Raw genomic sequence first — 40,473 nt, forward strand, 5'->3', positions numbered from 1 at the left:
TGAAAAAAGACTCCTAAGTCGAAGTTGTTCCAGTCCATGTTTACATTCATCCCGAAACGATATCTAGGCATCATGTTTCCTATAACACTTACGTCTTTTGGATTGTCTGCGGTGGTACCGACTTCTATTTTTTGATTTCCGTCTAGGTCTTTGTACTTAGGCCATCCTTCTACAATTTCTAGAGCTCCCCATGGAATTAGTTCTGTTTGGTCTAAGGCATTGATTTCTTCTTGCGATTGGAAGAGTCCGTCTGAAGTTAAGCCCCAGATTTCTCCTAGTTCCATCCCTTCTCTGTACTGAAGCAAGCTATTGTTAGGGTTGTCGAACTTGGTAATGTACGAACGGCTATCACTTAAGATAAAACGTGTACTAAGCCCGAAAGGTTTGTGTGATCCAAAGCTGTCTTGGTAGCCGATAGACAATTCCCAACCGTTGGTTTTTAAATCTGCAGCGTTCTCTAGAGGTTCGTTAGCTCCGATAACACCCGGCAAATCTTTTCCTAAGGTAAGCATGTCTTTGGTGTCTCTTCGGTAAATATCGAACGTAGCGTTGATTCTGTTTTTAAGTAAACTTACATCTACCCCAAAGTTTAAGGTGGTTACTTTTTCCCAGGTGTAATTGTCTGAGACCAATTCTGGTGAACTTACTTGCAGTGGCAACTCTCCATCTACAATATAATTGCTGTTGGTGGCAGACATGAACGGAATGTAATCGAACGAATTAACGTCTTGATTTCCTAAGGTACCGTAAGAGGTTCTAATTTTTAACAAGCTTAGGACGGGTATGTTGTTCATAAAATTTTCTTTGGTGATGTTCCAGGCAGCAGAAACGGAGGGAAAGAAACCGTACTGTTTGTCTTTAGGAAATTTAGACGAGCCATCGTAACGACCGTTTAGTTCTAGAATGTAACGATCTTGTAAGGTATAATTGGCTCTGTAAAACAATCCTCTAACGGCCCAACTATAAATATTTTGGCTTGCTTGTATGTTTCCTGTGGCAAGCTGAAAAGTAGGAAGGGAAGCAGAAATAACACCGTCTCTGTTAATGTCTGAATACTCGTAACGCAATTCTTCTTGGTTGTACCCCCCTATAAATGTTAGGTTGTGATTTTTATTGAACTGCTTGTTAAATGTGGCAAACAGGTTTAAGACTTGGTACTTTTGCTCTCCAAAACCTTTCCATACTTGGTTCACACCTTCTTCGCGGATGTCGTTAGGAGCAAAACCAATTTTGTATTTGGCATAGTTGGCATCGTAATTTTCATTTTGCTTTTCGTAGGTATATTCTGCATTTACTTTAAGTATGTCTTTTAGTAGCCAAGCTTGCCCCGTAAAGTTGGTTCTAAAAGTACTTTCTACGTTTTTTTCATCTCCCCCATCGGTAATTTGAGCAGCCATTCGCCCCACGCCCGTGTTTGCCCAACTACCATCTGGATTTGTATTGTATTCGTACGGGTTAAAGTTGTAAATACTGGTTAGGTTAAAATAAGATGGATTTTTGCGAATTCCTTCTATGTAAGAAGTGTTGTTTCCTATTTGCAACCAATCGTTTACTTTGGCGTTTAGTTTGGTTCTAACCCCTGTTCTTGTAAAAGAATCTTCGGCTAGCTTTAAGGCTCCGTTGCTGGTATTTTTAGAGCCAGAGACAAAGTAGTTTAGTTTGTCATTTCCTCCGCTAATGCTTAGGTTGTGATTTTCTGAATAGGTGTTGTTTGCCAAAAAGTATTCTGACCAGTCTCTATTTCCCATATACTCCCACATTCCTGTGCTGCTGTTTTCTCTTACCCCTACAGTTCCGTTGGGGTTGTCGCTTCGGTTTTTGGCCCATTCCCACTGGTCATCAGAAAAAAACTGATTGTCCCAAGGAGTGTTTCCAGAAAACGTTTTTTGCAAACGCATGTAAATGTATGGATCGCTGATTTTTTTAGGCAATACGGTAGGTGTACTTACAGTAACAAAACTGTTGTAATTGACTTTAGTTTTTCCTTTGGCTCCGTTTCTTGTGGTGACCAATACTACCCCAAAGGCTGCTCTAGATCCGTAAATTGCCGATGAAGAAGCATCTTTTAATACGGAAATATTCTCTATGTCTTCTGGAGCTATTTGGTTTAGGTAAGAAACATCTGAAGGGATGTTGTCTATTAAAATTAAAGGCTCCCCTCCGTTAATGGATGTGAACCCACGAATGTTGATGTTGGGATTTCCGCCAGGAGCACCACTGTTAAAATCGATATTTAATCCTGGAGACACCCCTTGTAACCCCTGAGTTACGTTGCTTACAGGACGAGTAGACAATTGATCTACAGAAACTGAATTTACGGCTCCTGATAGGTTTACTTTTTTTTGAGTTCCGAATCCTACAATAACAACCTCGTCTAAACTCTGTAAATCTTCTTCTAAGGTGATGTTTATTTGAGATTGATTTTTTACACTTACAGTTTTGGTTAAGTAGCCTATGTAGGTAAACTCTAATTCTTTTCCTTGGGTAAGGGTAATTTCGTAGTTTCCATCATAATCTGTCATGGTAGAGTTGTTTTGCCCTACTACCATAACTGTAGCCCCAGGAATGGGAACGTTGGTAATGTCTGTTACTTTTCCTACGACACGTTTTTGTGCAAAACTGTAGGACGTAGTTATTAGAAATAATAACCCTAAGATTTTGTTTAGTTTCATAATATAGATTTAGTTTGGCATTTTTATTTAGTTATCCAGTAATTAAGTGTGGTATTGGGGGTTTCTAAAACCACTTTATAAAAATTGGAAGGTCTTCTTTTTACAGAGGTTTTAAAGTATTCTTTAGACAAATCTACCTCGCCAATTTTTATATAAGTATCTGTTTTAGATTGGTTAAAATGATTGGTGGTTGTTAGATATAGATTTGCTTTTCCGCTTTGTAAGGCTTTCCAACGAATTTCTAATTTGTTTGCTTTTTTGGTAGCACTAAGCTGTATGGCATCTACGGGACGTAGTAAAGAAACTCCATCTAACTCTCTTAAAACTGCTTTGGATGGGGTTAAGCTTAAGTGCTGTAACATGGTAGGATAAATGTCTACAATGGCAGGAATTTGCTTTTTAAAATACGTATTGGTTTCTTTTTTGTTAATGGCAATCCAAGTGCTACGCTCTCTTGCAGTTTGACCTCCGTGATGCTTTCCGTCTGAGGCTCTACGTCCGTGGTCTGTAGTAACTACAAACAACCAGTCTTCGTTATGCGTTTGTTGCCTTTTTTGTACTGCATTGTAAATTCTACCTATTAAACCATCTTCAAAAGTAACCGCTGCGTTGAACCTAGGACTATCTCCAAAGGCATGTCCCATATCGTCTGTAAACTCTAAGTAGACCCAAGAAACATCTGGTCCTTTGTTTTCAATCACTTCCGAAGCTTTTAGGGCAACATGCATGTCTATCATTTTCATAAAATTGCGTTGTTTGTCATGCGGAAAGTTGATGGAGTCGTGCTCCATACCATCGTAATGTTCGTTTACCTTTAAATACTTTGTTTCAGGCAATCCATCGCCTACTAATTTGGTTCTATTGTCTAACCAAGAAGAAAAAACAGCAATGCTACCGTTGGGGTGTTGGTCTTTGTAAAGCCTAAAAATGGTAGGATAACTATAATTGGGCTTTTTAATGCCATTACCGTATACATTGTGTTTATTTGCCCAAGTTCCTGTTAACAAACTATTGTAACCTACGGCCGATATGGTAGGCGTATTTCTGTAGTCTTCTGCAATTCCCCCTACATAAGCTTCGGTAAAGCTACCTTCTTTAGCAATGCGGTCTAAATGAGGAGTTTTAGCGGTTTGCAATTGGTCGTATGAGATTCCATCGACAATGATAAAGACAACCTTTTTTGAAGTTCTTGCTGGCATATTTTGAGAAAATACCAGGGTTGTCATTAAAATAAAAGCGAGATAAATATGTTTCATGAGTTCTATTCTTTGGTATAAAAGTAGTATTGCCATAAATAGATTGAACAGTTGTTCTATTAAAAAACATTTAAGTAAATTTAAACGAAATGTTACCTGATTTTTTTTCAGAAAACAGCCCCTTTAAATTGTATTAGATTGTCTATTTTAGAGTTTTAAAGAAATGAGATATGGGAAGAGTTAGTTTGCAAGATAAACGTCGAGAAGAAATAACCATGGCCTTTTATGAAGTAGCAAAAGAGGTAGGATTAGAGAACGCGACCATTGCCAAAGTTGCCGATAAAATGAAGATTAGTAAAGGCCTGGTAATGCATTATTTTGCCACTAAAGAAAGTTTGATTTTTGCTTTGAATGATGAAATTTTAAACCGTTATCTAAACTTTGTAGTTTCTGATAAATACCTGAATATTTCAACCCAAAAAGAATTAGAAAACTATATCCGTTCTTTATTTTCTAGAGAGTGGAATCACTATATAGACGATGGTGTATTTTATAGTTTTTACGCTATGATTTATCAGAATGAGAAAATACGAGCCAATTATCGGAACTTTTTATTAGAAATAAGAAATGGAATTTACACTATCTTAACAAATAGCCATCAACAAGGTATCATTAAAAACGCAGATATTACAAAAACTGCAAATATTTTGTACGCTTTGATAGACGGTGCATACTTTCAGTTGGGGTCGCATATAAATAATGAAGTATCGTATTTAGAAGAATCGCAATTGTTTATTGATCACGCTTTGAGCCTGCTTGAGTTTTCTGAACTTTCTTGAATTTGATTCTAAGATTTAAGCAAGTACACAACGCAATGATTCCCCAAAGCGTATTTACTGCTACCGAGGGTACGTCTTTTGTTACAGTACTATTAAAAACCAAACAAGCTGCCCCCAAAACATTGAGCCAATGATAGGTTGTTTTTTGTGCACTTAGCACATTTAAGCTTAGTAACAAATAAGCAATAATAAATACAAACACCCCAATCCAACCAACAATCGTAAACCACATTTTATTTTTCTTTGTTTTTATACTATAAGTAAAAGTAGGTTTTTATTGATTTCTTTTGACTACGTTAAAAAAACTTAACACAAAACTACCTAAAATACCTTAGGCTTTTTTACCATCAAAAAAAAATGAAAGCTCTTTGTATGGGCAATACCCCCTTAATAATTTGCTAGTAGCGTTGGTATGTTGGTTAAAAGGGGGAGATTGTAATTTTATAAAGAGGTGTAATTGTGCAATGTGTTGCTTTTGATTTTTTAAAACATAGAAACCCTGTATTTTTATCACACTTACTATATTATATAAACATGAAAAAAATATTCCTATTACTTGGTATTGCTTTGGGTTTGTTTTTATTCCTAAACTTTAAGAAGAAAGATTGCAAACCTTGGACAAAATCAAAACTATTATTTGCTGATGATGGTACTGGAAACTGGCGAGAAAAATGGATGCTAGACGGAGAAAAATCTACCGTAATAAATTCTAAAGACGGTATGGAATTGATTGCTGGACCAGAACACGGTAACGATAGTTGCCATACCGTTTTGTGGACCCAACAGCGTTTTAAAGGAAATATATGTATTGAATACGAATACACTAAAACCGATACCACCACTAGATGTGTGAACATTCTATATTTTCATAGTACAGGAAAAGGAAGCCCTGCATACCCTACAGATATTTCTTTGTGGAACCACAAAAGAACCGTTCCTTATATGAAAACCTATTTTAATTATATGCACACGTACCATATTAGCTACGCAGCATTTTCTGCCAACCAATACTCTGGCGACCAAGACTACATTCGTTTACGAAGATACAACCCTACAAACATGGGCTTACAAAACACAGATGTTCCTGGAGACCATTTTAATACAGGACTTTTTAAAGTTGGTGTTCCTTATCATATTCAAGTATTTAAATACAAACATCAAATTGAAATGCATATTCAGAACCAGCAAAACCTTGCAGACCAAAAAATATGCAAATGGGATGTATCTGCATTTGATGATTGTACTTCTGGACGAGTAGGATTAAGGCATATGTATACAAGGAATGCACGCTACAAAAACTTTAAAATTTGGCAATTAGAATAGATTTAATCCATAAAAAACCCTCGGAACAATAATTCTTCCGAGGGTTTCTACTTCTTTTCTAAAGTATTATTTAAGTTCTACCAACAAAGGATATTCTAATTTGTTTTTAAAATCTTTTAAATAGGCTTTCCACTCTGCTTCGGTTGTAAACTCTTTGGCTTTTTTCCAACCAAAACCAGCATAATACGTTACTTTATTGTTGTTAACTTTTAGATGCGCATAAGCATTGCATAAATCTTTTTCTTCTACAATGTAAGTTTCTTGACCTAAAAAATCATTATTGCTAGCAACAATTCCCGTTCCTATTTCAGAATCTTGTAAAGGTTCCCAGTAGCTCATCCAACCTTGCTTTTGGTTAACATCTACTTTTCCTTTTTGATCGTGTAGAGTCAAGCCTACAGCAACCTTGTCTGTACCTGTTATAAAAGTTTCTATTTTAGATAAATTATTTCCTTTGTCTAAAGTGATGATTTTATGCTCTGTTATGGTTTGATCTCCCACCTTCCAATCTGCAAACTTTAAATAAAAAGAAGTTCTTAAAGGCCCTGTAGTGATGGTTTTCCATGCGGTGTAATTTTTAGAAAAATGATAGGTGTTATTTTCCTTGATAGCCAAACCACCAATTCCCCTACTTACACCTACATGAAAGTTATCGAGACCTTCTCCTGTATCTTTATGATAAGCTCCAGGATGCTCGTCATTTTCTGCATACCATTTGTTGATGATTGAATAAGAAACTTTTTTTAACCAACCGTCTATACCGCTAGAAAGTGTTCCTCCTGGTACTCCGTCTTCTTTCATTTTTTGAGCAGTGGGACCATACATTCTAAAAGCCACTTTGTCATTTTCCCATGTATAATCATCGGTGCGTTCTGGAACAAATCTAGAATAACACCATGTTTCAGACTTAGGTTGTTCTTGCTCGGTAACCGTAACTACAGCAAAATTTGTTTCAGAATTACTTTCTACTTTGGGCTGAAATAACAATTCATCCATTTCTCCATCTCCGTCAAGATCAACCAATTGCACGACCTCTAGTTGGCCAGTACTTTTATTTTTAATTCCTATATTCTTAAGACTTTCTACTTTTAAAAACGCTTTGGTTAAGACCACATTTTCTGAAGAACGAGGCACATCTAAGGTGTTTTTAACAACAATGTTTGTTTGTTTCTTACAAGACAAGAAACAAACAAACCCTAATAAGATTCCTAATTTATTGATAGTACGTAACATAACATTAATTTTCGTTAGAAGGTTTACCAATGGTTGCTAAAATACCACCATCTACATAAACTACATGTCCATTAACAAAATCACTTGCTTTAGAACTTAAAAAAATAGCTGCTCCTTGCAAATCTTCTGGGTCTCCCCATCTAGCTGCTGGCGTTCTATTGATGATAAACTCGTTAAAAGGATGACCGTCTACTCGAATAGGTGCAGTTTGGCTAGTTGCAAAATATCCAGGACCAATTCCGTTGGTTTGTATGTTGTATTTTGCCCATTCTGTAGCCATGTTTTTGGTTAACATTTTTAAACCTCCTTTGGCAGCAGCATATGCACTTACAGAATCTCTTCCCAGCTCACTCATCATAGAACAAATGTTGATAATTTTTCCTCCTCCTCTTTGTATCATTCCTTTTGCAACTGCTTTAGAAACAATAAAAGGAGAAATTAAATCCACGTTAACAACCGCAGTAAAATCAGCTACTTCCATTTCAATCATAGATGTTCTTTTGATAATTCCCGCGTTGTTGATTAGGATATCAATAGGTGCGACCTCTGCTTCTATAGTTGCTATTCCCTTTACTACAGCTGCCTCATCGGTTACATTAAACACATAACCATAAGCTTCTATTCCACAAGTTTTGTATTCTAACAAAGCTTTGTCTATAGCTTGTTGAGACAAATCGTTTACCACTATTTTAGCTCCTGCCTTTGCTAATCCTTTGGCCATAGCCATTCCTAATCCATGTACTGCCCCTGTTACTAGTGCTGTTTTTCCTGTTAAATCAAATAAGTTAATTGACATTTATTTTTGGTTTTGGTTACTTTATTTTTTTGGTTTTATCTTAATTCGTTGATTTTACACATGTCCATATCGCTATAGTCTAAATTTTCTCCTGCCATTCCCCAAACAAAAGTGTAAGCAGAAGTACCAGACCCTGAATGAATAGACCATGGTGGTGAAATAACTGCTTGTTCATTTGCCATCCACAAGTGTCTTGTTTGGGTTGGTTGTCCCATAAAATGACATACAGCTTGGTCTTGAGGAACATCTATGTAGAAATATACTTCCATTCTTCTATCGTGAACATGTGCTGGCATGGTATTCCACACGGAACCTTTTTTTAAGGTAGTCATTCCCATTTGTAGTTGACAAACATTCAATACACTGTTTACAATGTACTTACGAAGTGTTCTTGCATTGGCTGTTTCTTCGGAACCTAACTCAACAGTTTCTACATCACCTAACCCAATTTTTTTAACAGGGAAAGATTGATGTGCAGGTGTAGAGTTTATATAAAACTTAGCAGGTTCTTTTGCATTGTTACTTTTAAATGTTAGCTCTTTGTTGCCACTACCCACATACAAAGCCTCTTTGTGATCTAGTTCATATGTAGTTCCATCAACTTCTACCAAACCTTTGCCTCCTACATTTATAACTCCCAATTCACGTCTTTCTAAAAAGTAATTTGCCTTTAAAGCATCTACCGTTTCCAACTTAACAGCTTTGTCTATTGGCAGGATTCCTCCAATAACATAACGATCATAATGAGAGTATACCAATCTTACCTCATCTTTGATAAATAAAGTCTCGATTAGAAATTCATCTCTCAATTCTTGCGTATCCATTTGCTTCACTTCTCTGGGTGATGCCGCATATCTAGTTTCTACATTTTTCTTCATAATGTTATACTTTTTATGATTTTTTGGTAAATGTAGTAAATATTTTAAAAATACAATCGATTGTATTTTTAAAATATGAATTTATATATTTGTTATCAATTCATTTCAGTACTATTTTTACATGGTTGTTTTTTTAGAAACGTATCAACTTTACTGCGTTTCTAAAACATGATTATTGACTGTTAGACTTACTTAATTTATGACTCTAAAAAACTCTTTTTTATCTAGAATTCTTATCTTATTTTTCGGACTGATTGTTGGTCAAAACAACAGCTTTGGACAAACAGCTTTTGACAAATTAGAAAACCTACGCTTTAAGCATTTGTCTATTAAAGAAGGGCTTTCTCAGCGATCTGTTACTTCCATTATACAAGACTCTAAAGGATATTTATGGTTGGGTACAAGAGATGGTTTGAACCTGTTTGATGGAACTAAATTCGTTGTATTTAGACACAACTCCGAAGATACTACAAGTCTTAGTCACAGTTGGGTCACTTCCGTTTTTGAAGACAGTAACCAAAATATTTGGATAGGAACTACAGATGGGTTGAACTTGTACAATCCTAAAGAGCGAAATTTCATCCGTTATCAACAAAATAATCCTCATAACTTTTTAACCGATAATAATGTTTGGAATATTGCTCAAGTTGATGATAAAACCCTATGGATTACCACCAATAAAACTATAACAGTAGTTGATATTGACAGTAAAAATTCTATGTCTTTGCCCAAAAAAATTAGTGACATTATTCAATTTAATCAAGTACGATCTATTTACAAACCACACGAGAATTATGTTTGGCTGTGTACCTCTAAAAAGATTATTCAGTACAATTTACTGTCTAACAAAGCTTTGTTCTATTCCTATCCGAATACTTCTAGCAATGAAGCACATCACAACAATTCTCCTAAAATTTACGAAGATGCACATAAAAACATTTGGCTGGGTTACGAAAACGGATTGGCTATTTGGGATGCCAAACAAAACAAATTTGTAGATGCCCCTTACAACATTACAAGTCCTGTTAGAGCTTTTAATGAAGACCTTGATGGAAATTTATGGATTGGTAGTTATACTGGCTTGTACATTTTAAATTCACAAAGAACTAAGGTCAAACAGTTTACCAACAATCCTAACCAGCTGGGGAGTTTGAGTCAAAACTCAATTTATGCCATTACTAAAGACAACCGTGGAGATTTATGGATTGGTACTTGGGCTGGTGGTGTTAATTACTTTGATTACAATTTTCAAGCTTTTCAACAAATTGCTTATGGAACTAGCAATAAAATGTTAAACTATAGTGTAGTTAGTTCTATTATAGAACTACAAAACGGTAACTTATTTGTGGGGACTGAAGGTGGTGGTTTGAATTTTTATCACAAAAACAACGATATTTTTACTTACTACAAACACAATCCTAAAGATGCAAGCTCTATAGGCTCTAACAACATCAAAGCACTTTTGTTAGACCAGCAACAAACGTTGTGGATTGGGACTCATGACAAAGGTTTGTTTTACACTGATATTCAAAAAAAGCCGTTTTCATTCCACAAAGTAAACCCCGTTTTGAATGATGGAGGTTCTTTAGAAGAGTGTAGAATTTTAAGTTTGTATCAAGACGAACAACAAAATATATGGATTGGAACCTTGTCTAAAGGACTTTTTGTATACAACACCACCAACAAAACCATCAAAAAAATAGCCAATCATTTGAAATCGATCAAATGTATATCTAAATCAAACAAAGTAAATGAAGTTTTGATTGGGGGAATCGAGGGAATCGAAAAAATCAACACCCTTACCCACAAAGTAACCTTTTTGACTAACAAAAACACACAAACGTTTATTCCAAAATCTGTAAACTGTATTTTGGTTCATCAACAAAAAATATGGGTGGGTACAGAAGGAAAAGGACTTTATCAAATTGATTTGACTGCAAACCAAACCACCAAATACAGCATTGCTGAAGGGTTGCTAAGTGAAGTTATTTATGGTATTCTTAGTGATCACGAAGGCAAAATTTGGGTAAGTACCAACAACGGAATTAGCAGTTTAAACACTAAAAATAAAGAAATTGAGAACTACTTGGAACCCGATGGCTTGCAAGGTAAAGAGTTTAATTATGGAGCTTATTTAAAGGGGCAGAATGGAGTTTTGATGTTTGGAGGAACCAATGGTTTTAATTTATTTAACCCCAAAGACATCAAAAAGAACAGTTTTGTTCCTCCTGTTGATATTTACGGAATTACGGTTAACAACAAAGAATACACCCATATTACCCAGCCTGGTTTTAAGATCGAACTGGTACACAATCAAAATGATCTTCAAATAGATTATACGGCTTTAAGTTTTTCTCAAGCAGAAAAAAATCAGTTTGCCTACAAATTAGAAGGGTTTGATAGCGACTGGAAATACGTGGGGCAACACAAAAAAGCAACATATACCAACTTGGATAGTGGTAGCTATACTTTTAAGGTAAAAGCAGCCAACAGCAACAACCTATGGAATGTAACTGGTAAAAGTATTGCCATTCGTATTTTACCTGCCCCATGGAAAACTTGGTGGGCCTATACTATCTATCTTTTGTTGTTGCTTGCCTTGCTTTTTTTTATACAACGTATCATTATTATTAGAATTAAGGAAAAAAACGAGTTGAAACAAGAGAAACTAGATAAAGAACGTTTGGAAGAAATCAATCAGCTAAAACTGACTATGTTTACCAATATTTCTCACGATTTTAGAACTCCGCTCACACTTATTATAGGCCCTTTACAACGTATGATTAAGAAACGAATGGGAAATGCAGAAGTTCAAAAACAACATCAAATTATGCATACCAATGCCAACATGTTGTTAGAACTCGTAAACCAATTGTTAGATTTTAGAAAAAGTGAATCTGGCAAATTACAATTGTACGCATCAAAAGCCAACATTGTTGATTTTGTGAAAACCATCAAAAAAGCGTTTGATGAGTTGGCTAACTTTAAACAATATACTTTTGATTTTTACAGCGAGCAGGAAAATATTCCGCTTTGGTTTGATCCCATCAAAATGAAAAAGATATTATACAATTTACTTTCCAACGCGTTTAAGTATAATGATGAAGAAGGAAAAATTGCTATTAAAATAGGATTTGAAGATGAAAAATTAAAAAAATATGTTACTATTCAAATCATCAATTACGGAGAAGTTATTCCACTTCAAAAGTTAGATTCTATATTTGATCGTTTTTATAGGTTTGACAAAGAAGGAAAACAAAAAGGAACAGGAATTGGACTTGCGTTAACCAAAAATTTGGTGGAATTGCATTACGGAAAAATAACTGCAACTAGTTCTAAACAAGATGGAACTTGTTTTAAAGTAATGCTTCCGCTTGGTAAAAAACATTTAAGAGAAGAAGAACGCATTGCACACAAAGTAGCCAATATTGATGTTGAAAAATCCTTTTTGCTAGAAAAGACTTTAAAAACACAAGAGCAAGAATTGCAGCAACAAAAAGAGGCAACAACCCCCAACCAACAAACCATTTTACTGGTAGAAGACAATATTGAAGTACGAACTTTTATTAAAGAAATTTTTGAACGCCACTACAATATAGTTGAAGCCGAAAATGGCAAAGTAGGCTTAGAAATTCTGAAAGAAACCCACCCAGAATTGGTAATTAGTGATGTAATGATGCCAGAAATGGATGGGTTTGAATTGTGTGAACACATTAAGAAAAACATACTTACCAGTCATATCCCCGTTATTTTATTGACTGCAAAAACAGCTAGTGAACATCAAAAAACGGGATTTACTACGGGAGCAGATGCCTATATTGCCAAACCTTTTGATGCTGATATGTTAGAAATACGTGTTCAGAATATATTGAACACACGTAAAAATTTGATTTCTAAATTTAAAAAGGAAATTATTTTAGAACCTAAAGAAATGGTTAGCACTTCTGCCGATGAAGAATTCTTAAAAAAAGCCATTGCCATTATTGAAGAAAACCTGCACGACAACAACTTTAATGTAAATCAATTTACCCAAAAAATGAACATGAGTAGATCGGTCGTTTACAGAAAAATTAAAGCTTTAACAGATCAATCTATTACAGAATTCATTAGAACCATCAAACTAAAAAAAGCAGCTCAAATGCTAGTAAAAACTGCCATGAGTGTTTCAGAAATTGCCTACGAAATTGGTTTTAGTGATTTAAAATATTTTAGGTCTTGCTTTAAAAAACAGTTTAATGAAGTTCCTTCTGTTTACAGATCTAAAAACGCAGAAAACCTATAAATCAAAACCACAACAAAACAGCAATTACATTAACAATATGATTATTTTAACCCCTAAAAACAATCATAAAACCATTTAAAACCCAGTAACAATGCAGTAAAAACAATACCCGAACAATATATCCCCCCCTAAAAACCAATTATCCCCTGTTGTAACATTTCCTCTTTTTTGAAATTGCGTTCATCGAACTAACAAATTTTAAAAATCATGAAAAACCAAGTTTTCACCTTATTTGGTATTACAACAATACTACTGTTTTTGGGTAGTTGTACAAAAGATACTTTTACAGAAAACTCAAACGATTCTCTATACAAAGCCCCCTCTGAATTGTCCTATTCAGAAATTTTAAACGCACGTGAGTTTTCATTTATCAAATCAGGAACTCCTATTGTAAACACCAACAACTTAATTCCTACTTACGAAATTGTAGGAGGAAGAAATGGAACTGGAGAAGTTTTAGATGCAAGTTACTTACAAGACGTAAGTATTGAGAACCCAATAGAAATTACTGCAAATTTAGACCCTGAAAATTATTATGTAAATGCTGCAGGAGACAGTGTAAAAACTTATACGGCTACCAACTATCAAACTGCAGGTGTTATTACTATTGCCAATGAAAACAAATTTGGAATTGGAGATTATTATTTTGATGTAAAAGTAAGCACGCAACATAAAGAAGACACTTACAGCTCTACTTTTAACAATGTTTTTCATTTAAACGTAGGTCCACAATTGGTAACCAACTTATTATTTTCACCTATCGCTCAAAATTTAGTAGTAGGAACAGGAAACACAAGTTCTACACCTTATTTAATTACTGGAAATACAGCCGTTACTTTTGATCTATTGTCTGATACTGATAAATTATCTATAGACAAGCAAACAGGGGTGATTTCTCTATTAGACGGTTATAGTACTGCAGAAAACGATACGCTATACCCTACTGTACAAGTAACAAGTACCATTAGCCAAGAGACCACCACTTTTCAAGGAGATAGTTTTTTAATGCTTGTTGCTTCAAATAGTCCCATAGACTTGCCTAAAAAGACCAATTATTTCTTTTATCCAACCTTAGAAGCAGAAAACAAAACTTTTGGATATGCTATTGATATGGTTGAGCAAGGATCTACAACGGCATGGGTACAAGCCAATCCGTCTCCTTTAGCAGCACAAGAAAGACCTGAGGGAATTGAAAGCAAATCTATCTGGATTAATGTGACTGTAGGAGATCGTTTAGCACACGAGTCTGATGTAATTATCAACACACAAGATTTAACACAATTTAGTTTAGGATTTGATCTTTCGGCAGTATTCCATATTAAAAACCAATATGTAGAATACATGCCTGATGGAAGAACTCCTACGGAACTAGAAGTTTATTATTCTGCAGATTACACAGGAAATAACACAACAGCTACGTGGACAAAAATTAACAATCAGGTTACCAGTCAAATTAATAGTTTAACAACAACTCCTTTTGTCGGATTGCCTTATCCTGGAGATCAAAAAATAGGTGGCGGTGATCCCGATGGACAAAAAGATGCTACTAAAAACGCAGATAACAAATGGACACGATGTGAGCTAGACTTAAACCCTTACAAAGACATTCAAAACTTTACTTTAAAATTCAAAGTAAAATCTAACTACACAGGTTCTTTAAATGACATTAGCACTGCTGCTAGACCTGGTAGGTATTACATTTCTGATGTTCACTTTAAAGCTTCAGAAGAATGATTGTAATCCCTAACCTACAAAAAATGAACCCACTAAAATTTATTCAAATGAAAAAAACTATAGGATTTCTGCTTTTCTTTTTATGTGTATCCGTTACATCATATGCACAAGTAATTAGCGGAAAAGTAACAGATACGGAAGGAACGCCCTTGGTAGGAGCTTCTGTAGTGATTAAAGGACAAAACAAAGGAACCATTACAGATTTTGATGGACTTTACAAACTAAAAGCCAAAAAAGGAGACAAACTAATATTCAGCTATTTGGGCTACGAGACCAAAGAAATAAAAATATTCAATAAAAAAACAATACAAGTAACCCTAGAAACCAAAGGAATGGGACTAGATGAAGTGGTTATTGTAGGATACGGTTCAGTAAAAAAGAGAGACCTAACTGGTGCTGTTGCCAAAGTAAGCCCCGAAGAAATAAGCAAAACCGCAACCACTAACTTTGATCAAGCATTGGCAGGTCGTATTTCTGGAGTTAATATTACCTCTTTAGACGGTACTCCTGGTGAAGCAGTTAATATTGTTATTAGAGGAGGAAATTCAATCACAGGAGACAACTCCCCTTTGTATGTTATTGACGGGGTTCCATTAGAAGATTTTGATCCAGGTTCTATTAGCACCAATGATATCGAAACTTTTGACATACTAAAAGATGCATCAGCAACAGCCATTTATGGATCTAGAGCAGCCAATGGAGTAATTCTTATCAACACCAAAAGCGGTAGGTCTGATGGAAAAACAGATGTAAGAATCAACGTTTCAAATAGCTATCAATGGATTCCTAACAGATTAGAAGTCTTAAGCCCTTATGAATACGTAAAATACCAGCAACAAATTGCCTATGCATTGGATGGATATTCACCTGGAGATCGCACCAAGTTCTTTGCACAAGATTGGGTAGATCCCGAATTGTATAGAAACGTAGCAGGAACAAGCTGGCAAGATGAAATATTTAGACTAGCAAAAACCAACAAGTACAATGCAAGCATAAGCGGTGGAGACAAAACTAGCTCCCTTTATTTTTCTACAGAATACATAGATCAAGAAGGAACTTTGCTTAACACAGGGTATAAAAAATTTGTAAACAATTTAAAATTTTCTAGAAAAATAAGCTCTAAAACAGAATTTAAAGGAAACCTAATGTATACCCATTTAAACCGAAGTGGAATGCGAGTTTCTGGAGATAAATACACTAGTGTAATCCGTGATGCCATTCAATTTAGACCTGTAGAACCAATTAACGATGATGGTTTGGAATTAGGAGGTTACGACCCTGCTGATATCAATCAAAGATTTTTGTTTAACCCTATAAAAAACTTAGAAAACACAGACAGACAAAGCAAATTTGATGTTGTTCGTGGTGGAGTATCTTTAAGACATAAATTCAAACCCAACTTCTACATCAATCTATCAGGTAACTATCAAATTGACACCCGAAAAGAAAGTTTGTTTTTTGGAAAAGATACCCAATCAGGAACTAGAGGAACCGATCATATTAACGGATCTATTACACAAAGAAGAAACCAAACCATCTCTTCTTCTAACACCATTACTTATAAAAAACACCTTGGAAAAAGTGACCTTACCTTTTTGGGAGGAATGGAAATGCAAGCCAGAAGTTATGAATACACATATTTAAAAAATTCAGAAATTCCTACAGACTTGTTTGGAATAGACAATTTAGGACTGGGGACCTCTCCTTCTATACCACAAACCTCTATATCTAAAAACACACTGCTATCTTACTTTACTCGTTTAAATTATTCTTTAAAAGACAAATATTTAGTAACCTTTACCTATAGAGCTGATGGATCTTCTAAGTTTAATGAAGAAAATCGTTGGGGTTACTTCCCTTCTTTTTCTACCGCTTGGAAGTTAAGCGAAGAAAAGTTCATCAAAAACATAACTGCCATTTCTTTTGCCAAAGTTAGAGCAGGTTGGGGAGTTACAGGAAACAATAGAGTTAGAGATTATCAGGCATACAACCAGCTAAACATTAATACAGGTAGTGGTTACGCTTGGGGAACAGGACAAAACTACGTTCCTGGAGCCTACCAAAGTAATTTAGGGGTGCCAGATTTAACGTGGGAAAGTACGGCACAAACAAATGTTGGGTTAGATTTTGGTTTGTTCCATCAAAAAATAGAAGCTACAGTAGATTATTATAACAAACAAACTAGTGATTTGTTACTAAATGCTGAAATGGCACCTCATACAGGTTTTGATAGGGTACAACAAAATGTAGGAAAAATAGAAAATAAAGGGTTTGAGTTTTCTGTTACGTCTCAAAACATCAATCGTAAAAAATTTCAATGGACCACCTCTTTTAACATTGCCTTTAACCGAAATAAAACGTTGGCATTAAATAGAGGACAAGAAGCCATTTATACAGATCCAGAGTGGAGTAATGGCTATGCAGAAAACCAATACATAACCAAAATCGGAGAACCTGTAGGAATGATGTATGGTTTACAATACGAAAGAATTTATCAATGGGAAGATTTTAATTGGGACAACAATTTACAAACCTATACTCTAAAAGAAGGCATTCCAGACAATGGTGCTTTGCCTGTAGCCCCAGGAAGTGTAATGTTTAAAGACATTGATGGCAACGGAACCATTAACAACGAAGACAGAGTTATTATTGGAAACCCACACCCTAAACATTTTGGAGGACTGTCTAACAACTTTAAAATAGGAAATTTTGACTTAAGTATTCTTTTTCAATGGTCTTATGGTTTTGATATCTTAAACGCCAACAAAGCTGTCTTTAATGTACCTGGTGCGGGTTCTCAAAACGGTTTTAAAGGACTTACAAACATCTGGACACCAACCAATACCAATACCGATGTAAATGCAGTTAGTTATTTATCCGTATTTGGTACCGCTCCTAAAGGAAATTTAATTGACGACAGGTATGTAGAAGATGGTTCTTATTTAAGATTAAACTCCATTTCATTAGGTTACAAAATTCCTAAAAAAATAACCAATGCTCTTCACCTTAAAAAAGCGCGTGTATATGTAACAGGTCAAAACTTATATACATGGACAGGTTACTCGGGTTACAACCCTGATGTTTCTGTAGGAAGATATGGTGCATTAACACCTAGCTTAGATTACTCAGCTTATCCGCAAAGTGTGACTGTTATGACGGGCCTAGACATTACATTTTAATTGCTTACCAACTCAAAAATATTTAAAAATGAAAATACATTTCTATAAACGAATCTGTTTCCTATTAGCCACCACCTTATTCATTGGTTGTAGTGACTTTTTAGAAGAACAACCCATATCTACCATTGGTGTAGATGAATTTTACAAAGATCAAACACAAGCAGAAATTGCCTTGTCTGGAATTTATTCTAAACTAGCTGATGATAGGGTTTATGGACAAGCACTTTCCATTATTATGTCTTCAGGAACAGACGAAGGTTATTACAACAGAAGATACAATGAAAACTGGACTGTTGGATTGTACAGACATACCTCTCAAGACAATTATATAAAAAATCTATGGGCTGCTTTGTATGATGTAATCAACCTCAGCAATACCTTTTTAGAAAAACTAGACCCAGCAGCTTTTGAAGAAGATCAATACAATGCACTGTTAGCTGAAGCTCGATTTTTAAGGGCACATGCCTATCAGCTATTAGTTGATTGGTGGGAAGAAGTTCCAATGCCTTTAACTCCTACCTTAGATCAATCCTCTAACAATTTGCCAGTGTCTAGCCTAGAAGAATTGTATGCTCAAATTATTAAAGATTATACGTACGCAAGTATGCATTTGCCTGCAGCCACAGACCCAAGCTATGTACCAGGACGAGCAAATAAATATGCTGCTCATGGTTTAATGGCTCGTGCATATTTAAAAATGGCTACTTATCCGATGAAAGATGTTACTAAATACGAACTAGCAAAAAAACACTGTGATACCATTATACAATCCGGAGTTCATGGTCTAAGTGCTTCACAATCTATAGTGGTAAATGATGGTAGTGACGACAAAATAGTGGTTACAGAAGACGGATATAGAAAACACTTTTTAAATTACATTCAGAATTCTTATGATGTGCATGAGTCTCTGTTTGAAATTTCATTCCGTTATTTAAGAGAATCTGGGATTGACACCCATGGAAGGCTAGGGACTTTAAATGGTGTTCCTTTTAACTTAGGAGGTGGAGATGATGGTTACCCAGGAGCTTTTGCCATGTACAACACAACTCCCCTACTACGTAACTCTTACATTGCCAACCATGATAGTATTCGTAAAATGTGGAACTTGGCAGAAATGACCTATTCAGGTTCAGGAAATGCATCTGCTGTTACCAATACCTTAGCTAGAGGTTATGCTCCTGGAAAATACAGACGTTGGGAACCATCTAATTACGAAGATTTGTTTACAGATCCAGAGCCAGGTACTGTAGAAGCTTATGTTGTTTTAGAAGACAACCCAAGCCCTAATAGAAATTTTTCAACGGTAAACTTTCCTGTGCTTCGTTATGCTGATGTTTTGTTAATGTATGCAGAAGCAGACAATGCTATTCATAGCGGTCCTACCGCCACTGCCATACAATATTTAGACGAGGTTAGAAACAGAGCTGGTTTGTTTCCCATCAACGTAGCCAAACCGAGTGCTGTAGCTGGTCAACAAGCCTTTTTTGAGGAATTGGTAGATGAACGTTTTCGTGAATTGTGCTTTGAAGCTTTAAGGAAACACGATTTGATTCGTTGGGAATTACTAGGAGAAAAACTAATGGATTTAAATGCTTCTATTGAAGGTAGTCCTGAATTTAGCAATACCAATGAAGACCACAAATCTTACTTAAGAGCAGGACAGTTTTTTAACCCTAGCAAGCATCTATCATTGCCATATCCATTACAAGAAGTCAACCTAAATCAACAACTAGAACAAAAAAACAATTGGTAATCTTAGCAGTTATTATTTCTAAGCTCTTAAACCTTAACAAAAAGAAACACGGTATTATTCCTCAAAAAAACACAACATTCATCCCCTAAAAACGATCATTCTACCCCTATTGGATCGTTGTAAAAAAAGGGTTCTTGCAATTGGAAAATAATACCCACAAATACACTTATATGAAAATTAAAAGAAAGATCATTTCAGCATCCATAGCGGTAGGGCTTTTGTTTGCTTGTCAGCCCCAAAAAGGAATTGACGTTTCTAAACAAGTACAATTGTCTGCACAACAAATGGCTTTGCTAGTTACAGACGCAAAAAAAGCAAACCGACTTCCTAGAACTTTGGAAGCTAACGGAGAAATGCATTTTACGCACGAAAACAAATTCGACTGGACGGAAGGTTTTTTTCCTGGTTCTTGTTGGTATCTATACGGACTAACACAAAATCCAACATGGAAAGAAAATGCTATTCAATTCCAAAATTTATTTAAAGAACACAAAGACATTACCACTAACCACGATTTAGGTTTTGTTTTTAATTGTTCTTACGGAAACGGATACAGAATGACCCATAATGAGGAATACAAACAAGTAATGATTGATGCTGCCAATGCTTTGATCACACGTTTCAATCCAAAGGTAGGCTGCATTAAAAGTTGGGATGTACACAGAGGTTGGCAAGCAGAAAGAGGTTGGAAATATCCTGTAATCATAGACAATATGATGAATCTAGAATTGCTTTTTGAAGTTTCGGAACTAACGGGAGATGAGACTTATAAAAATATTGCCATTTCACACGCAGACACCACATTAAAAAATCACTACAGAAAAGATAACAGTTCTTATCACGTAATAGATTATGATCCTGAAACGGGAGCTGTAAGGAACAGACATACCGCACAGGGTTTTTCTCATGAGAGTTCTTGGGCTCGTGGACAAGCCTGGGGATTGTATGGTTACACCCTTTGTTACCGATATACAAAAGATGAAAAGTATCTAGACATGGCTAAAAAAATTGCTCAATATATCTTATCCTTTCAAGGAACTCCAGAAGATGGAATTCCCTACTGGGATTACCATGCACCAAACATTCCTAATGAACCCAAAGACGTTTCTGCTGCTGCCGTAACTGTTTCTGCATTAATTGAGCTGAACCAATACACTAACAATGGCTATAAAACTTCTGTTGATAAAATGATGACATCTCTATCTAGCGATGCCTATTTTGCAAAACTAGGAGACAACAAACATTTTTTGTTAAAACATAGTACAGGTAGTATTCCACACAATAATGAGATTGATGTTCCTTTAAATTATGCAGACTATTACTATCTTGAAGCTTTGTATAGACTTCAAAATTTAAACAATTAAAACATGAACAAACGTCATTTTATCATAAAAACACTCACCTTTTGTACCCTTTCTTTGATTGCTCAAAAAAAAGAATCACAAGTATGGAACGATTATGTAAAGGCTTACAAAAACAATACAGAGACTGTACTACCTAATTTTTCTTATGCAGGATACAAATACAGTCAAGAAGCCATTCCAGATGTCAATCATAAAATATTTAATGTTTTAGATTTTGGAGCCGTTCCTAACGATAAAAAATCGGATAAAGAAGCTATTAAAAAAGCCATTGCTGCAGCCGAAAAAAACAAAAAAGGAATTGTTTTTTTTCCTAAAGGAACGTATTACATCAATACTGAAAGTGATGATATTAGCACTCTTTCTATCCATTCTTCCAACATTGTATTGCGTGGTGATGGAGCTAGTGAGAATGGAACTGTTTTGTTTTTTGAAAAAGATTTACCACCAAAGGATCCAAAAAAACTATACAGTTCCCCCAGTGCTTTAGAAGCCAAATCTAAAAAAGGAGACAAGCTACTAACCACTGTAATTGCCAATAGCAGAAGAGAAACACACAAGGTTACCGTACAGGATGCTTCCAAAATAAAAAAAGGAGATTGGGTAATTTTAAAAGTAGTAAACAATAGCAAAGATTTAATTGCATACGACACCCAACCTTTAGAGGTCCAAACCGAATGGTCAAAAATTGTAAACAAAGGGGTTCAGGTAAATGAGAGACATCAAGTAGCCGAAGTACATAAAAATGTAATCACTTTTGTAGAGCCAATTCACTACGATGTACAAGCCAAACACCATTGGGAGATTTACAAGTACGGACACCTTCAAAACATCGGTTTTGAAAACATTCGTTTTGAAGGAAATTGGACTCAAAAATTTGAGCATCACAGATCTGCTAAAGATGATGGTGGCTGGACTATTTTAAGCCTTTCTAGAACAGTAAATTCATGGATTAAGAACTGTACGTTTAAAAATGTAAGTCGTGCAGCTGGGTTTTCTCAATCGGCCTATTGTACTGCTATCAATATTGATGTTATAGGAAACATTGGCCATAATTCTGTTCATGCAGGAGGGGGCTCTACAGGAATTTTATTAGCAAACATAAACGACACCGCTGGTATGCATCATGCTGTTGGTGTGGGTGGTGGTAGCACAACAGGAACTGTTATTTGGAGGTGTAAATACCCTGCACACACTTCTTTCGAGTCTCATGCATCACAACCAAGATGTACTTTGTTTGACAATGTAGAAGGAGGTTTTTTTGCAGGTAGAGCTGGTGGAGCTAGACAAAGTTTACCCAACCACGGAAGGTATTTGGTTTTGTGGAATTATAAAGAAACAGACGAAGCTGAAAAAGACTTTCGTTTTGTAGCCAAAAATACTTGGTTCTGGAGAATTGTTCCTCCTATTATTGTAGGGTTCCATGGAGCAGGAACAACGTTTAAAGCTGATGAAGTTCAAATTGCAGAAAGTATAGGAACCCCTGTGCATCCCGAATCTTTGTTTGAAGAACAATTAAAACTGCGTTTAGGCAAACTGCCCAAATGGATGCAAGCATACAAATAATTACTAAAAAAACTTTAAATGAAAACAATCAAAAATACAATCTTAACTTTTTTCAGCCTTCTAAGCATTATTACTTGTGCACAACAAAAAGAAAAAAATAAGCATCAAAAAAAGCCCAATGTTTTAATTATTTTTCCTGATCAGCTAAGAAGGTACTCTGCAGGTTTTTGGAGAGAAGAACCTTATAAAAGTTTGGCTATCGGAAAAACTGATCCTGTAATTACTCCCAACATAGACAAATTGGCTAAAAACGGAGTTGTATTTACCAAAGCCATTAGTAATTTTCCGTTGTGTAGTCCGTACCGAGGAATGTTAATGTCGGGAATGTATCCTGAGCAAAATGGAATTTGGAACAATTGTAAAGTGGGGAGAGAACATAGTTTAAAAGATGATATTCCTACCATTCCCTCTTTGTTTTTAGAAGCAGGCTACAACACTGCATATATTGGGAAATGCCATTGGTTAAAAAACGATCCTTTGTTTGACGAGAAAGGAAATTATGTTGGAACCACCAAGGCTCCTGGCGGTCATTACGTTAACAAATACGACACCTATATTCCTAGTGACCAAAGACATGGAATAGAATATTTTTATCAAGCTTTAAAAGACGAACACTATAATCCTCATATCTATTCTAATGACCCAAGTGTTATTGAAGGTAAAAAAGATGGAGAATTGCATTTGCCTAAAATATTTTCTCCTAAAAACGAAGCCAACATTATCATTAACTATCTAAAAAATCAAAACAAACACAGAGATCCCTCAAAACCTTTTTGTATGATTTGGGCAATGAATCCTCCTCACAATCCTTGGGACGATAAAAACACAGATATGGAAGTGTTGCATAAAAACTACGACAAAGACAAGTTTCCTGAAATTAACGAGCAGTTAGTGGTTCGTAAAAATGCAGACAAAGAAGTTGCCAAATATGCCCGCCATTATTACGCAAACGTTACAAGTTCTGACCATTATATTGGTTTGGTCTTGGATGAGTTGGAAAAAAGCGGAGAATTGGACAATACCATTGTTATTTTTAGTTCAGATCATGGAGAAATGCTAGGAAGTCATGGAAAAACAGGAAAAAATGTGGTGCAACTAGAATCTTTAGCCATTCCTTTTATTGTACACTGGCCAAAAGGATTAAAACCTGGAATTCAAGATATTATTCTAAGTGCTCCTGATGTATTGCCAACTGCTATGGGATTGGCTGGAATTGAGCATCAAATCCCTACTAGTATCGAAGGAACCAACTTTGCTCCTATTCTAAAAGATGAAAAAACAAATCTAAAAAAGCCAAAAGCTGCTTTAATTATGCTAGGAAACTCAAGAGGAGTGCAAACAGACAGGTATACGTTTTGTGTAGAAGAAAACAAAAAACAATGGGATAAAAAAAAGGCAAAAAGTGTTAAACAAGTATTTTTCTACGACAACGAAAAAGACCCTTATCAGCTACACAAAATCACTATGAATGAAGATCCAAAAACATGCAAAAAAATGTTAGGAACACTTGCTACGTTGTTAGAAAAAACAAACGACCCTTGGTTTCAAACAAAAAAATATAGTGAGTTAATTCCCTATTAGCATTTGTTCCTAAAGAATTTCTCTCTTTTTAATTCCCTTATCTTTTGATGCTATATTATTTAGGTAAGGGAATTTGAATCCTCCATCTAGATTATTATGAAAAATAGCCCTCTTTACCTTGTCTGTTTTGTGTTGTTTTGGTCTTGTAAGCAAACAGAAAAACTTTGGGAACCTAACTTGCTAAAGGAGTTTAAACAAAAAGGAATTGCTTCTAAGCTCCCCGATTATTCCTACGCAGGTTATGCCTATGGCGAAAAACCAATTCCAAACATACAAAGCACCAGCTACAACGTAACCGATTTTGGAGCTGTTCCCAATGATGGCAAAGACGACACGCAAGCCATTAACACCACCATAGAAATTGCGGGTAAAAATGGTGGAGGAATAGTGTTTTTTCCTAAAGGAACATTCCATATCAACTTAGACACTACCCAAACCCAAATTGTACACATAAACTACAGCAATATTGTACTAAGAGGTTCTGGTTCAGATGATGAAGGCACCGTTATTTTTAGTGGTTCGTCCACACATCAATCCGAAGAGGACAGTCCTTGGTTGTCTCCTTTTGTGTTTCATTCTGGACTTAACTTACAAGATACCCATGGCTTTTATAATTTTAATGATTTAACAAGCACCTCGGCTATTACCCAAGAAATTGATGCAGGATCTAATACTATAACCGTAGCTTCTACAAAAGGATTACAACCCAAAGATGTAATTATAGTTGCCTTACAAAACACTACAGAAGATGGCAATTTAATGCAAGACTTAATGCATCCTTTAACTTTTGAACCTTTTCAGATAAATTATTTAAATGCAGGCAAACAAAGAGCCAAATCTTTTCAGTGGCCAGTAGAAATTGAAAAAATTCTTAACGAACACCAGATACTTTTAAAACAACCTACTAGAAGAAAAATTGAATTGAAATACAACCCTAGCATTGCTTTATTTCCTATGCTTAAAAATATTGGAATAGAACATTTTAAATTCAACTCTGCATGGGATGGAAACTACAAACACCATCAAAATAGAGAAATGGATTACGGTTGGGGAGCCATTAATTTGCACCGTGTTTCCCACGGATGGATTAGAGACATCCATATACACAACTACACACAAACCACCCATTTGGTGAACAGCAGAAATGTTACCATTCAAGACATACACATTACAGGAAAAGCAGGACATTATTCTCCTAAAATGTATCATTCTTCAGACAATTTGGTACAAAACATTCAGGTAGATGCTAACATGACTCATGGCCCTGGGTTAGAAGGTTGCTCTTTTGGGAACGTATATAAAAACATTTCTTACAAATATCCATCAACCATAGATTTGCACGGAATGGCCGATGCCGGATTTTGTCCCCCTATGTACAATTTGTTTGAAAACATTCAAAATATAGAAAAAATTGCAGGTGGTGGTGCCCCACAAAACATTCCACATTCTGGAGAATACAACACGTTTTGGAATGTAGAATTAAACGGTTGGAAAGATGGGAACTATAATGAATTATTTTCTAGTTGGATTTGGAGAGACCCTATAAAATTTAACAACCAAATGCACATAGATTGCCACAAACAATATTTAAGAAGTCATGTGGTAGGAGTACGCTCTACAAAAGAAAATCACCTATTAACAATAGAACATTTAGACAAAGACCGTTCAGACGAATGGATTTACGTAGAAGGTTTAAACTCTAAAAGACCAATGGTTCCTTTGTACGAAACTCAATTAAAGTTACGCTTAAATGCTGAATAAAAACTACTAAAACAATCTACAATGAAGACTTATTGTTTGATACTTGCTATGCTAATTTCTTTATTGGCACAGTCACAAGACCAATCATTTGAAGTTTCTACAATTCCTAGTAATTGGAATGCAGCAACTGGAAATTTGGCCATATCAACCCTACATTACAAACACAATAAAAAATGCTTGCAATGGGAGTGGAATGCCAATGATGTTTTGACTATTTCTAACTTACAAGACCATGGATTGATTCCGTCTGAAGTACTTGGATATTTTGAAAACATGTTTAGAATGTGGGTTTACAATACCAATGCTTTGCCCAATCAAAAATTAGAAATTGCGTTTTATGACAACACAGGAAGCAAACAATTTTACTATGATTTTTATGTAAACTTTACAGGTTGGAGAGCTGCATCGGCTAGTTACAAACACGAAATGTCTGGAAATAAAACATCTACCAACATTACCACCTTAAAAATAAAAGCTCCACATACAGGTAGCGGCATTTTCTTTTTTGATTACATCGATTATACTATGGGTAGAAACACCTATCGTTCACCTGATTATCAACTTCCTTACTTACAGGCAGACAACGGTCAACATTGGTCGGACATGATGTATTTTCAATCCCTTCCCAAAACCATCAATGTAAGCACACCTACACCTCAAGAAATCAACGATTTGATTCAAGTAAAAAATGCTTATCAGGCTGCAATACTTGGAAATCCACCAGGAACTACTGCAGTAAACAATGCTGTAAATGCCTACAATCATCAAAAAATAAAGTACGAAAATGGTATTGTTACAGGAAAACCACTTTTTGGAACCGATTTTTCTGATGCCAATTCTATTGCTGTTGTAGATGATTTTATTTACACCTTGGCCAGAGACTACAAACACAAAAACAACGCTAATAGTTTGACTTATTACGTAAATACCATTCGTTATCTTTTAGATCAGGGCTATGCTGATGGTAGTTGTTTAGAAACCTTGCATCATGTAGGTTACCGATGTAGGAATGTTATCAAATCTGTACATTTGATGAAAGAGGAATTGATTGCTGCCAATTTATGGACCCCTGCTCAAAAAATGGCTGAATGGTTAACGGCTATTGATATTATTTGGCATCCTACTGCCCACCACAGCAATATTGATGACGGACTGACAAGATCTGTAACGCTTTTAGGGGCTTGTCTTAACAAAGACTCAGATGCAGAGAAAGTTAGATATCTAAAAGGATTGCAACTATATTTTCACAATTGGTTGAGCCTTTATGCCAAAGAAGGAGAAGGTTTAAAGGTAGATTATACAGCTTTTCATCACAATGTCTACTATCCACAGTACGCTTTTGGTGCTTATAAAAATGTTGCAGAAGCTTTGCACTTACTTTCAGGAAGTATGTATGCAGTATCTGATGAAAAAAGAACTGTTTTTAAGAAAATACTTCAAGTAGCTCGTGTCAACATGAATCAAAATACATTTCCTAACGGATTGTCTGGTCGTTCTCCTATGAACCCTATTTCTATTACCACTGCTTACAAAAATTTAGGAATTTACCATCCTGTTGATACTGATTTGATAGGAGCTTATAATTACATTACAGGAGGAGATAATACCACCAACCAACACGCAATCGAAACACCACCCAACGGTTTTTGGCAAATCAACTTTGCCAATTTAGGAACTTACAGACAAGACGATTGGTTGGCGGGAATAAAAGGTTTTAACAAGTATTTTTGGGGAACCGAAATTTACGGATTGGACAACCGATATGGAAGATATCAAAGTTACGGCTCTGTAGAAATTATTTATAAAGACGGACAAGAAGCTTCTGGAACACACAAAAACGGATGGAATTGGAATCTAACCCCTGGAGCTACCACCATTGTTCTACCTTTTGATAATTTAAAAGCTTCTAAAAGTAGACAAGACGAAAAAACAGACTCTAATTTTGCTGCAGCTTTGCGTTTTGGAAAAAAAACGGAGTATTATATAGAAGAAAAACTAGAAGGAAACTATGGAATGTTTGGGATGGATTTTACACAAAAAGCGATCACCACTAGCCACAATCCAAGTTTTACTTTTAAAAAATCTGTTTTTGCTTTTGATGGAAAATTAATTTGTTTGGGATCTAACATTCACAATAATGATGGTACACATAAAACAGTAACTACGCTGTTTCAAAATCAGTTAAACAGTAAAAACGATGCCATTGTAGTTAACAACAATTCTATCACTAGTTTCCCCTATCAAACTACTTTAAACAATACCAATTCTCATTGGTTGTTGGATGCTTATGGTACTGGTTATTATGTAAAAAATAATCAGCAAATTAATATTAATAGACAAAACCAAACCTCTCCTAACGAAAACGGAAAAGGTGCAACTACTACAGGAAATTTTGCTTCGGCCTACATAGACCACGGAACGAATCCTAATAATCAGGGATATGAATATGTGATTGTTCCTAAAACAAACCCTTTGGAAATGATTGATTTGAACACCAAAATACAACATGCAAATACCGCTATTTATAATGTTGTTCAAAAAAATGAAACTGCACACATTGTTCACTACAACAATATGTATGGATATGCTTTGTTTAAAGCAGGAAATTACGGAATTGCAACTCCCCTACAATCTAACAGTGAACCTTGTTTGGTAATGACGGAACACGTTGGCTCACATTTAAATATGTCTGTGGTAAGCCCTCATTTAAATTTTGATGGAAACAACGGAAGTCAACCCGTAACCATTTCTCTTGTATTGAATGGAAACTGGGAATTAAAAAACTCCAATTCAGAAAACACAACGTTCACAAATCAAGATACAACAACTACAATTCACCTTAGTTGTAAAGATGGTTTACCCGTAGATATAGAGCTTGTAGAAACGACAACAGCCTCTGTACCTAAAGAAACTGAAAAAGACGAAAATCATGTTAAAGTATATCCAAACCCAAGTGATGATTTTATCAATATTGCTCTTAACCCCACACTAAAAGTAAAAGAAATTGCTGTGGTAAACATTCTTGGCAAAACTATGTATCGTCAAAAAAACACAACTCCAATTGCTGTCCATTTTTTAAATACAGGTATCTATTTCCTGATTGTAAGGACACAATCAGGAAAAACATTTAAAAGAAAAATTCAGATTTATTAATACCTCATCACCATAATTTATGGTTTTATCAAAAAACAACTACAAATACAGCATTAATCATACTTAGAGAACAATCTCCCCCTCCTAAAAGCACTTTATTCCCCCTATTTGTAAACATTACTATAAATAGTTTTACTGTTAACTAACCTATAAACTATAGATACATTATGAAAAAATTTACTTTGTTAATTGCTCTAATTCTGTTAAGTACGTTTACAACAAAAGCTCAAGAAACCATTCATTATTATGATGATTTTAGGTACGCAGGAAATTCTGGTTACACAGGTTTTGCTACTTATGATCCCAACAACAAAGGATTAGGAGCTTTTATTACAAGAGTTGATGGAGTTCCTAGCGATGAAAGTACAGAATTAGGTACTAGTGTTTTAGGGTACACAAGGCCTACAAATAACTTTGGTAGCAGAACAGATGTTAGACAACCCCGAAGCATTAAACTCTCAGGTAATGAAGCTGGCGAGAATTACGAAGGAGTTTCGTGGGCTGTAATGGATGCGTTTGACATCTCTGGTTTGTCTAACCTATTTGTTTCCTTTGCTTCTAGAAATCAATATCACGAAGGTGCGGACAACGATCCTTTTAAAGTGTTAATTGCTAAAAACTATACCGATGGAACGACTCCTGTAGAAGGAAGTGGTTCCGGAGAATTTGTTGATATTACTGCTGCCATAAAATCAGCAAATCCTAATTTTGGAAACGATGGAAACTGGACACTAACCACCTTAAATTTATCTACTTATATTGGAGATTCTGGCTCTGATAAATTCACTTTAGCTTTTCAGTTTGAGTTTCATAACGAAGGAGCTTTTAGCAGCACTAACAATCGAAATGGAAACTGGAGCATCAGTGATGTAAAGTTTTTTTCTGATGCATCTTTAGCAATAAATAGGTTAGATAAAGATTCATTTTCTATTTATCCCAACCCTGTTAGGGATCAAATTTACATTAACAACTTAAAAAACATCCAAATCAAAAGCATCGATCTTTTAGACATTCACAGCAAATCTGTTTATCAAAGTAAAAAAACCGCTATTATTGATATGAAAGCGTTTGCTAAAGGAATTTACATCCTAAAAATCACCTCTATGACCAATGCCATTTTAACTAAAAAAATAATTGTTCCATAATGAAGACCTTTTTAGATCAAAAAAAATTAATCACTTTAAAAAATAACAAATGAAAAAAACTTTTCTTCTTATTATGCTTCTATCTATTAGCAATTTATCATACTCTCAAAACCGAATTGGTGATGGAGGACGAACATTTGATTCTTCTAATACGGTGAATGTTAACATTGCTAATTTTCAGTCTAAAAGACAACGATGGGCCAACGCTGGAGTTATTAACGGTATTAGAAAAACGGGGGGCGGTTACGAACAAGTACTGCCTTTTTCAGACACTAGCTTAGATGCTTCGGCAGCAATACAAGCAGCTATAGATAAAGTGGTTACTGAAAGTGGTGGTGCTGGTGGCCTTGTTAGAATTAGACAAGGTACGTATACCATTAAAAACACGATTCACATGAAAAAAGGAGTGAGTGTTATTGGAGAAGGTGCTACCAATACTGTTTTAAGAGTTGAAGTGAACAGTGGTAGTGTGGTTTCGTTTAAAGACCTTAACAACTCTAATTCTCAAACTTCAGGTTTAAAAAACCTTCGATTTTGGGGTACCAAAGGAGATCCTAATGATGCTTTAATGAGCGATGCCAAACCTAGTTACAATGCAAAAACTGTAGAAATTGTTAGATCAAAAAATTGTTACATGGACAACGTACATATTCTAAACTCTGGAAACAGCCCTGTTTCTACTTGGTCAGGTAGTCATCACTCTTTTAGAGACTTATATATAGATGGTTGTTGGAACAAAGGTGGTGGAGGCCACTGTTACTTTGCAATTCAGAGTCCAGATTGTTTGGTTTACAGTTCTGAATTTAGAGGACTAAGACACTTTACTCTCCAAAGAGAATATTGCGAGTATAATGTTGTGTATGACAATACTATATATGGAGATGTAAATTTTCACAATGCTGATGAAGGAAACAATCTTATAGAAGCAAATACAATTACACTACCCTCTTACCTCAGTGGTTCTTCAGGAAGAAGATATGTTGTAATGGGCCCTTGGTCTACACAACACGCTCCATCTGCTAGAGACAATTATGTATATAACAACACTGTAACCAATAATGCTTTTAGCGGTACACCACGTTGTAATTTAGGGAATAAGATTTATAGAGGTGCCGATAAATATGAACCTAATATCACCTCTCGACCTCATGGAAATCCTTTTGTAAACACCACCAATATTGATTACAACAGGCTTATCTATTCTACCAAAGCAATTAGTAATTCTAATCAAATAGAAGCACCTGAAGTTGTTGGGTTAGATTTTCCAGAATTTACAACATCTAATAAAGCTTTTACTATTGGTGTACATAACAAGGCAGCAAATCCCTATGTAAGAATTGTTGACTTTTCTGGATACATCCTTTTAGAACAAGAATTGAATGCTGGTAAATCAAACACCATCAACACAGACTTTTTAAAAGCAGGTGTTTATATCATTTCTTTATCCTCTACAAACGGGACGATAACAAAAAAAATAGCTGTAAAACCGTAAGCAAAATACTGCACAACCTATAATTGTATGCAAATCAACAAAGAAATTATTCTAAGAACTGGTTGTATAAAGCCTAAACAGAAGCAAATGCTTATACGTTAGACATAAAAAACGAATGAGCTAGCTTTTGATTAATAACACTCTTTTTTATTCCTTTATAAAATAAGCGAATTAAAAAGGGTGTTTTTTTGTTGATGATAGGAGAAGTAATTCTGTTTTAGAATACGAAATTTTCTTTTATATAGAGAACTTTATTATAATTCGGAAAACTTTTCTGATTGTAACTTAAAAGTTTCTTTGATGTCTTTAGGTGTTAGTGATTTTGATACTATAAGCACGTATTGATTTCAGACAGTAGGTTTTAGTACAAACAACGGTTCAGGGTAAAAACCTTAACCGTTGTTGCTTATTTAATTTGCGGAGCGTTGCCATTTTTAGGTCACTGTTCCATTCTTTCTTGCTCTAAAATATAGAAGAAATGCCTTGACAACAAGTGTTGTTCCTAAAAAATTGGTTGTTATTTGTTGCTCTAATTGTTCCCCTGTAGCTCCCTTAAAAGCCCCATAAGTCCGTACGCAGCATTGTTTATCAATACATTTACCAAAGCTACCTTTTCTGATGCATTGAATAATAGCAAAATAAATTTGTTGGGTTCATATTCATTTGATTTTAGTATTGAAAAAAGGACGTTTGAGTTTGGTACCCAACCGTCCTAAGCGTTTTTAAAAGTATTAACTGCTAACTTGATCCGTAAATTATTTTAAAATCGTTTCATAAATTTTTTTCCACAATTCGTTTCTCATTTTTGAATTTTGTTGATTGATTAGAATAATTACACCCCAATCGTTCTTTCTATTGTAACAGATAATAGAAGACTGCCCCATAGTATCTCCTGATTTCAGGAAAAAAGTGTTGGTTTCATCAATATAAATATTAATTCCCAAACCTATTTTTCTGGGTCCTTTTTTTGCTTTGTAAAATATTTTTTCTGTCAAAATACTTGCCTTAGCAATATTGGAACTTTCATCTAATATTTCTTTTAAATACTTAATCATATCTGTAGCAGAAGATTTTATTAAACCAGCAGGAGCACTTGAACTCCATAGCATCAGGTTTTGCTTAACTCCATTAAAATTATAACCTGTTGCAATATTCTCGATATCAAATTCTTTGGTGTAAGTATTATCCATTTTGATGAGGTTGATTAACTTTTCTCGTACAATTTCATCATAGCTCTTTTTGTATATGTTTTCTAATATTTCGCCCAATAGTATAAATCCAATAGTATGGTAACGATATGTACCGTAATCAGACAAGGCACTACAATTATTAACAATATCAATAAAAGTTTGTCTGGTTACATTTTTCAATGGATTTTGAGGGTTTTTAGTGATTAACTTTTTCCAATCAAGATCGTCTAATCCTGATTGATGAGATGCTAAATCTGATATTGTTATTTTACGTTTCAGTTGTTCCTGCAAAACAAAATCTTTTGGTAGGTAATTTTCTATATAGTCGTTTAGTTTAATTTTTCCTTCATTTGCCGCTTGAGCTATTAAATTTCCTGTAATGACTTTTGTTATAGAAGCAATTTCAAAGACCGTATTTTTATCAACATCCACTGAACTTTCTTTGTTGATTTTACCGTAATTTATAAAATGCTCTTTACCATTATGTACATAACCAACGCTAATACTTACCTCGGGATGTTTTTTGTAATTCTCTTTTATTATTGCATCAATCTTTGTGGTTAAATTTTGTCCAAAAGAAAACGTACTAATTAATACTATTGCTAAAATGTTTAAATGTGTATTCATGTCTCTTGATATTAAATTATGAGACAAATTTGATGAAGCATTTAAATTTATGCGACCGACTAAAAAGATTCGAACGCATTTTTTGCTAGATGTTCGTTCGATTTTTTCCTGAAAACGACCGAATACTTACAACTATTTAATTATTAGATTTTTACGATACAAACTTGGTGTTGTTCCAGTTTCTTTTTTGAATGCAGTATTAAAAGAAGATTTAGAATTAAAGCCCGAATCGTACAAAATTTCTAGTATGGTACGCTTTTTTTGAGTTGTATCACTCAATAAATTCTTAGCATAATTTATCCTATAAGAATTCACAAAGTCATAAAAATGTTGGTTTAGTTTATGATTGATTAAAAGTGAAAGTTCTCTAACAGGGATTTCAATAGCATCAGAAACATTTTGGATTGTTAGAGAAGGATTAAGAAAAGGGCTATCCTTTTGCATATAGTTTTTTAGTTTCTTAATATCACCATCATCTTGTGGCACTTCTGTATTAAAATCCTCTAAAGGCAAGCTTTTTTTTATGGGTTGTAACGTAGAATCTAATTGTTTAAATAGCTCTGGATTATTTAAAGCCTTGTATAAATACCAACAAATTAGAAGAAACAAAAATACGTGGATCCCTATTTTAAAATAGTTTGAAATATCAGAAAATGGAGAGAATTTTAGAATGTTTTTTAGTAATGCTATAATGTATAAAAAAGACAATGTTGCTGTAAATTGAAATAGCCAATCGTAGGTTTTAATGCTTACACCAGAATAGTTTTCTAAATAGATTTTTTATTTTTTTTTAGCATTAAAAAAATAACAATAATGTAGCATACAAACTGTACATGAAAAATGACATGGTTAAACTGTACTTCAAACATCTGCTTATGCTGTTGCAAGAAATTTATTTTATCAACAGTTTTAACTAGATAAAACCTAGGTATAAGTAGTACGTTTGCAATCACAAAAGGAATACAGTGTATTACATTCTTTGGTTTGAGCTTAAAATCAGAATAACAAACAGATTTTATGTATAAATATAAAATAGGTATTTGTAAAAAAGAAAATGTGCTTCTAAAAATAAAAAGGCTGTATAATTTTGTAGGCATCTTCTCAAGGAGAATTCCACTAGTGTCTATAGCAGTCAGAATTAAAAATATTGAAAAAAGACGATTACTGATTTTAGTTTTACTAATTCTAAGCGTTGATAAGTAAAGTGCTAAAAATAATGAGACAAATATTGTTATAGAAGAAATTGTGTTTATCAAAAGAATGTCAGTTTTGCTTGTAAGTAACGTTGTACAAAAATAAATGTAAGATAAATTTACATAACAGTTTTTATATTCAGTCATTAGCATATAAAAACAATGACTACAAAGATTTACCTTTAGTAGTCATTGAATTTATAAATTATTAGTAAATAATATTTTATTCTCTTATAAACTTTAAAGTATTTCCATTCTCAAGTTTAAGGAAATATACTCCATTCTTTAAGTTCTGGATGTCAATTTTTTCATTTTCAGCAGCTCTTCCTCTTTTAATTATTTGACCTATAGCGTTAAATATTTCATAATGTTCTACTTTAGTTAGGCCAGCTATTTCAATAAATTCAGAAGACGGGCTTGGAAAAACCACTATTTTGTTATTGATAAAATAATCAGAACTACTTAAGGTAGTACAAGTAACGTTTGGACTATATCCGGATGGTGTAATATCAGCTGGTATCGAATTGTGTCTGTACCAATTTGTATTCTTGTCTGCAAGGTTATAAATAGTAGCAAGTAAATCCGAGGAGGTACCTGTAAGAGTTCCAGTATATTTAACATTGTCTACTTCATTATCAGAAACTGGGGTAGGAGCATGAATAGCCATACAGTTCACTCCATTTGTTAACCCAGGAGGTACATGAGAAGTTGAACCACCACTAGCAATAAGACTCCACCCTGTAGTATCGTTATGATTACCACCATTCTCTCTATTATCGTTCATATGGAAAGCCGTAATAAAATTGGGCACTGTGTTCGCTGGTCTAGCCCCAGTTGCACTAGTATATACTAATACTTGATCACCAGCAATTAAATTCCAGCTAGCTCCAGCTAGAACACCAGAGATTGTTCCACCCCCATCAACTGTAAATACATCAGATCCCGATTCATAAATATGCACTATTGTTCCACAACTTAGACCCCCAGCGGGAGCTGTCCATTTGATATGACCTTCTGACCCACCCCAAAATCCAAGTGAAGTATCATTTAAGGCATTATTCCAGCCTTCTTCCGAGAAATAGATTTCCTGATTTGCAGGAATGTCAGTTAGAGCAATCCAAGTAAAACTATGATCTTTTCCAGGTCCTGGTCCTGAATCTTCATTAAACCCAATGATTGCGATATCTCCAACAGCCAGTTGAGCATAAGAGGTAGTGGTTATTACAATTAGTAAAAGTAAGGTTTTTATTTTTTTCATTCTGTTAATATTATAGGTAGTTATTGTATTATATGCATAAAAACATCGTAAATGTAAAACAAATACCAAAAACAATCTACATATATTATCTTATGTTGAAACTTTTTTTTCAAAGACAATTTAATTTAATAATGATTGTATACCAAGATGAGTACTGAATCTGTATTCATTACATTACTCAGTAAACTGACAATAAAGTTAATAACAGCGAAAAACTGTCTTTTTTTTTGACTTTTTATTTCATTTTTTCTCAAACTTTCTCTAATGCATTTTGATGACATCTAAGTCTTAAAAACAAAAAAACACTCAAGGAGGCCTTGGTGTTTTTAAGCTTTTCGATTGATCGCGGAGAAAGAGGGATTCGAACCATTTCTTCTATACCTTATAAAACAGTACCATACGGTACTTTATATTTACAATACTAACCGATTTACTAACCTTACAAATTGATACTATTTGTTATCAATTGACTTTCATTCGCTCCTACAAATTTACAAATTAACTACTTTTAAATCAACACAAAACACATCAAATTTTATGATACTTGCTTCAAATAATTATTAATGATTTCGATACTTATTCCACTGTATTCAGCGAATTCTTCAGAGGTAATAAATTGGTGTGGTTGCTTATCAAAATGTTCTCTAATCTCTTTTAATAGCCTTCTACCATAACGTTCACTTCTTCCTGTTATACACTGAACATCTTTTGGATAAATACATGCTCTGGTAATTTTCATGATTTAATACTTTAACTATACTTTATCCTAGGGGTAAATATACACCTTTTCGGAAAGAAAGGCTTTTAACGGCCTATATAACACCCTTATTTTGATTTCTATATAAGATACTAATTCTTTTGTTATAAACTTTAAAATCATAGTATTATGGCAAAACAAACAGGTATTATTAAATTAAAAGGAACTATCGGAGGTATTTCTTTTTACAAAACAACCGATGGGCATTTGGCTCGTGAAAAAGGGGGTGTAGATGCAGAACGTATTAAAAACGATCCTGCATTCCAAAGAACTCGTGAAAATGGTTCTGAATTTGGAACTGCTGGTAAAGGTGGAAAGCTTTTACGTAACGCTATCCGTATTCTTTTGCAGAATGCTAAAGACAGACGTGTTACAAGTAGATTGACTACTTCAATCTTAAAAGTAGTGAAAACAGACACTACAAACGTTCGTGGAGAAAGAACCATTCAAGATGGAACATTTGGTTTGTTAGCAAACTTTGAGTTTAACATCAATGGAAAATTGGGTGCAACTTTATTTGTTACTTACACTAATGCTTTTGATAGAGCGACTGGGGAAGCAACTGTAAACATTCCGGTATTTAAACCAACAACTCACATTGCAGGTCCTTCTGGAACTACTCACTTTAAAATTGTGACTGGGGTTGCGGAATTAGATTTTGAGAATGAATCTTTCGCTTTTGACAATGATGAAACAGCTATTTTACCATACGATGGTAATGATACTGCTGTTATTGACTTGACTGCTTCCGCTCCTGCAAACTCTGTATTACCAATAGTACAGGTAATTGGTATTGAATTTTACCAAGAAGTAAATGGTCAAATGTATTCATTAAAAAATGGAGTTTACAATGCATTAGCAATCAAGATTGCTGATAAAGTGTAAGGATATGGATATCTATTTACATAGAACTTATTTTAAAGAGAGTACCAACGGTGCTCTCTTTATCCAAGATTCATTTTTTGGATTCTGTATCGAGTTGCCCTGGTTAGAGAATCGTAGAAATGTTTCTTGTATTCCAGAAGGAACTTATATGTTAAAACCAAGGTATTCTCAAAGACTCGGACATCATTTGATTTTGGAAAATGTTAAAAACAGGACACTTATTTTAATTCATCCTGCCAATGATGCTTTGAAAGAATTAAGAGGCTGTATCGCTCCTGTAACTTGTTTATCAGGAATTGGAAAAGGTACTTCTTCCAGAAGCTTATTAAACAAATTGGTTTCCAAATGTTATCAAGCTTTTGATAGAAAGGAAACTGTACAATTAATTATAAAATCTTAGAACTTATGAAAATTCAAGAACGATTAAAACATCCAACACCATCCTTTTTTAGAAAACTTAGAAACATTGGTCTAGCATTAGCAGCTGCAAGTGGAGCCATTTTGGCCGCTCCAATTGCGTTACCTGCAGCAGTTATTAGCATTGCGGGTTATGTAGCAGTTGCTGGAACGGTTGCTACTGCGGTCAGTCAAGCTGTGGTTTCAGACAAAAAGTAAAAAGCTATGGGAAATCTTCAATTAAAATCAACCGTATTTGGAGGGACATTGTTCACAACCATAGCCAATATAAAACTACATGATGTTTACTTCACCATTATCATGGCGGTCATTGGTGCTGTGGTCAGTTTCTTTGTTTCGCTCCTGTTACGTAAGATTTTTTTGAAGTAATTTTAGTAGTTGGTAGAAGGTAGAAAGTAAAAAGACTTTATTCTGTACTTCATTTTATAAACTCCTGGTCAAAAGACCTGGAGTTTTTTTATGCACTGATTTTGTTTTTACTTTCTTTAAAACAGGTTTGTATAAAAGCCTTTTTTAATAGTTTAATTTTTTCCAATGCTTGAGATAATCTTTCTTGCTCCTGGTTAATTGCTTGAATGATTTTGATGTGTTTGTAAACCTCAACATTTAAAATCATTCCTTCTTTTAATGTTTTAGAACAATCTTTAATACCAATAAATGGAATAACACTACCCTTTAAATAATAAGCATAAAAACCTCCAATTTGAAGCATCATTGATAAATGAAATAATGTGTTTTTGTCTTCTTCTGATCTGGTGGTTACCACAAAGCAGTTCGGACAAGGGTTGTGCAGTGGCTTGCCACTGTTCAATCCTTTGTTTAAAATGAAAAAGTGAGGTTGGTCGTAGGTCATCCCTACACGGTGGGTCTTGATTTCAAAACAGTGCATAGCTATCCAATTAAAGTTGCTTCACTGCGTTCCGCCACAATATTTTTTTGGAGAAAAAAGATGCCATACGCTTTGTTGCTGTGGCTATACAGTCAAGGTTTTTGGTAAAAAGTTTAATGAGTACTTTTTAAACTCAAATTGATGTTTCTTAAAGTTTTTATCAAAACCCCTTGTGGGCTTGACCTTTACGGTATTGAGCGTTGGCCGATGGAAAGCAACTATATTTGCAACCTTTTTTATAAAATTATTCTTCCCTTTTAAATCGGAGACCAATTTGTTTACATAATTCTAACTGTTTAAAATCGAAGAGGGAAAAGCAAGTGGTTTGGAGAGTAACGGAAAACCTCTTGCTGTGCGGTGCTGAAGGGGTTATTATAGAATGTTAGCTTAAAAAAAAACTCACTAACTCCTGCAAGCACAAGGGAAATTGAAATAGAATATTATGTTTTATTTCATACTTTTTCTTGATAAAAAGTAAGCAAAAATCAAGAAATACCTTATGAAATTGCTGTGCACCATTCACTCCACAATTCCATGCTCTTTTTCTTCGAAACGCACTTCCATTGTTACGTTCTTTATTTCTTAGGTTTTTCATCTAATCAAAAGAACCTTTAAACCTTTTTGATTAAGAATGTTTATTATGTGAGTAATACAGGTAAAACAGCCTTGAGCCAAACGGTGGGCTGAGTGTGCAAATAGTGAAATGGTTTGCAGACACAGACCAAGCGCTAGCGAGCCGCCTTGCGAGTGGAGCAACGGGTGTTGCAAAAAGTGCATGAGGTAACGAATGTGGTTTGCAGCTATGTGTGGAGTTGAACGGCAGGTTTTTGTAATTTTTTCAAACAAAAACCTAGAGAGAAACGGAACAATACACAAGGGTACCGATTTAATGGCCACAGCCTTTCGACAGGCTCAAGACAGGCAAAAAGGCGGAGGCAACACAATCAAGAACCCGTAGCCCGTAGCGACCTGCAAGGCGAGCTAAAATTATGGCAATGGTTGGCTGTGATGTGGCTGAACGAAATGAACCGAAGCCATGAGTGTGAATGAAGTGAAGTGACAAAAACAGACAAAGGAATTGCCGTGAGGACTGATTGAGGAACGCAACAACCGTGACAAACTTGCCCTTCGGCTGGGCTCAGGGTACGGATGGGGCAACCTTTAGGACATAACACTCTTTTTTTGAACTTTAAAAATAATAGGAAAGCTTAAAAAAAGTGTGTTATAGGTTTGGCGGGGTTGTTTGCTGACGATTGAACGGACGAACACCGCTTTACCGTGCATTAGTTTATCTTTAAAACTTTCTATTAATT

Annotated in this window: 27 protein-coding genes (1 of these 27 running past the window's edge); 16 read left to right on the forward strand and 11 right to left on the reverse strand. The window is 34.8% G+C overall.

Features of this window, described 5'->3' with window-relative positions; translation table 11 throughout:
- Both FS85_RS0109650 and FS85_RS0109655 read right to left on the reverse strand, forming a co-directional pair.
- Nucleotides 1–2,672, reverse strand: partial view of a SusC/RagA family TonB-linked outer membrane protein gene (locus tag FS85_RS0109650; RefSeq protein WP_010136031.1) — the 5' portion only. It extends 559 nt beyond the left edge of the window; the window shows 2,672 of its 3,231 coding nt (coding positions 1–2,672); the start codon lies at nt 2,670–2,672; the stop codon falls past the left edge of the window.
- 23 nt (nt 2,673–2,695) lie between these two features.
- Complete coding sequence (locus FS85_RS0109655; RefSeq protein WP_029489381.1) at nt 2,696–3,928, reverse strand: alkaline phosphatase family protein; 1,233 nt, start codon at nt 3,926–3,928, stop codon at nt 2,696–2,698.
- A 170-nt stretch (nt 3,929–4,098) separates the two neighbouring features.
- Here FS85_RS0109655 and FS85_RS0109660 point away from each other — a divergent pair, with 170 nt between their 5' ends.
- Entirely contained in the window at nt 4,099–4,707 is a 609-nt protein-coding gene (locus FS85_RS0109660; RefSeq protein WP_010136033.1) for a TetR family transcriptional regulator, read from the forward strand.
- Here the strand turns inward: FS85_RS0109660 and FS85_RS16395 are convergent.
- The gene (locus FS85_RS16395; RefSeq protein WP_071585714.1) at nt 4,661–4,939 is read right to left on the reverse strand and encodes a CBU_0592 family membrane protein; all 279 of its coding nucleotides are present in this window, start codon (nt 4,937–4,939) and stop codon (nt 4,661–4,663) included. The genes FS85_RS0109660 and FS85_RS16395 overlap by 47 nt on opposite strands.
- A 302-nt stretch (nt 4,940–5,241) precedes the next feature.
- Between FS85_RS16395 and FS85_RS0109670 the strand changes: the two genes are divergently transcribed.
- Nucleotides 5,242–6,030 (forward strand): DUF1961 family protein, encoded by a 789-nt coding sequence (locus tag FS85_RS0109670; protein WP_010136034.1) that lies wholly within the window; start codon nt 5,242–5,244, stop codon nt 6,028–6,030.
- Nucleotides 6,031–6,096: 66 nt separating this feature from the next.
- Here the strand turns inward: FS85_RS0109670 and FS85_RS0109675 are convergent, their stop codons facing one another.
- From FS85_RS0109675 to kduI, 3 genes are read right to left on the reverse strand one after another with little or no spacing between them, the layout of a single operon-like run.
- A complete protein-coding gene (locus FS85_RS0109675) occupies nt 6,097–7,263 on the reverse strand; it encodes a DUF4861 family protein (RefSeq protein WP_010136035.1) in 1,167 nt (388 codons plus the stop codon).
- A gap of 4 nt (nt 7,264–7,267) precedes the next feature.
- Nucleotides 7,268–8,059, reverse strand: a complete 792-nt coding sequence (locus FS85_RS0109680; protein ID WP_010136037.1) for a gluconate 5-dehydrogenase — start codon at nt 8,057–8,059, stop codon at nt 7,268–7,270.
- Nucleotides 8,060–8,094: 35 nt separating this feature from the next.
- A complete protein-coding gene (gene kduI, locus FS85_RS0109685; RefSeq protein ID WP_010136039.1) occupies nt 8,095–8,937 on the reverse strand; it encodes a 5-dehydro-4-deoxy-D-glucuronate isomerase in 843 nt (280 codons plus the stop codon).
- Nucleotides 8,938–9,136: 199 nt separating this feature from the next.
- Here kduI and FS85_RS15445 point away from each other — a divergent pair, with 199 nt between their 5' ends.
- The 11 genes from FS85_RS15445 (at nt 9,137) to FS85_RS0109745 (ending at nt 31,944) form a co-directional block, all read left to right on the forward strand.
- On the forward strand, nt 9,137–13,219 hold the full coding sequence (locus FS85_RS15445) for a hybrid sensor histidine kinase/response regulator transcription factor (RefSeq protein WP_010136040.1): 4,083 nt from the start codon (nt 9,137–9,139) through the stop codon (nt 13,217–13,219).
- 207 nt (nt 13,220–13,426) lie between these two features.
- Nucleotides 13,427–14,953: a hypothetical protein gene (locus FS85_RS0109695; RefSeq protein WP_010136041.1), complete on the forward strand. Its 1,527-nt coding sequence runs from the start codon at nt 13,427–13,429 to the stop codon at nt 14,951–14,953.
- Between the two features lie 47 nt (nt 14,954–15,000).
- Nucleotides 15,001–18,132: a SusC/RagA family TonB-linked outer membrane protein gene (locus tag FS85_RS0109700; protein WP_033194683.1), complete on the forward strand. Its 3,132-nt coding sequence runs from the start codon at nt 15,001–15,003 to the stop codon at nt 18,130–18,132.
- A 28-nt stretch (nt 18,133–18,160) separates the two neighbouring features.
- Nucleotides 18,161–19,885, forward strand: a complete 1,725-nt coding sequence (locus FS85_RS15450; protein WP_010136043.1) for a RagB/SusD family nutrient uptake outer membrane protein — start codon at nt 18,161–18,163, stop codon at nt 19,883–19,885.
- A 170-nt stretch (nt 19,886–20,055) separates the two neighbouring features.
- Entirely contained in the window at nt 20,056–21,249 is a 1,194-nt protein-coding gene (locus tag FS85_RS0109710) for a glycoside hydrolase family 88 protein (RefSeq protein WP_010136044.1), read from the forward strand.
- Nucleotides 21,250–21,252: 3 nt separating this feature from the next.
- Entirely contained in the window at nt 21,253–22,812 is a 1,560-nt protein-coding gene (locus FS85_RS0109715) for a DUF4955 domain-containing protein (RefSeq protein WP_010136045.1), read from the forward strand.
- An 18-nt stretch (nt 22,813–22,830) separates the two neighbouring features.
- Entirely contained in the window at nt 22,831–24,393 is a 1,563-nt protein-coding gene (locus tag FS85_RS0109720) for a sulfatase family protein (RefSeq protein WP_010136046.1), read from the forward strand.
- 96 nt (nt 24,394–24,489) lie between these two features.
- On the forward strand, nt 24,490–26,154 hold the full coding sequence (locus tag FS85_RS0109730; protein WP_010136048.1) for a virulence factor (pectin lyase fold protein): 1,665 nt from the start codon (nt 24,490–24,492) through the stop codon (nt 26,152–26,154).
- Nucleotides 26,155–26,175: 21 nt separating this feature from the next.
- On the forward strand, nt 26,176–29,307 hold the full coding sequence (locus tag FS85_RS0109735) for a chondroitinase family polysaccharide lyase (RefSeq protein WP_010136049.1): 3,132 nt from the start codon (nt 26,176–26,178) through the stop codon (nt 29,305–29,307).
- A 167-nt stretch (nt 29,308–29,474) separates the two neighbouring features.
- Nucleotides 29,475–30,452, forward strand: coding sequence for a T9SS type A sorting domain-containing protein (locus tag FS85_RS0109740; protein ID WP_010136050.1), 978 nt, complete (start codon nt 29,475–29,477; stop codon nt 30,450–30,452).
- 49 nt (nt 30,453–30,501) lie between these two features.
- Entirely contained in the window at nt 30,502–31,944 is a 1,443-nt protein-coding gene (locus FS85_RS0109745; RefSeq protein ID WP_010136051.1) for a T9SS type A sorting domain-containing protein, read from the forward strand.
- Nucleotides 31,945–32,699: 755 nt separating this feature from the next.
- Here FS85_RS0109745 and FS85_RS0109750 read toward each other — a convergent pair.
- The 4 genes from FS85_RS0109750 to FS85_RS0109765 form a co-directional block, all read right to left on the reverse strand.
- Nucleotides 32,700–33,761, reverse strand: a complete 1,062-nt coding sequence (locus FS85_RS0109750) for a serine hydrolase domain-containing protein (protein ID WP_010136052.1) — start codon at nt 33,759–33,761, stop codon at nt 32,700–32,702.
- Nucleotides 33,762–33,893: 132 nt separating this feature from the next.
- Nucleotides 33,894–34,274, reverse strand: a complete 381-nt coding sequence (locus FS85_RS16810; protein ID WP_202797930.1) for a helix-turn-helix domain-containing protein — start codon at nt 34,272–34,274, stop codon at nt 33,894–33,896.
- A gap of 903 nt (nt 34,275–35,177) precedes the next feature.
- On the reverse strand, nt 35,178–36,281 hold the full coding sequence (locus tag FS85_RS16140; RefSeq protein ID WP_139062186.1) for a T9SS type A sorting domain-containing protein: 1,104 nt from the start codon (nt 36,279–36,281) through the stop codon (nt 35,178–35,180).
- Nucleotides 36,282–36,747: 466 nt separating this feature from the next.
- The gene (locus tag FS85_RS0109765; RefSeq protein ID WP_010136054.1) at nt 36,748–36,951 is read right to left on the reverse strand and encodes a hypothetical protein; all 204 of its coding nucleotides are present in this window, start codon (nt 36,949–36,951) and stop codon (nt 36,748–36,750) included.
- 147 nt (nt 36,952–37,098) lie between these two features.
- Between FS85_RS0109765 and FS85_RS0109770 the strand changes: the two genes are divergently transcribed.
- The 3 genes from FS85_RS0109770 to FS85_RS0109780 are packed head-to-tail and all read left to right on the forward strand — an operon-like array spanning nt 37,099 to nt 38,469.
- On the forward strand, nt 37,099–37,854 hold the full coding sequence (locus FS85_RS0109770) for a hypothetical protein (RefSeq protein WP_010136055.1): 756 nt from the start codon (nt 37,099–37,101) through the stop codon (nt 37,852–37,854).
- 4 nt (nt 37,855–37,858) lie between these two features.
- Nucleotides 37,859–38,254, forward strand: coding sequence for a DUF5675 family protein (locus FS85_RS0109775; RefSeq protein ID WP_010136056.1), 396 nt, complete (start codon nt 37,859–37,861; stop codon nt 38,252–38,254).
- A 5-nt stretch (nt 38,255–38,259) separates the two neighbouring features.
- A complete protein-coding gene (locus FS85_RS0109780; RefSeq protein ID WP_010136057.1) occupies nt 38,260–38,469 on the forward strand; it encodes a hypothetical protein in 210 nt (69 codons plus the stop codon).
- A gap of 259 nt (nt 38,470–38,728) precedes the next feature.
- Here FS85_RS0109780 and FS85_RS0109785 read toward each other — a convergent pair whose 3' ends face one another.
- Nucleotides 38,729–39,160, reverse strand: a complete 432-nt coding sequence (locus tag FS85_RS0109785) for a DUF6943 family protein (protein ID WP_033194674.1) — start codon at nt 39,158–39,160, stop codon at nt 38,729–38,731.
- Between the last annotated feature and the right edge of the window lie 1,313 nt (nt 39,161–40,473).

The organism is Ochrovirga pacifica, assembly GCF_000220525.1.
Taxonomy (GTDB): domain Bacteria; phylum Bacteroidota; class Bacteroidia; order Flavobacteriales; family Flavobacteriaceae; genus Ochrovirga; species Ochrovirga pacifica.

Coding starts and splice junctions, on each gene's coding strand:
- FS85_RS0109655 (WP_029489381.1), bottom strand. CDS start 3,928: ATGAAACATATTTATCTCGCTTTTATTTTAATGACAACCCTGGTATTT.
- FS85_RS0109660 (WP_010136033.1), top strand. CDS start 4,099: ATGGGAAGAGTTAGTTTGCAAGATAAACGTCGAGAAGAAATAACCATG.
- FS85_RS16395 (WP_071585714.1), bottom strand. CDS start 4,939: ATGTGGTTTACGATTGTTGGTTGGATTGGGGTGTTTGTATTTATTATT.
- FS85_RS0109670 (WP_010136034.1), top strand. CDS start 5,242: ATGAAAAAAATATTCCTATTACTTGGTATTGCTTTGGGTTTGTTTTTA.
- FS85_RS0109675 (WP_010136035.1), bottom strand. CDS start 7,263: ATGTTACGTACTATCAATAAATTAGGAATCTTATTAGGGTTTGTTTGT.
- FS85_RS0109680 (WP_010136037.1), bottom strand. CDS start 8,059: ATGTCAATTAACTTATTTGATTTAACAGGAAAAACAGCACTAGTAACA.
- kduI (WP_010136039.1), bottom strand. CDS start 8,937: ATGAAGAAAAATGTAGAAACTAGATATGCGGCATCACCCAGAGAAGTG.
- FS85_RS15445 (WP_010136040.1), top strand. CDS start 9,137: ATGACTCTAAAAAACTCTTTTTTATCTAGAATTCTTATCTTATTTTTC.
- FS85_RS0109695 (WP_010136041.1), top strand. CDS start 13,427: ATGAAAAACCAAGTTTTCACCTTATTTGGTATTACAACAATACTACTG.
- FS85_RS0109700 (WP_033194683.1), top strand. CDS start 15,001: ATGAAAAAAACTATAGGATTTCTGCTTTTCTTTTTATGTGTATCCGTT.
- FS85_RS15450 (WP_010136043.1), top strand. CDS start 18,161: ATGAAAATACATTTCTATAAACGAATCTGTTTCCTATTAGCCACCACC.
- FS85_RS0109710 (WP_010136044.1), top strand. CDS start 20,056: ATGAAAATTAAAAGAAAGATCATTTCAGCATCCATAGCGGTAGGGCTT.
- FS85_RS0109715 (WP_010136045.1), top strand. CDS start 21,253: ATGAACAAACGTCATTTTATCATAAAAACACTCACCTTTTGTACCCTT.
- FS85_RS0109720 (WP_010136046.1), top strand. CDS start 22,831: ATGAAAACAATCAAAAATACAATCTTAACTTTTTTCAGCCTTCTAAGC.
- FS85_RS0109730 (WP_010136048.1), top strand. CDS start 24,490: ATGAAAAATAGCCCTCTTTACCTTGTCTGTTTTGTGTTGTTTTGGTCT.
- FS85_RS0109735 (WP_010136049.1), top strand. CDS start 26,176: ATGAAGACTTATTGTTTGATACTTGCTATGCTAATTTCTTTATTGGCA.
- FS85_RS0109740 (WP_010136050.1), top strand. CDS start 29,475: ATGAAAAAATTTACTTTGTTAATTGCTCTAATTCTGTTAAGTACGTTT.
- FS85_RS0109745 (WP_010136051.1), top strand. CDS start 30,502: ATGAAAAAAACTTTTCTTCTTATTATGCTTCTATCTATTAGCAATTTA.
- FS85_RS0109750 (WP_010136052.1), bottom strand. CDS start 33,761: ATGAATACACATTTAAACATTTTAGCAATAGTATTAATTAGTACGTTT.
- FS85_RS0109765 (WP_010136054.1), bottom strand. CDS start 36,951: ATGAAAATTACCAGAGCATGTATTTATCCAAAAGATGTTCAGTGTATA.
- FS85_RS0109770 (WP_010136055.1), top strand. CDS start 37,099: ATGGCAAAACAAACAGGTATTATTAAATTAAAAGGAACTATCGGAGGT.
- FS85_RS0109775 (WP_010136056.1), top strand. CDS start 37,859: ATGGATATCTATTTACATAGAACTTATTTTAAAGAGAGTACCAACGGT.
- FS85_RS0109780 (WP_010136057.1), top strand. CDS start 38,260: ATGAAAATTCAAGAACGATTAAAACATCCAACACCATCCTTTTTTAGA.
- FS85_RS0109785 (WP_033194674.1), bottom strand. CDS start 39,160: ATGCACTGTTTTGAAATCAAGACCCACCGTGTAGGGATGACCTACGAC.